Here is a 56,770-nt window from a genome sequence, read left to right as displayed (position 1 = left end):
TTTCAAATCTAAAAGGCAAGACTAAGCGCACGGTTCGTGGTCTAGGTAAGCGTAAAGATACCAAAAAAGCTTATGTTAGATTAGCGGAAGGTCAGGATATCGACTTTATGGATGTCGAGTAAGTAGGGGTCGTACTATGCCAGTCGTAAAAACTAAACCAACGTCTCCCGGTCGTCGTCATGTAGTTAAGGTATATCATCCTGACCTACATAAGGGTCGTCCTTATGCGCCGTTGGTAGAAAAGAAAAGTAAGTCTGGTGGTCGTAACAATAACGGCCGCATCACTACTCGTCATATCGGTGGTGGTCATAAGCAGCAATATAGAATTGTAGACTTTAAGCGGAATAAAGATGGGATTCCATCTGTGGTTGAGCGTATTGAATACGATCCAAACCGTTCCGCGCATATTGCTCTGCTTAAATATCTTGATGGTGAGAGACGTTATGTTATCGCACCTAAAGGTGTTAAGGCAGGGGATGAAGTTCGCTCAGGAGAAGATGCCCCTATTAAAGTAGGTAGTACTTTACCAATGCGAAATATCCCTGTGGGTAGTGTTATTCACTGTGTAGAACTTAAGCCAGGAAAAGGCGCGCAGATTGCTCGTAGTGCTGGTACTTATGCTCAGTTGGTCGCTCGTGAGGGTGCTTATGTCACTTTACGCTTGCGTTCAGGTGAAATGCGTAAAGTATTATCTGAGTGTCGTGCAACCTTGGGTGAAGTTTCTAATGGTGAGCATAGCTTGCGGAGATTAGGTAAAGCGGGTGCATCACGTTGGCGCGGTGTAAGGCCAACAGTGCGTGGTGTTGTTATGAACCCAGTTGACCATCCGCATGGTGGTGGTGAAGGGAGAACCTCTGGTGGGCGTCATCCGGTAACACCTTGGGGTGTTCCAACCAAAGGTCATAAAACTCGCAAAAACAAACGTACTGATAAGATGATAGTGCGTCGTCGATCGGCCAAGTAATTAATAGTATGAGGATTACGCTGTGTCACGTTCTTTGAAGAAGGGTCCATTCATAGACCTGCATTTGTTAAAGAAGGTAGAAACAGCTCTGGAGAAAAAGGACAAGAAGCCAATTAAGACCTGGTCTCGTCGTTCAACAATTTTTCCAGAGATGATTGGCTTGACCATCGCTGTGCATAACGGGCGTCAACACGTTCCGGTTTTTGTAACAGAAGATATGGTTGGCCATAAATTGGGCGAATTTGCCGCAACGCGCACGTATCGTGGGCATGCAGCAGATAAGAAAGCCAAAAAACGGTAGAGCATAGAGGTAATTAAGATGGAAGTAGCCGCTAAATTAAAGGGTGCTAACCTATCTGCTCAGAAAGCGCGCTTGGTTGCAGATCAAGTTCGCGGAAAAGCCGTTGAGGACGCCCTAAATATCTTAACGTTCAGCCCTAAAAAAGCTGCGCATTTAATTAAAAAAGTGCTTGAGTCCGCAATAGCGAACGCAGAGCACAATGACGGTCTAGACGTCGACGATTTGAAAGTCTCCACCATCTTTGTTGATGAGGCGACTACAATGAAGCGTATTAGACCACGTGCCAAGGGTCGAGCTGACCGTATATTGAAACGTACATGCCATATTACGGTTATGGTCGCTGATAACTAGGAGATACTAAGATGGGTCAAAAGGTACATCCTACTGGTATCAGACTGGGTATTGTGAAAGACCACAACTCGATCTGGTACGCAGAAAAAGCAGATTATGCTAATAACTTATTGAATGATATCGAAGTGCGTGAGTTTTTGCTCGAGCGCTTAGTTAAAGCATCAGTAAGTAAAATAGTAATCGAGCGTCCTGCGCAAAATGCACGTATTACCATTCATACCGCCCGTCCAGGGATTGTTATCGGTAAGAAAGGTGAAGACGTTGATAAATTGCGTAAGAAGATTAGTGAGATGATGGGTGTGCCTGTGCACATCAACATCGAAGAGATCAGAAAGCCTGATCTTGATGCAAAATTGGTAGCAGCAAGTGTTGCAAACCAGTTAGAGCGTCGAGTGATGTTCCGTCGTGCAATGAAGCGTGCAGTTCAAAATGCAATGCGTCAGGGCGCTAAAGGGATTAAGATTCAGGTTGGAGGCCGTTTAGGTGGTGCTGAGATTGCACGTTCTGAATGGTACCGTGAAGGTAGAGTTCCTCTACATACTTTACGTGCTGATATCGATTACGCAACACATGAAGCATCAACTACCTATGGTATTATTGGTGTCAAAGTTTGGATCTTCAAGGGCGAAATTTTAGGCGGTATTGAACAAGTACGCGCTCAAAAAGAAGCACCTAAGAAGAAAGCTTCTAAAGCTTCTAGGTAAGGGGCCATATTATGTTGCAACCGAAACGTACCAAATTTCGTAAAATGCAAAAAGGCCGTAACCGCGGCCTGGCCCAGCGCGGAAGCAAAGTTAGCTTTGGTGAGTTTGGCCTAAAGGCGACTGGTAGAGGTCGAATTACTGCGCGTCAGATTGAATCTGCTCGTAGAACGATTTCTCGTCAAGTGAAGCGTACTGGTAAAATCTGGATCCGTGTATTTCCAGACAAGCCGATTACACAAAAACCGCTTGAAGTTCGTCAAGGTAAAGGTAAAGGTAATGTTGAATACTGGATTTGCCAGATTCAACCAGGCCGTATGTTGTTTGAGATAGAAGGTGTTTCTGAAGAGCTTGCTCGTGAAGCATTTACATTGGCAACAGCCAAATTACCTGTTCCTACAACATTTGTTTCGAGGACGGTGATGTAATGAAAGCGAATGAATTGCGTGAAAAATCAGTTGAAGAACTGAACACTGAGTTGATGAGCTTGTTGAAAGAGCAGTTTAACTTGCGCATGCGTAAGTCAACTGGTCAGCTCAACCAAGGTCACCTACTTCGCAACGTTAGACGCGACATCGCTCGTGTAAAAACAGTGTTGAATCAAAAGGCAGGTAACTAAAATGACTGAAGCTGCATCTAATGCTCGCATGCTTAGCGGTAAGGTCGTGAGTGATAAGATGGACAAGTCCATCACTGTCTTGATTGAGCGACGCGTAAAACATCCGATTTACGGTAAGTACGTGAAGCGTTCAACCAAGGTTCATGCTCATGACGAAAATAATGAGTGTAATATCGGCGATACAGTAACAATCCAGGAAGGTCGTCCTATTTCTAAGACGAAGTGCTGGAAGCTGGTCGAGATTGTCGAGAGTGCTTCTAAAGTGTAATTCGCCCTCTTGGGGAGTCTTGTCTAAAAGGCACATTGGTTAGTTTTGGAGAAAAGTGATGATTCAAACTGAATCGATGCTAGACGTCGCAGATAACAGTGGCGCTCGTCGCGTTATGTGTATCAAGGTATTGGGTGGTTCACATAGACGCTACGCTCGTATTGGCGACGTAATAAAAGTTACCGTGAAGGAAGCAATTCCTCGCGGTAAAGTAAAAAAAGGTCAGGTTCTTAATGCAGTGGTTGTGCGTACTCGTAAAGGTGTTCGTCGTCCGGATGGGTCTTTGATCCGTTTTGATGGCAATGCTGCAGTATTGCTAAACCAGCAGAATGCGCCTATTGGTACTCGTATTTTTGGCCCTGTAACTCGTGAGTTGCGTGGTGATAAATACATGAAGATTGTTTCTTTAGCACCTGAAGTGCTTTAAGAATGAGAGGCCGGTTATGAAAAAGATCAAATGTGACGATGAAGTGATCGTCATAGCGGGCAAGGACAAAGGCAAGCGCGGGAAAATCGTCCGCGTTCTGCAAGATGGTCGTGTCGTTGTATCAGGTATTAACATGATAAAGCGAAGCACCAAGCCAAACCCAATGTTAGGCGCTCCAGGCGGTATCGTCGAAAAGGAAGCGCCAATACAAGCTTCAAATGTAGCTATTTTTAATTCAGCTACAAATAAGGCGGACAGGGTAGGCTTTAAAGTCTTGGAAGATGGCGTTAAAGTCCGTGTCTATAAGTCGAATAACGAGGTTATCGGCAGCTAACGCTTGCAGGTGGTTATTATGCCTAGAATGAAAGATGTGTATCAAAAGTCGGTAATGCCTGCGCTTCAAAGTGAGTTCGCTTACAAGAGCGTTATGCAGGTACCGAAGATAGAAAAAATCACACTCAATATGGGTGTTGGTGAAGCTTTGGGTGATAAAAAGCAGATCGATAACGCTGTTGCGGATATGGAAAAGCTTGCAGGTCAAAAGCCTGTAATCACAAAGGCAAAGAAGTCTGTTGCAGGCTTCAAAATTCGTGAAGGCTACCCTATTGGTTGTAAGGTAACTCTTCGTGGCGATCGTATGTGGGAATTCTTCGAGAGATTGGTAGATATAGCAATCCCTCGTGTACGAGATTTCCGTGGCTTAAATCCTAAGTCATTCGATGGTCGCGGTAACTACAGCATGGGTGTTAGAGAGCAAATTATATTCCCTGAAATCGATTATGATAAGGTGGATAAAATTCGCGGACTTGACATCACGATTACTACTTCAGCGAAAACTGATGAAGAAGGTCGTTCGTTGCTGAAAGCCTTTAATTTCCCCTTTAAGAAATAAGGTAAGGAATCATGGCAAAAATCTCGATGAAAATGCGTGAGTTAAAGCGCGAGAAAACTGTAGCAAAGTTTGCTGAAAAGCGTGCTGAGCTTAAGGCAATTATTGCAAATCAAAACACATCTGATGATGATCGTTGGGATGCGCAGGTTAAATTGCAGAAACTTCCACGTAATGCTAGCCCTTGTAGACTCCGTAATCGTTGTCAGATTACCGGTCGTCCACACGGCGTATATCGTAAGTTTAAGTTGTCTCGTATTAAGTTACGTGAGCACGGTATGAGCGGTGATGTTCCTGGCTTGAAGAAAGCAAGCTGGTAATCACTGTTGGTAAGCGGTTTTAAGAGAGCGGCAGCTAGTGTATAGTGTCGCTCTCTTTCCGCTGCACAACTAAAAAGAGCAGGAGTCTCATTTATATGAGTATGCAAGATACACTTGCGGATATGTTTACACGTATTCGTAATGGACAGATGGCTGAAAAAGTCTCTGTCACTATGCCTTCATCAAAGATGAAGGTGTCTTTAGCGGAAGTGCTAAAGCAAGAAGGTTTTATAACTGATTTTAATGTTGAAGAAGGCACTAAGCCTACTTTAACAGTAGAACTTAAGTACTTCGAAGGAAAGCCGGTTATTGAGACGATTAAACGTGTCAGCCGTCCGAGTTTGCGTCAGTACAAAGGTGCAAACGAATTGCCGAAGGTGTCTAGTGGTTTAGGTGTTGCTATTATTTCAACATCAAAAGGCGTTATGACTGATCGCGCTGCTCGTGAAGCAGGTATCGGTGGTGAAGTCATCTGCACCGTATTCTAGGAGGTAGTCATGTCAAGAGTTGCTAATTCTCCTGTCGAGCTGCCATCTGGAATTCAGGTGAAGTTGGACGGGCAAGAAATCGAAGTTAAAGGTAGTAAAGGTGCGCTTTCATTAAGCGTTCATTCTGCGGTTGAAGTGAAGCAAGAAGATAACGTTATTACTTTTGCTGCGCGTGATGGAGCTAAAGCTTCTCGCGCACAGGCAGGTACTGCGCGCGCTCTAGTCAACAACATGGTTGTTGGTGTTAACCAAGGATTTGAGAGAAAGCTGCAACTAGTAGGTGTTGGTTACAGGGCTCAGGTTCAAGGTAAAAAGATCAATCTTACATTGGGTTTTTCTCACCCTGTTGAGTATGAGCTTCCTGAAGGTATTTCTGCTGAGATGCCATCACAAACTGAAATTTTGCTCAAAGGTATTGATAAGCAAAAAATTGGTCAGGTAGCTGCAGAAATTCGAGCCTTCCGTCCGCCAGAGCCATACAAAGGTAAAGGTGTTCGTTATTCAGACGAGAATGTAAGGCGTAAAGAGGCTAAGAAGAAGTAGGTAACACTATGAGCGCAAAAACAGAATCAAGAGAACGTAGAGCGCGCAGTACGCGTTTTAAAATTAGAGAGTTAGGTGCAACACGCTTGTCAGTTCACCGTACTCCACAGCATATGTATGCTCAAGTATTTTCTGCCGACGGTAGTCAGGTACTTGCTTCAGCTTCTACAGTTGAAAAAGAGCTTAAAGGTGCATCAACAGGTAATGTTGAAGCCGCAGGAAAAATCGGTAAGCTCATTGCTGAACGTGCTAAGGCAGCAGGTGTTACACAAGTAGCATTTGATCGTTCGGGTTATAAATATCACGGTCGTGTTAAGGCTTTAGCTGAAGCGGCACGTGAAAGCGGACTGGAATTCTAAGGGGTGTCAGCATGAGTGTTAATGAGCAAAAGGCCCCTGAACTTCAGGAGAGGCTAGTACAAGTAAACCGCGTAGCGAAAGTTGTTAAAGGTGGTCGTATTTTCGGCTTCACTGCTTTGACGGTCGTTGGTGACGGAAATGGTCGCGTAGGTTTTGGTCGTGGTAAGGCACGTGAAGTACCCGTTGCAATTCAAAAAGCAATGGATGCAGCACGTAAAAACATGATCGATGTAGCATTGAATGGTACAACGCTTCAATACCCTATCAAAGCTCGCCATGGTGCCTCTAAGGTATACATGCAGCCTGCTTCTGAGGGTACTGGTGTTATTGCCGGTGGTGCGATGCGTGCGGTATTAGAAGTTGCTGGTGTACAGAACGTATTGTCTAAGTGCTACGGTTCTACAAACCCAGTTAACGTTGTTCGTGCTACTGTAAATGGTCTGAAGGCAATGCAGTCTCCAGAATCTATTGCTGCCAAGCGCGGGAAATCAGTAGAAGATATTGTAGGATAAGACGATGGCTAAGGCTAAGACAATCCAGGTTACATTAACTCGTAGCACGATTGGCCGACTACCAAAGCATCAGGCATGTGTAGCAGGTCTTGGACTACGTCGTATTGGTCACACTGTAGAAGTTGAAGATACACCTTCAGTTCGCGGCATGATCAATAAAGTACATTATATGGTTAGGGTCGAGGGAGAATAAGATGCGTCTTAATTCACTAAGTTCTGCTCCCGGTACCAAGAAAGCAGCCAAGCGTGTTGGTCGTGGTATTGGTAGTGGTTTAGGAAAGACTTGTGGTCGTGGCCATAAAGGTCTTAAGTCTCGTTCTGGTGGTACTGTACCCGCTGGTTTCGAGGGTGGTCAGCAGCCGCTACAGAGACGTTTGCCAAAATTTGGTTTCACGTCAAGAAAGTCAGCATTTGCTGCCGAAATTCGTTTAAGTGAGCTAGCAACTTTAGATGTTGAAGTGATCGATTTGGCTGCATTGAAAAATGCTAACCTTGTTCGCAGAGACACTAAGACGGCAAAAGTATTTTTGTCAGGCGAGCTTAACAAAGCGGTTACTATTCAGGGCTTAGGTGTCACCAAAGGTGCACGTGAAGCGATTACTGCAGCAGGCGGTAAAGTCGAGGACTAAATGGCTAAGACAGGGACACTACCGGCTGGAGCGGCTAGCGGCTTCGCAGAATTGAAGTCTAGGTTATGGTTTGTATTCATCGCGATAGTAATCTATCGCGTTGGTGCTCATATACCTGTGCCGGGCATTAATCCAGATAGATTGGCAGCGCTGTTTGAGCAAAATCAGGGGACTATCCTCAGTTTGTTCAATATGTTTTCGGGTGGCGCGCTCGAGAGAATGAGTATTTTCGCTCTGGGGATAATGCCATACATTTCTGCATCGATTATCATGCAGCTAATGACGGTAGTGAGCCCTCAGCTCGAACAGCTTAAAAAAGAAGGTGAATCTGGTCGTCGTAAGATAAGTCAGTACACTCGCTATGCAACTGTTGTTCTTGCAACGGTACAGGCTATGGGTATGTCTGTAGGCCTGGCTTCTCAGGGAGTTACGTTTACAGATACATTTAGTTTTTACTTTGTTGCAGTTGCTACATTTGTAAGTGGAGCGATCTTCTTGATGTGGCTTGGTGAGCAAATCACTGAAAGAGGTATCGGTAACGGTATATCTTTATTGATTTTTGCAGGCATCGTTGCTGGTTTACCAGGCGCTTTTGGACAGTCTTTTGAGCAAGCTAGACAGGGCGAAATTAATATACTTGCTCTGTTATTAATCGGTTTTTTTGCTATCGCAATTGTTGCTTTTGTAGTGTTTATGGAGCGTGGCCAGCGCCGCATTACCGTAAATTACGCTAAAAGACAGCAGGGTCGTAAAGTATATGCGCAGCAATCCAGTCATCTTCCGCTTAAAGTTAATATGGCAGGTGTAATTCCTCCAATATTTGCTTCAAGTATATTATTGTTCCCTGCATCACTGGGGCAATGGTTTGGTAAAGGTGAAGGGATGGAGTGGTTGTCTGATTTTTCTCAGGCATTGGCTCCAAGTCAGCCACTTTATATTTTACTGTTCGCGATAGCTGTGGTATTTTTCTGTTTCTTTTATACGGCGTTGATGTACAACCCGAAAGAAGTAGCCGAAAATCTTAAGAAATCAGGAGCATTTGTTCCTGGTATCCGCCCAGGTGAGCAAACGGCTCGTTACATTGATAGTGTTCTTACGCGTCTAACGCTGTTCGGTGCTCTTTATATAACGTCAGTAGCTCTCCTCCCACAATTTCTAGTTGTGGCTTGGAACGTACCGTTTTATTTCGGTGGAACCTCGTTATTAATTGTTGTTGTGGTCGTGATGGACTTTATGGCTCAAGTTCAGTCGCATCTGATGTCTCATCAGTATGAGTCCCTCATGAAAAAATCTAACCTTAAAAAGGTGTAATTGAGGTAGAGAACCTCAATAGTGCAGCTCAACTTGGAGTCGTATCATGAAAGTGCGCGCATCGGTAAAGAAAATTTGCCGTAACTGTAAAATAATCCGTCGCAATGGCGCAGTAAGAGTCATTTGCACAGAACCACGTCATAAGCAGCGTCAAGGTTAATCCTTGTCACTAAGAAGTGTAATTAAATAACGCTTGATTTATTTTTGATCAAGCGTTACTATTTTGCGCCTTTTTTATGATGTTCCCTTAATAGCAATGCGTTAAACGCGGAGTAAGATAGATGGCTCGTATAGCCGGTGTCAATATACCCGACAATAAACACGCTGTTATCTCCCTAACCTATATATATGGTGTTGGAAGAACTACAGCAAACAAGCTTTGCGACGCCACTGGCGTTAAAACGACTGCAAAAGTTAAAGATTTAACTGAAGAGCAGTTGGATGCGATACGTAATGAACTCACCAGTATGACTGTTGAGGGTGATTTGCGTCGTGAAGTACAAATGAACATTAAGCGTTTGAAGGATCTTGGTTGCTACCGTGGTCTACGTCACCGTCACAGCTTGCCTGTGCGTGGTCAGCGTAGTAAGACCAATGCTAGAACCCGTAAAGGCCCTCGCAAACCGATTCGTAAATAATAGGATACAGGAATGGCTAAGCCAGGTACACGTACCCGTAAGAAGGTGAAAAAGACTGTTGTTGATGGAATGGCGCACATACACGCGTCTTTCAATAACACGATCGTGACCATTACAGACCGTCAAGGCAATGCATTGTCTTGGGCCACCGCAGGTGGTTCTGGTTTCCGTGGTTCACGAAAGAGTACACCTTTTGCTGCGCAGGTAGCAGCTGAAAGAGCCGGTAAAGCGGCTGCTGAATACGGCCTAAAAAACCTAGATGTTATGGTTAAAGGTCCTGGGCCAGGACGCGAGTCCGCTGTTCGGGCACTAAATTCTTGTGGATATAAGATCACTAGTATTATTGATGTGACTCCTATTCCTCATAATGGGTGCCGCCCGCCTAAAAAGCGTCGCGTATAATTAAGGAGACAGTAAATGGCACGTTATATTGGTCCAAAATGTAAACTGTCTCGTCGTGAAGGGACAGATTTATTTTTGAAAAGTGGCGCTCGCGCGTTAGATTCAAAATGTAATATCGAAACCCCTCCAGGGCAACACGGCGCACGTAGAACACGTTTGTCGGAATACGGTTTACAGTTAAGAGAGAAGCAAAAAGTACGTCGTACTTATGGTGTTCTTGAAAAACAGTTTCGTGGTTACTATAAAGAAGCAGCTCGTCGTAAAGGTGTTGCAGGTGAAAACCTTCTTCAGATCCTTGAGCAGCGTCTTGATAACGTAGTTTACCGTATGGGGTTTGGTGCAACGCGTGCTGAATCTCGTCAGTTAGTATCTCACAAGAGTATTCTTGTAAACGATAAGGTTGTGAACATTGCGTCTTATCAGATAGCTGCAGGTGACGTTGTTAGTGTGCGTGAGAAAGCTAAAAATCAGTTGCGTATTAAAAACGCGATTGAATTAGCAGCAAATCGCGCACCGGTTGAGTGGGTAGAAGTTGATTCGAGCAAATTGGTAGGCACATTTAAAGCCGCACCAGAACGTTCGGAACTTTCCGCTGAAATCAACGAAAACTTGATCGTGGAACTTTACTCCAAGTAAGGTTTAAGCAGAACAATAGAGCGAATAGGGCCGTTTATGCAGCGTTCAGTAAATGAATTCTTGAATCCTCGTAACATTGAAGTACAGGAAATTAACCCAACTCATGCAAAGGTGATTTTAGAGCCTTTAGAGCGCGGGTTTGGACATACACTAGGTAGTGCTCTGCGTCGGATTTTATTGTCTTCAATGCCAGGAAGTGCGGTAGTTGAGGCAGAAATTGATGGCGTACTTCATGAATACAGTGCTATTGAAGGTGTTCAGGAAGACGTTATTGAAATCCTTCTAAACCTCAAGGGGTTGGCTATCACTATGCATAGCCGTGAAGAAGCAACATTGACGTTGACCAAAAAGGGCGAAGGCCCAGTGTTGGCAAGTGATATTCAGTTAGATCATGATGTTGAAATTGCAAACCCTGACCATGTGATTTGTCACTTGGGCGCGGCGGGTGAAATCAATATGAAACTGAAGGTTATGTTAGGTCGAGGCTATGAGCCTGCGGATCAACGCATGACTGGTGAAGATGAAACAAGAGCAATAGGTAAATTGCAATTGGATTCTTCTTTTAGTCCTGTTTTACGAGTTGCATACTCTGTCGAGAGTGCTCGTGTTGAACAGCGTACTGATTTGGATAAATTAGTTATCGATTTGGAAACAAACGGTACTATTGATCCTGAAGAGTCAATTCGTCGTGCAGCAACCATATTGCAACAGCAATTGTCGGTGTTCGTTAATTTTGATAACGAGAAGGAGCCTGAGCAAGTTGAGGAAGAGGAAGAGGTTGATCCTATACTTCTTCGTCCAGTTGACGATCTTGAGCTAACTGTTCGTTCTGCTAACTGCTTGAAGGCCGAGAATATATACTACATTGGTGACCTGATTCAGCGTACTGAGGTAGAACTTCTTAAAACACCTAATTTGGGTAAGAAGTCGCTTACAGAGATTAAAGATGTTTTGGCATCTCGTGGTCTCTCTCTGGGTATGCGTCTAGAGAACTGGCCTCCGGCTAGTTTGAAGGGTGATGACAGGGTACTGGGTGGCTAACCTCAGGGTAATCAGGTAAGGAATTAGAGAAATGCGTCATCGTAAAAGTGGTCGTAAGTTTAATCGCAATAGTTCACACCGTAAGGCCATGTTCCGTAACATGACCTCATCGCTTGTTGAGCATGAGCTGATCAAAACAACTTTGCCAAAGGCAAAAGAGTTGCGAACAGTAGCAGAGCCTTTAATAACATTAGCTAAGAAAGATACAGTAGCTAATCGTCGTTTGGCTTTCGCAAGATTGCGTTGCAACGAAGCTGTAGCTAAGTTGTTTAATGAGTTAGGTCCTCGCTATGAGAGCCGTCCTGGTGGATACATACGTATTCTAAAGTGTGGTTTACGTGCTGGTGATAGCGCTCCTATGGCTTATGTTGAGCTTGTGGATCGTCCAGTAGAAGTAGAGAGCGACGACGAAGAGTAATTACTTTTCTAGACTCGTAAAAAAGCCGACTTAATTGTCGGCTTTTTGCTTTTTTGTGATCAGATATATGTTTGACCCCGATTGTAAGGCCTACACAAACAGTTAGTGTAGGCCTTATATGGGTTATTTCACTTTCTTGCGGTCCAGAAGCTCTCCAAGAAACTTCCCGGTGTGAGACCCTTCAACTGCAGCGACATCTTCTGGCGTGCCTTCGGCAACAATATTGCCACCTCCTGTGCCGCCTTCCGGCCCCAAATCGATTATCCAGTCCGCAGTCTTCACAACGTCTAGGTTGTGCTCTATAACTACAATCGTGTTTCCATGCTCCCTTAACTTATGTAAAACATTTAGAAGCTGCTGAATGTCGTAAAAATGTAGCCCTGTGGTGGGTTCATCCAGTATGTAAAGTGTCTTGCCTGTGTCACGTTTGGAAAGTTCTTTGGCTAGCTTAACGCGTTGTGCTTCACCGCCTGAAAGCGTGACGGCACTTTGGCCTAACCGAATATATGAAAGACCAACATCGATTAATGTCTGAAGCTTTTTAGCCAAAAATGGAACAGAGTCAAAAAACTCTCGTGCATCTTCAACTGTTAGGTCTAGCACCTCATGAATGCTTTTGCCCTTGTACTTGATATCAAGCGTTTCACGGTTATAGCGTTTACCTTTACAGCTATCACAGGGTACATATACGTCGGGTAAGAAATGCATCTCTACCTTTATGACACCATCACCTTGGCAGGCTTCACAGCGACCGCCTTTTACATTGAAGCTAAATCGGCCTGGTTTGTAACCTCTAGACCGAGCCTCGTGGGTACCTGAATAAAGTTCTCGTATAGGAGTGAAAATACCCGTATAGGTTGCTGGGTTTGATCTAGGTGTTCTCCCAATTGGGCTTTGATCAATATCTATTACTTTATCGAGTTGATCTAAGCCTTCTATTTTGTCATGAGGCTGAATGGTGAGTGTTGTTGCGTTATTCAGTGCCGTCGCGGCAATGGGATAAAGAGTACCGTTTATGAGTGTTGATTTTCCTGACCCAGAGACACCCGTAATACAGGTTAATAACCCAAGTGGAATGGTTAAGCTTACATTATTGAGGTTATTACCCGATGCGCCCGTTAAGCGCATAGTCTTGGTTTTATCATAAGGGAGTCGTTTCGAAGGGACTTCAATACACTTTTTGCCTGATAAATATTGACCTGTAATTGAATTTTCATTTGCCATAACTTCAGCAGGTGTACCTGCAGCAATGACTTGGCCGCCGTGTACACCTGCGCCTGGGCCGATATCGACAACATAATCAGCCAAACGTATGGCGTCTTCATCATGCTCAACAACGATAACTGTATTGCCTAAGTCACGAAGGTGAGTCAGGGTGTTAAGTAATCTGTCATTATCTCGTTGATGAAGACCAATCGAAGGTTCATCTAAGATATACATGACGCCGACGAGTCCCGCGCCTATCTGGCTGGCGAGTCTGATTCGTTGTGCTTCTCCGCCTGACAACGTATCTGCACTACGGTCAAGCGTTAAATAGTCTAGTCCTACATTGACTAAGAACTGAAGCCTTTGTTGTATTTCTGTAAGGATTTTCTCAGCAATTTCACCACGTCGACCTTCAAGTTTTAATGTAGAAAAATACTCGAAGGCTCGTCCGACGGGCATTGCCGTAATATCGGGTAGCTTTTTATCATTTATGAAAACGTGTCTGGCGGCTTCTTTTAAGCGAGAGCCGTGACAGTCTGGGCATGATTTATGTGTCAGTAGTTTAGAAAGATCATCCCGAACCATTTGGGATTCAGTCTCACGATAGCGCCGCTCCATGTTAGGCATTACACCCTCAAACGGATGTTCACGCTGTACTATATCGCCGCGAGTATTGACGTAATTGAATGAAATCTTTTCAGTGCCACTGCCATGAAGTATGGTTTTTCTAAATGCTTCAGGCAGTTGTTCAAATGGTTGCTCCAACTCCACATCAAAATGATCAGCAAGGCTTGTAAGCATTTGATAGTAATAAACCGTTCGTCTATCCCAGCCCTTTATCGCACCTTCTGCTAGCGTTAGTTCAGGGTGTTTGATGAGCTTATTCGCATCAAAGAATTGCTTAACGCCAAGTCCGTCACAAGTGGGGCATGCCCCAGCGGGGTTGTTAAACGAGAAAATTCTAGGTTCGAGTTCACTGATTGCGTAGCCGCAATGTGGGCAAGCAAAGCGAGCCGAAAATATCAGTTCTTCTCCGTTACCTTCCATAGGTGCAACTAAAGCAATGCCGTCAGTGAGACCAATGCAGGTCTCAAATGACTCTGCTAGCCGTTGCTGTATCCCTTCACGCACTTTAAATCGGTCAATAACGACCTCAATAGTGTGTTTTTTGTTTTTTTCTAAATCGGGCGTATCGTCAAGGTCGGTAACAATGCCGTCAATTCGAGCACGAATAAACCCTTGGCTGCGCAACTCTTGAAACACGTGCAGATGTTCGCCTTTTCGGTTTTTGATGACCGGTGCCAGCATCATCAGCTTGGAATCTTCTGGCTGCGCCATAACCAAGTCAACCATTTGGCTTATGGTTTGGGCTTCAAGTGGCTCGTTGTGCTCCGGACATTTGGGTTCACCCGCGCGAGCAAAAAGAAGTCTTAGATAATCATATATCTCAGTGATGGTACCCACAGTGGAGCGTGGATTGTGCGACGTTGATTTCTGTTCAATAGAAATAGCGGGAGAAAGCCCCTCTATATGATCAACATCGGGTTTTTCCATCATTGATAAAAATTGTCTCGCGTACGTCGATAGAGACTCAACGTAACGTCTTTGGCCTTCGGCATATAGCGTATCAAACGCAAGTGATGACTTACCCGAGCCGGAAAGACCTGTTATGACAATCAATTTATCTCTTGGGATTTCGATATCAATGTTCTTGAGATTATGGGTGCGAGCCCCGCGAACTAGAATTTTATCCATAACAGCCAATTAGTTTGAAAATAGTATTTCATTATACTGTTTTATAGCATGAGGTCTCAAAGTTAAGTTGTATAATATTTTGTCTGCACGACGTAGATCATTTTGTTAAAATGCCTGCCCTTGTAGAATCTATCTCTCATTTCTTTGCTCGGAGTAGCGATCTTAATGAACGTCAGTGAAAAGCGTTCCGTATATTCTCTCGCGCTTTTATATGCGATGCGTATGTTGGGCCTATTTATGGTTCTGCCTGTGTTTGTATTGCTAGGTGATGAACTTAATGGTGCAAATGGTTTTTTGATAGGTCTTGCCATTGGCGCATATGGACTTACGCAGGCGTTATTACAGGTACCGTTTGGTATGCTGTCTGATCGATTCGGACGGAAGAAAATGATTATCATCGGTCTTATTATCTTTTGCCTAGGCAGTGTGGTGGCCGCAACCTCAGAGAGTATATATGGCGTAATTGCTGGACGCTTATTGCAAGGTGCTGGTGCTATCGCGAGTGTACTAATGGCACTGCTAAGTGATCTCACTACCGAAGAAAGTCGTACTAAGGCGATGGCTATTGTCGGGATGTCTATCGGGCTTTCATTTTCTGTTGCGTTAGTTGCTGGGCCTGTGGTTTCTGGTTTTTTTGGTTTAAGCGGAATCTTCTGGCTTACGGCTGCGTTCGCCATTGCTGGCATTCTCATTATACTGTTTGTGGTACCTACGCCAGTCGCAACGCATGCGCATCGAGATACCCGAGCGGTTAGAGGACAATTTTTTGAATTATTAAAAAATCCAGATTTGCTGCGGTTAGATATTGGCATTTTTGTGTTGCACCTTATATTAACAGCGCTATTTATAGCGGTACCCCTTTCATTAGTTAACGATATTCAGCTCGACCGTCAGGCGCATTGGTGGGTCTATTTATCGGTTATGGTGACGGCATTCTTTGCGATGGTGCCTTTTATTATCATTGGCGAGAAGAAGCGAAAGATAAAAAGCGTTTTTGTGGGGGCGGTATTACAACTCTCCGTAGGGTCTATTTTATTGGTTTTTGTGAATGATTCACTTGCCGCTATGTGGGGCGCGTTATTTGTATTCTTTATGGCGTTTAACCTCCTAGAGGCAAGTTTACCGTCACTCGTAAGTAAACAAGCGCCTGCAGGTGCACGTGGGACCGCAATGGGAATCTACTCCACCAGTCAATTTTTTGGTGCCTTTTTAGGTGGAGCTGTTGGTGGCTGGGTACTTTCTAATTGGGGGGGGGAGGTTATTTACTACACCTCTGCTGTTCTAGGTGGAGTGTGGTTTTTGATTGCGCTCACGATGCGAACACCGAGTTACTCAACGAGTCGAACGCTTAAACTAAATGTTGTGCTAACTGAGGCGGAAGCAGCAGTGGTTTCTGATGAGTTGTTTGATATTCAGGGTGTTGAGGACGTTGTTGTCGTAATAGAGGAACGAGCGGCTTATCTAAAAATAGATAAAGCTCATGTAGATGAACAGGCTTTGAACTCATTTCGCTACGCATTGAAAGCGTAACCTATTGTTTATATTGGACGTACTGTGTTCCGGAAAAGTTCCCCAAAATTAGTGTTTAAATAGTCCCTGATTGAGCTCTTATTAACTGGCGCGAGATCATAATTAAACCTCGCTTCTTTAATGCCTAACGAAGACTTTTCTGTTAGCATTTGTTTCACTGATCAGGGCTTTCCTCTGTGATAAAAAATTGAAGGCTGAGCCATCGCGTTCTGGTATTTAGGAGATATAAATGGTTAATAAGGTAATTTTGGTTGGTAATCTGGGCAAAGATCCTGAGGTGCGCTATACACCTGACGGTAAAGCTATTGCCAATATCACGTTAGCAACTTCTGAGTCATGGAAAGATAAAAATACCGGACAGCGTCAAGAAAAAACAGAGTGGCACCGTGTTGTGTTTTTTGGCGGCGTTGCATCAGTTGTGGGTGAATACCTGCGTAAAGGCTCTAAAATTTACGTTGAAGGTAAGTTGCAGACTAGAAAGTGGCAAGACCAAAGTGGGCAAGAAAAATACACCACCGAGGTGGTCGTTGATGCCTTTAGCGGTACGATGCAGATGCTAGATTCACGAAGCGGCGGTGCTGACTCATCTCAGGGTGGCTATTCAGCACCTATGCAGCAACCACAGCAGCAAGGCGGTTACGCACAGCAACCTCAAGGCCAACAGTCTCAAGCGCCACAACAACGCGCACCGCAGCGTCAGCCTGCACCTCAACAGGCAGCACCTCAACAGGCTGCTCCTCAGCAGCAAGCTTACCAATCACAGCAAGGTGGATATGCACCACAACAGCCAGCCCAGAGTGCGCCACCAGCCCCAGCGCCAATGGACGACTTTGATGATGATATTCCGTTCTAAATGACACGTTTTTAAAAAGTGTTGATTTAAGTTTGATAAAGCCCCGTTTTGCGGGGCTTTTGTTTGCGCAGGTAGAGCAATGTATCTGATCAGAAGTGGGGCCATCGAAGGTTATGAAAAGCGGGTGTATCAGCTTGGCTACAACCCTCACAAAATATTGCAAGAGCTAGGCATGAGCAGCGCTCAGTTGCGCGAACCCGAAGCGCTTATCTCTTACGTTAAAGTCGCTGAGTTACTCGATTTAACAGCTCAAGTTTGTGATGACCCTATATTCTCTCTAAAACTAGCAGAAAAACAGACTGCCATGGCAATCGGCGAGTTGGTGCTTTCTACCAGTCAGCAACCCACGTTAAGGGAGTCGATACAGTTTTCTAATCAACACATGCGATTACATGCAAGAGGTGTACATCTTGCCCTTGAGGTTAAAGGCGACATCGCAGAAATTCATCTAAACTTCGATTTTACTAACGCCAGTGGTTTACAGCAGTTAATTCTCTTAAGCGTGGCGCAAATTTACAACGCGCTCAGTGCGCTTTTGGGTGAGGTCAATCCGCTGTTGAAGATGGATATGCAAACTCATCTTCAAGAGAAAGATATAGCTACGTTGAAGGGCTATAGCGCGCATTTGAATGTAGGCAGTACATTTAACGGAATTCATTATCCAAGTGTGTGGCTTGATCGAGAGAACAAACATAACGATCAGATGCTGCAAGAACATTTCAATAAAAGAATACAGCTATTAGAAAGTATTTATCCAGAAGATCTACAAGCACAGGTGCGCTATATCTGTAGTAATTTGTTATCGAGTGGTGAGTGTACGATTGATAGAGTCAGTGCCGCGCTTAACTTGCATCCGAGGGTGTTACAAAAAAGGCTGCATAGTGAAAATACAAGCTTCAGTCAGTTGCTTCAGGTCACACGCACAATGACAGCGCAACAACAGTTACTTTATGGCAGTTTAAGCATACTGGATATCGCATTAAATCTTGGTTATTCAGAGGCTTCTGTATTTTGTAGAAACTTTAAAAAATGGACCGGACTCTCACCTCGCCAATGGCGGCTTAAAAATAAAAAAGCAGAATAAATTACTTTTGCCTTTCTGGGTTAGCCTTGCACTCTTTTTAGCTCGCGGCTTCTCCTTGTCTTTTTTCGAATCTTGATAAAATAAGCGTATTTTAGGTTAAAAATTAGTCTTTCTTGCTCATATTGTTCGTAATACATCAATTTTAAGTCATAAAAAGTCAATTAACTTTATGCTAGTTTAACTAAAGTGAAACCCTAAATCTAAAAATAAGGGGTCTGGGTTATGCTTGCAAGAACAGGTCAACTCAAAACTGCTGCTGACGCTATTAGCCTAAAAATAAATGACGGCTTAAAAGTAAATGGCACGAATGCATTAGTAAAAACATTATTGTTTCTGATGGCCAAAAACTTTAATTGGCGGCCAGGCATGAATGGTTACCTTAAAAGTGATCAAGGTTGGATTAACTTTACAGCGGGCATCTGCACAGAAAATAAAAGTGTGGATACAGCGATTCAATTTAAAGATGGCAAAGCCACTGTTTTAAATAAAATGCCTGCTGATTGCGATACCGCCTTAATGTTTAAATCAGATAAAGCGGTTACAAAGCTACTCGGCGCGACCCCCACTGAACAAATTTTCATGATTATGAAAAGCGAGTTAAAAACGCAGGGGAATATAAACTACTTACACCTCTTTTTCTTTTTTATGTCGCTGCTGCTGATTAACAAGCAAAAGAAAATGATGGCGAAAGAAAAGCTAGATGCAAAAGGTGTTGCAGAAAAAATAGCTGAAGGAGGCAAGGGAAAAGTTAGTGATGAAGTCGTTGCTAAAATGGCCGAGCGGTTAAAAGGGGAGCAGATTGACCTGGGTGTAAAGCATCTGACAGACCCGTACTTATCTGATTATAGTTTGAATGACTTCCCCAGAGTTCAAGCATTTCTGGATATCCATTTTGAAGTTAAACCCGAAATCTGCCCGGAGCGCCCTAAATTAGTCACAGACTGGTGCAAGAAGAACGGCTTTGAAACTGATACAGAAGGGCATAAGTGGATTCCTGAGCTTCGACAGGGCCATATTTTTAAATACTTATTACAAAACAAAAAGCCCATCATTCGAAAAAACGACCTGATTGCGGGTACGACTACGACCAAATAAATTGGCGTAGTGGTATACCCCGATAGCCACGGCATGATGATCTGGAGCGAGTTGCTTACCGTCCCTCATCGTCCGCTTAACTCATACGATGTATCAGAAGAAACCGTCCATATATTGCATCATGAAGTGTTTCCTTATTGGTCAAAACGTACGTTCAGAGAGTGGGTGAGGGATTATTATAATGCGCCCATGAGCCAGTTGATTGACGAGCGCTTTGCGGTCTACTTCTTGTGGAAGACCGTTGCCATTTCTCACACCATCCCCGACTTCCCCAAAATACTTAAACAGGGAACAAGCGGAATTATTTCAGAAGTTAAACAGCAACTTGAGCAGTCAGATCTAGACCAAAACCAGCGAGCAACGCTTGCGGGAATGGTGTTGTGTTTGGAAGGCTTAAGCGCCTATTCAAAGAACTTGTCTCAGCAAGCCGCATTAGATGCACAGGCTGAAGCTAACCCCAAACGCCGCTCTGAATTAGAGCGATTAGCCCAAATTTGCGACCACATTGCAGATCAACCTGCCCGCACATTAGATGAAGCCGTCAATGCGATATGGATATCTTGGGTTGGGCTGCATATGGAAAACACCAATGCAGGCCTTTCACTGGGCAGGCTAGACCAGTGGTTACAGCCCTACTTTGACGCGGATATGTCAAAACTCAAAACGGAAGAAGAGCGTAAAGCCTATATAGAGTATGCCATTGAATTGATCAGCTGCCTCTATATGCGAGCAACAGACCATTTACCTCTTACGCCCGACCTTGCTAACTGGTATTTTGGCGGAAGCTCGTCTGATCAGGCGATTACCCTTGGTGGTATAACGCCTGAAGGTGAAGATGCCGTTAATGATATGACCTATATCTTCCTTAAGGTAACGGAAATACTCACCATTCGGGACCCTAACGTTAACGCGCGATTCAAAGAAGGTGTGAATACAGATACTTATCTAAAACGGTTATGTGAAGTTAACTTGATTACTGCTGGCACCCCATCGATACACAGCGATGATGCGGTGATGCGGTGATGGCATCGCTCGAACAATACGATTATGAGCTGAGTGATATCAGAGACTGGGCTGCCACAGGCTGCGTTGAGCCGACACTCTGCGGCAAGCATATGGGCCACACCAATTTTCAAATGATGAATATGGTCGGCGCGCTGGAAATGACGTTGAATAATGGCTATCACCCGACGATGCAATGGCACCTTGGCCCCAAGACGGGGCAGGTGGGCGTTGATGATTTTCCATCTTTTGATTCATTCTTTGATGCATTTACCCAGCAATTTGGTTTTCTTATTAGCCAGTCGATCGAATACAACGATATGTTAGGTAAAGCCCATCAGGCGATTCGTCCGACGCCTTTATTATCTAGCCTTATTGACGGCACGATTCAGTCAGCGAAAGACGTCACTCATGGTGGGGCAAAATATAATAGTTCGGGCGCGGCCTGCATTGGGTTGGCAGATGTCACTGACTCTATGATGGCTATTAAAACCCTCGTCTATGATAAGAAATTGGCCACTCTGAAACGTTTTAAAGCCGCCATCGATACTGATTTTAACGATGACCTCGAACTATTATCAATGATTCATAATAAGGTGCCCTTGTTTGGTTCGGGTAACGAAGACTCGGTGGCCATGGCTAATCGGATTACTCAATTTACGCATGACCATTATGGTAAGCACACTAATTATCGAGGTGGAAAGTACACTGCAGGTTTTTGGTCTATGTCGAATCATGTCATTTTTGGCACACTGAGTGGCGCATTACCTTCGGGTAAGCGTGCCGGTAAGTCGTTGACGCCGGGGCTAACACCCAAAGCGGAGGCGTCCGATAACATGTTGGATAACCTTCGCGATGTTGCGCGGCTAGACCCAAAGAATATGAGTAACAATATTGCCTTCAACGTCAAGGTGGTCCCCAGTGCTGAAGATAGCCGAGATCGAACCGTTGATATTATGAAGTCTTACACCCGTAGTTATTTCAAACTCGGGGGGATGCAAATGCAGCTCAATGTGGTGAGTGCAGACACGCTTAAAGACGCCATGATTCACCCAGAAAACTATCGCAACCTGCTGGTGCGTATTTCGGGGTATAACGCTTACTTCGTTACGCTTAATCGGGATATGCAGATGGAGCTTATTGAGCGTTCATCGTTTGGCCTTTAGCTGGCGCCATCCTGAAACATCATAATTTTATTGTCATCCTCGTGAAGGCGTAAATGACAAACACTGGCTGGAGTCTATAAATGGAAGAGGCAGTACTCTGTGAAATAAAAGGCAATTCTCTGGATGATGGCCCGGGAATAAGAACCGTGGTGTTCTTCAAGGGTTGCCCTTTGGCTTGTGTGTGGTGTCACAACCCGGAATCCCAAAGCCGGCGCGCTCAACTCTCATTTGATAAAACTAAATGTGTCGATATCGGTGAGTGTGTTAAAGCATGTCCTGAAGATGCCTTAGATAAACATAATCCCTTATTCGTTGATTATGATAAATGCACCTCATGCTTCAAATGCACCGAGGTTTGCGCTTCAGAGGCTTTATCGATAATCGGGGATAACTATACGGTTGATCAGGTGCTTGCTACGGTAGATCGGTATCAAGTGTTTTACGAAACATCGGGTGGAGGGGTGACGCTTTCTGGTGGCGAATTTACGCTGTATCCGACGTTTTGTGAGCAGTTGTTGAGGAAACTAAAGGAAAGAAAAATTCATTGCTTGGTAGAAACATCGGGTTATTTTTCGATGGCGCACTTTGAACAGAAAATTTTACCCTATATTGACCAAATTTATATGGATATAAAGCTGTTTGATGAGCAAGCGCATATCAAGCACTGTGGTAAATCAAATAAGCAAATACTCGAGAATTTTGGTCAGTTGCATCAGCGCTACCTTGAGGGAGGGGGGCCTATTTTGCCTCGAATTCCACTCATCCCGGGTATTACCGCGACAGATAAAAACTTAGCAGCGATCGCTACGTTTCTAAAGCAGCAGAACGTTACCGAGTTGACTGTTCTCCCTTACAATCCGATGTGGAGTAGCAAGGCGAATAAAATCGGTAGCGAGATTATTTATAGCAACGAGAAGTGGATGACGGCAGCAGAAGTAGAGCACTGCCGTTCTTTCTTTAAAGATTTTAGATTGGTTTAAACTCAGGCGTTTGTAACTAAACCTAAGTCATTAGCGATTGAAATGACTCGAGTTCTTGAAGAGGGATGAGTGCATTATCATTCTGAATCTCTTCACGGTAACTATCTTTACGCTTCAGCGCTTCGGATAAATACTTTATAGCCTCATCAAACTGTTTCATGGCGGTATAAGCGCACCCTAGCTGATAAAATGCATGGCAGTTCTCAGGGTCTATTTTTAATGCTTGATGGCATAAGTTTGCAGCCCACTGAGGTTCGTTTAGCTCAAGCACGGTATCCGCTTTGTAGGTGAGTGCTTCGCAATCATCTTGCCTTAGCTTGAGAATTTCATCATAGGTTTCAATTTTACTAGAGAGGTTAAGGTCTTGTCCTGCTCTAAGCCAGAGTGACTGTAGGTCTTGAGTGAGTTCGATCTCTTCTCTATTTTCTTCAATATGTCTGGTTTTTTGATTCAGTTGTAGTTCGATGGCGCGTAGTCTGCTCTCATACTCTGATACTAGTTTTGAGATCTCTTCATCTGCCAAAGAGTGTACGCGCTCTTTGACTTCTCTTAATGAGTTCCAACCTACAAGTACCATAATTGAACTGGCGCCGGCGATGAGATAGAAAAAATAGGTCACCGTATCGGTGGCATAAGACACAGCACGATCGACAGAGCTGTGTTCTCTGTCGACAATCTGCTGGATCATTTCGTGTTTTTGATCAGCAAGGTCGACGCGAAGGCGTTTAAGCTCTTCGAGTACATAGAGCTCAACAAAGGGGGTATACATAGGCTTTTCTAGCTTATCTATATCCTCTGCTGTGGGTGGCTCTGCGGCGTTGACGATGCTAACCCAAAGCAACAATATGGCCGCTATGATGCGAGGCATATTGCTCGTCCGTGGTCATGAACTTCAACCAAACAACGGTGTAGGCTTTTTACAGCCATTTCATAATCATCTTCGTCAATTATAAACTGCATATCTACCTGCCGCATTGATTGGTGGATAGCCAAAATACTAATATTTTGCTCAGCCAATGCGTTTACCGTTTTGGAGAGTATGCCTGGAACCTGCATATCACTCCCGATGGCTGACACAATCGCAACGATGCGTTTGCTTATCTCAGCATCTGGGTAGCGTTTTTTGAGTTGCGCGGTAATGCGCTTAAGTGTGCCGATGTCAGCATCCACGTAATGCGTGATTGTGTTTGCATTAATATCCTTTGCAACCGTCATGACATCGAATTGTTTAAATATTTCGATGATTGCATGGTCGTACTCAGTAATGTTGCCAGTCATATCTTGGTCAAAGAGTTCAACTGCGCAAATGTCCTTTTGGCCAGCAATGATTTCTACACAAGGGGAGTCGCTGACATAGTCTTGTGTGATCAATGTTCCGTAGTGTTCTGGCTCAAAGGTGTTTCTGACGCGTAGCGGAATATTATTTTGGCGCAAGCCTTTCGCTGCCTTAGGGTGAATGGCTTCCATACCTAAGTTAGCGAGTTGATCTGCAACATCGTAATTGGTTCTACCAATGGGCACCGCATTATCTTCACCCACCAAGCGTGGGTCGGCACTGCTCAGGTGGAACTCTTTGTGAATGATGGCTTCATTCGCTTCAGTGAGTACCGCAATACGGCTGAAGGTCATCTCGCTATAGCCGCGGTCAAAATGCGTCATTAATCCTACTTCGCTGTGAGCGTAGCCGGTTACGATAGGCATAGTAGATTGCAGGTCTATATTAGAAAACGCCTGTTTAATACGCTCATCTAAAGAAATTTGTTCAGGGCTGCGCCAGCCGGTAAGGTCGACAAAGCAAGCATTAATACCGTCTTGGCTTAATAGGTGTGCAGTGTTTCTGGCGCTATGCGCTTCACCTATACAGGCTAGCATTTCTCTAACAGAATCTAGGTGAGATTCAAGTGAGAAGTGGCCGTGATTACACAGTCTTTGTAAGTCGCTCAAGCAAGATTCTGCGTCGCTGATACGCTCCGCAATAAACTGGTTGGCCGCGTCTATCTGGTCTTCGGTTTTAAACAGGGACGCGTTGATATCAAACATCTGTTGTCTGACCTTATCAAGCATGGTGCGCCAGTCTTTGCCGTTGGTGCTGTTCGAAAACAATGAGAACACGCCAGGGTGTCCTGTTTTCTTATGTTCCAGTAGTAAGTCTGTAATACCGCTGTACGCTGAAACAACCAATATTCGGTTGTGGATATTGTTTTTTAAGGCGGGGTTGCGGACAATATTGTCTCGTACAGCCTCGTAATTGTTCATCGACGTGCCGCCAATCTTTTCCACAGTATGTAAGTGCATTTTTTCCTCTTTTAAGATGGTTGGTTGCTCCATAAAATATACCTATGGAGAGTCTCTTTCGGCCGCGTAGTGTATTTACACTAGTTCGTAGGCGCCTTCTTTGTTATGCACTTCTTTACCGGTTAATGGCGGGTTAAAGACGCAGGCCATTTTCATTTCAGTATGAGCGCGGAGGATGTGTTGATCATGCTTGTCGAGAATATAGAGTGTACCTTCTTTAATTGGGTGAACTTTGTTGTCTTCTAGGTTTACTATTTCACCCGTTCCTGACATGCAATAGACTGACTCAAGGTGATTCTGATAATGCATTCTAAAATCAGCACCCTTGTATATTGTGGTGATATGAAATGAAAAGCCCATCTTGTCTTCTTTTAATAGAAGGCGTGTGCTTTCCCAGTTGCCATCAGGTGATACGACGCGTCTATCTGAATTGTTTGCTTCGTTTAGTTCTCTAACGATCATGTTGCTCGGATCTCCAAGTTGTTAAGTTGGTATAGCGATGCGTCTATACTTTACTTTTAATTGAGGTTAGCTGCTCTTTTAGCACTTCTTCGTCTTGCATAGAATCAAACTCATTTTGTTCATTCGTATGGTTTGTATGAAGTGCGTCATCAAGTGTGGAGCGAAAAAGGCGCAGGCTATCTTCTATCTGATTGTGCAGAGAGCTATCCAGGGTGTCCAAAAGGCGTACAGCATCGGTTGCCTCTTGTAATAAACCCGGTAAAGCCTCTAAAACAGTTATACCTAGAGGCTTGTCTTTCAGTTCATGCTGCAGGCGCGCTCGCTCTTCTAGCCATGCGCCCAGCTGATTAACTTCCTCTGTTGACAGCAAGGCTGAGACATGGGGCGCGATAGTGTTAAGTTGCTCATCGAAACTGACAACAACTTCAGACACTTCGCGGCCATCTACTTGACGAGTTCTGACACATTGAACAGCGTGATTTGTTCGTATGAAATTCATAAACGTTCCTTAATCAACACATTATCAATGTACGCTAAATGCGTTTTAGCCTGTCATTTTTGCATCATCAAAGTAGTCACTCTCTTCAGGAATTGAGTGCTCTTTTGCACACACTTCGCGAATAGCCTGCTCGATAATATCGATACCCTTGGTTAGGTTTTCTTGGGTAATAACCAGTGGGCACAGTAGCTTAACGATTTGATCGTCAGCACCACTTGTCTCGATAATGAGGTTATTCTTAAATGCCGCTTTCGTTATTTTTGATGCAATATCACCGTTGATGCAGTTGATACCTTGGAACATTCCGCGACCACGGGTGGTAAAGTTGCCTTCACCGTATTTTTGAACAATGTTATTGAGTCGCTGAGTGATGTACTCGCCTTTCTGCTTAATCTCGTTAGAGAACTTGTCATCAGACCAGTAGTGGTCAATCGCAGCTTTAGCGGTTACAAATGCAAAGTTGTTACCCCTAAAGGTACCGTTGTGCTCACCAGGTTTCCACTGATCGAGCTCTGGGCGGAATAAAACAACAGCAAAGGGAAGGCCGTAGCCGCCAAGTGACTTAGATAGTGTCACCATGTCAGGCTTAATACCGGCTTCTTCAAAGCTGAAGAACGTACCTGTACGACCGCAACCGGCTTGAATGTCATCAATAATGAACAGTATATCGTGCTCACGACAGATTTTTTCTAAATTGCGTAACCATTCGAAGCTCGCTGCATTGATACCGCCTTCGCCTTGCACGGTTTCAACAATAATCGCTGCAGGAAGGTCAATACCGCTACTCGAGTCAGATAATACTTTTTCTAGGTAAGCCGTCGTATCAATTTCATCACCCATATAGCCGTCAAATGGCATTCTACTAACGCCGTTCAAGCTCACGCCTGCTGCGCCGCGGTGATGCGAGTTACCGGTTGCTGCAAGAGCGCCAAGGCTTACGCCGTGGAAACCGTTAGTGAAGGCGATGACGTTTTCACGTCCGGTAATGTTACGTGCAAGTTTTAGTGCTGCTTCTACTGCGTTGGTTCCAGTAGGGCCGGTGAACTGCATGACATAATCAAGTCCTCTCGGCTTTAATATTTTCTCGTTGAATGACTCGAGAAAAGCACCTTTAGCTTTTGTATGAAGGTCAAGACCGTGTGTGATTCCGTCCTCTTCGATGTATTCCAATAGTAACGGCTTAAAAAGAGGGTTGTTGTGGCCGTAGTTGAGTGTTCCCGCTCCGGCTAAAAAATCAAGATATTCAGTACCGTCTTCGCCGTAGAGGTGTTCCATTTTTGCTCTGTTGAAAACAACAGGGAATGAACGAGCGTAACTCTGTACTTCAGATTCGATTTCTTTAAAAATTTGCATTTTTTCTCCTTAGAGTGATTTGATCGGGGTGGATAGGCAAGGGTTAAACATCGGCCTTTTTAAGAGGACCTATCCTGGCCAGCATTTCGGTGTCATGAGCACCCGCAAAATGATCGGTACGATCGAACATGACTGAGCGAATAAGTGGCGCGTTGTAGTGCTTTGCAATGCGTTCGAATAATGCCCAAGAGGCGTTATTGTCATTGGTGATGGTTGTTTCAATGTGAGAAACATTAGCGCAAACATCGCGTTCAACGATGTTGCGTATCATCTTTTGAGCAAGTCCAGTGCCTCGTGCAGCGCTATCGACAGCAACTTGCCAAATGAATAGTGTGTTATTTGCTTGAGGCAATATGTAGCCTGAAACAAATCCGACTGTTTTACCGTCAGCTTTCGCGATCACAGATGTATTGCCAAAGTGGCTACACTGTAAAAGGTTGCAGTATCGCGAATTGGTATCTAAAGGAGGGCACCTTTCTATAAGTGCTGAAACAGCACTGCCATCAGTGTCTTCTGGTGGGTGCAGTATAATATTTTGCATTAATATAAAACCTTTCGTTTATAACGAAATATAAATTAGTAGTCTAAGTAATGTGTGTACGTTAATCGTAATTAAATAGCCGTAAAAGAAAAAATATCAGGCTTTTTGTTGATTAAAATGCTTAGATGTCTAAACATAGTACACTAAACAAAAAAATATTTCTATTAATGGGGCTGAATTGGAAGGACTTCTATTGACAGGGTCGCTATACTTTAGCTATTTAGCACTTTAAAAAGGGGGTGGTTTTGGATCATGTAGATCAGGTTCTAGTGGCCTTACGGCGAGTAATTAGGGCGACCGACCTACACTCGAAGCATTTGGCAAAAACAACAGGGTTAACGGCGCCGCAAATTTTGTTACTTTTGGCAATTAGAGATAAGGGTGAGGTGACGATCGGAGAGCTTGCGAATGATATCAGTCTTAGTCAGGCGACCGTCACCACTATTCTTGACAGGCTTGAGAAACGCAAGTTGGTTTATAGAGAACGGTCAAAGACCGATAAGCGAAAGGTGCACGCTTACCTGACTGAAGCGGCTTATGAAACGTTAAAGACAGCGCCTGCGCCTTTGCAAGATCAATTTGCGCGGCAGTTTAATGATCTTCAAGACTGGGAAAAAACAATGATTATCTCAAGCTTGCAGCGAGTCGCTCAAATGATGGATGCACAGCATATTGATGCTTCCCCTGTGTTAGATGTTGGCTTGTTAGATCGCTCTGCAGCAACGCCAGATTCACGCGGAGTGTATACCGATAAGGCATAACCGTTGTGAGTGTGTTTTTATCGACATTATTTTACAATTGCTCATTGATAATGAATTGGCAAACAGGCAGTTACTGGACTATTCTAATTGTAATTATAAAGAGTAGGTCCTATTTGGGGAGATTTCGTTCTGATTTCGCTGTTTAAGAGAAAGGCTAAGCTAGGGTTGGTGGGCGTAGAAGTGCGCTCTGACGGGATATCCATCGCAAAATCTATAAAAGGTGATGGAAATGCCCCTCTACAAATAGTGTTTCAGGATTTTATTTCTTGTAAAGCTGCACAGCGTAAAGATGCGCTCTCAGGGTTAATTGATGAGCATGCGCTTAAAGGGCTTCCTTGTAACCTCGTGCTGTCTTCCGACCAATACCAAATATTCCAGACCGATAAGCCGCCCGTAGCGGACAACGAGCTTACTGAGGCTATTCGCTGGAAAGTAAAAGATCTTATAGATTACCCTCTCGCAGATGCAATAACGGATGTATTTGATTTTCCTGAAGATGCAACGCGGGGACGAGGTAGTTTGGTAAATGTAGTCAGTGCTCGAAAGGTATTACTACACGAAAACATCAGGCTCATTAATGATGTGGGGCTAGATCTTCAAAGTATTGACATTACTGAATTATCACTTCGAAATGTATCGATGCGCTATGATTCGACAGGTAATGGGTTGGCCTTACTCTTTATGCGACCAGGGTTTGGAATGATACTCGTTACGAAAGGGGATACAGTTTACTTTTCACGACGCTTTGACTTCTCACTGGATGCGCTTAAAAACTCGGAGACTCAGGAGTCTACTATTCAGCACCTAGCCTTAGAGGTTCAGCGCTCATTAGATTACTATGAAAGCCAAATGGGTCAGGTTCCTCCTAAAGAATTGCTCCTTGTCGGCCCTGATGCTTCATTCCCGTTAGCGAACATGCTGAGTCAAAACGTGTCTATTCGGGTTGGTAACTTAGATGTGGCGCCTATTTTTGTAGACGAAAACGGGGCTAGCGATACAGTCATTGATAGCTTTGCTGCTATAGGTGCTGCGCTGAGGGAGAGTGAGTCCTGATGCAGCAAATAAATTTATATACTCAAGAGCTAAAGCCGAAACAGGTTGTTTTACCCTTATCTCAAATGGTTGCAGGGCTTTCGGTTCTGCTCGCTATCCTAATTATTATATTTTTCTTTTATCGTGCCGAATTGTCTGAACTTGAGGCTCAAGTGCCTGCTAAAAAAAGTAGCTTTGAACAGCTTCAACGGCAGGTGTTGACGAAAGAAGAAACGTTAAAGGGGATGCAGAAAGATGAGTCGTTAATTACCCTTAACCATAAACTTAACCAACAAGTGATGGCTAGAAAGGAACTTTTGTCAAAACTAGGTTCAGTGGTAACTGCTAACCCATATCCATTTTCTGATTTGCTAACAGGGCTTGCTCGACAGCGTGTTGATCAGCTATGGCTGACGCGAATCCGCTTCGATAATGGCGGTAGGACGGTCGGCTTGCAAGGTAAAACGCTACAGGCTGATGCGGTTCCTCATTATATTCAGATGTTGAGAGGAGAGCCTTTATTATTAGGCCGATCTTTCGACTTGTTTCAGCTAATGACCGACGATGATCAAACTAAAATGTTGCACTTCACTCTCTCATCCTCATTTTTTAGTGAAGGAGAGGCGCCATGAAAGAACAATGGAAAATGCTATCTTCTAAAGCTGAAGCGTTAACGGTTCGTGAGCGAGTGATTCTGTTGGCGACCCTTGCTGTCGGGATTTTATTCTTATGGGGGCAGTTCTTCTTTTTCCCGTTACAAGAGCGGTATAAAAATGCCTCAAATGCGATGCGATCAATGGATCAACAACAAACTGAACTATCGCATCAGGTTACACTTCTCGACTTGCAGTTAGCTGAAGACCCTAACAGAGAGTTGCTAGCTCAGCGCAAAGGTCTAGAGCAACAATTAGAAAAAACTAAAATCGAAATTGAAGAGCAATTGAGCGGCTTAGTGGCACCCGAAAAGATGGCCGATTTACTAAGGTCGTTATTAATTGATGAAAAAGATTTAAAACTTATTAGTCTTAGAAACTTACCGGTAAAGCCTTTTAATTTAGTGGATGAGTCAGAAGAGAAAGAAGGCACTGCACTGTTTTCTCATAGCATGGAATTAGTGGTTGATGGGCGATACTTTGATGTACTTGAATACATTAAACGTCTTGAACAGTTAAAAGGGTTTAATTGGCAAATGATGAATTATGAAGTGGTAAATTACCCTAAAGCCAAAGTGACTGTCAGAATTAGAACGCTTAGCCTTGAAGAGGACTGGATTGGTGTTTAAACGAATAGGTCGACGTTTGCAGGTGGTCTTGTATGTTGCTGTTTTTGCAAGCCCCGCGGGCGTTGCGAGCACCATGACGCTGTCAAACGGTGATGTGTTAAAAGACCCAACGCAGCCGGCTAAATGGGCTACACCCAAAAGAGAAAATAAAGTTGAGAAAGCCTATAAGCTAAATTATCTGCTCTTTGCGAATGATAGAAAGCAGGCAATTATTAACGGCGTGTCAGTGGTTGAAGGTGACCGTGTAAACGGTGCTAAGGTCATTAAAATATCAGAGGATTCTGTTCTTTTGTCAACAGAATACGGATCAAAAGTGTTGCGCTGGAAACAGCCTGCGTCTATTAAGCGCACACGGTAAGGTGGAGTAGTTATGTCTTTTAAGGTTATAACAGTTGGCCCTATTGCCAAGACAGATTTAACCAAGCGTTCGGTGAGCTTGGGATTGATTGTGTTGTTCGGGCTACTAACGGGTTGCTCCAGTAATGGATTGTTGCAATCAAATCGTAGTGTGTCGACAGATAGTGTTGATGAGCTAACTCAGGGTCTTGATGAGGATATCGCTCAATATGACAAAAAAATTCCGGCACAGCTACCCAGTAATGTGGCAAACGCATTACTTCCATCAATGGCGGCCTCGGCTATCAAAACTCAGCAAGATAAGCGGTTTGATATAGCCGTAAAGGGTGTCGATGCAAAAGAGTTTTTTAGAAGTTTGGTAAAGGGAACTAAGTATAATGTAATGGTTCACCCAGACGTTGAGGGTAAAATTAGTCTGGAGTTAAGTAATGTCACCGTCCCGCAGGTGATGACTTTCACAAAAGAATTGTACGGCTTCGACTTTCAAGAGAGCGGAGACTTTTATCGCATCATGCCAGGCGGCTTAAAGACGCAAGTATTTCAGATTAACTATCTTAATGTAAAGCGCATGGGGGGGTCAGAAACTCGGGTCAGCTCAGGTAGTATTTCAGAAGGCAGTAATAATGGTGACAGCAGTAACGGTAATAGCTCAGCGAGTGCTAGTACATCGTCAGATAAAGTTATTGGTACCCGTATTAGTACGACTACTGAAAGTGACTTTTGGGCGCAGCTTAGCGATACACTGTTATTAATTACCGGCGACGGCCAAGGTCAACGGGTTGTAGCGACCCCTAATGCGGGTGTCATTGTCGTCAGGGCTATGCCTGAAGAGCTAAAATCAGTAGAAAACTATTTGCGCCAAACTGAACTTATCATGCAAAGGCAGGTGGTGCTAGAAGCAAAAATTCTTGAGGTTGAGCTAAACGAAGGTTATCAGCAAGGCATTGACTGGACGGCAGTTGAAACCAGTGGTTCGGTAGGTGCAGATGGACTACCAAAGAAGCTAGTGGGCGGAAACATGATATCTGAATTGATTTCTAGTGAAGAGCTCGGTGGTGTTTTTACCGCAACCCTTAAGGTGGGTGATTTTAGTGGGTTTATGCAGCTATTAGGCACGCAAGGCAGTGTTCAGGTCCTTTCTAGTCCAAGAATCTCGACGGTTAATAACCAGAAAGCGGTGATAAAGGTTGGTACCGATGAGTTTTTCGTGACGGATATCGATATAGATGAAGATAACGGTAACAGTGGTAGTAGCAGTGATAGCACGTCCACAGATGTGACATTAACCCCTTTCTTTTCAGGTATTGCATTAGATGTAACACCTCAAATAAGTGAAGAGGGAAGTATTATTCTTCATGTGCACCCAACCATCAGCGAAGTAAAAGATCAACAGAAGGTTGTTTCTTTAGGTGATAGAGATGTAGTGCTGCCATTGGCTCTAAGTACCATCCGTGAAACTGATAGTGTTATTAAAGCGAGAAATGGTCAGATTGTGGTTATTGGTGGGCTGATTCAAAATATCAGTCGAGAAACGAATTCATCTGTCCCTATATTGGGCGATATTCCATTACTCGGTGAGCTGTTTAAACAAAAGCGTTATCAACAGAAAAAAAGCGAATTAGTGATTCTTCTAAGGCCAATTATTTCAAGTGACCGTGTTTATGAAGAGCAAATTCGTGATAGTCGAAAACGTTTTGGCGAGTTTAGAGATATTCTTGCATCCCCTATACCTCCCTCTTTTTAAGTGACTGTAGGGAAAGAGATATTCTATTATGTATGAGTGCTATTTCGGGCTGCGGGAGTTGCCATTTTCACTGACTCCCAATACTCATTTCTATCTTAATTCAGAAACACACCAGCAAGCATTAGAGTTATTACTGGTCGCACTCAAAAACCGAGAAGGGTTCATTAAAATATCGGGCGAAGTAGGTACAGGTAAAACATTAATTTGTAGAAAGCTTTTGAATGCGTTAGGTGATGAGTATGTAACCGCTTACATACCTAATCCAGGCTTATCTCCAGAAGGCCTTTATCTTGCCGTTGCTGAAGAGTTGGACGTGGCTGTCGACCTGGCCTTAGGCGGCCATCATGTGCTGAAGCAGATCAATATAAAATTGATTGAGTTAGCCACTGAGCAAAAGCGTGTGGTGTTAGTGATTGATGAAGCACAGGTCATGCCCGAAGATACGATTGAGGCATTACGATTGTTAAGCAATCTTGAGACGGAGTCTGCCAAACTTTTACAAGTCGTTTTGTTTGGTCAGCCTGAATTGAATGAGCTTCTTGCACGCCCAAGTTTAAGGCAACTACAGCAGAGAATTACCTTTCAACACAATATTACTGCATTGAATAAACAGGCGTTGCAACAATATGTTGGGCACCGTATGTCGCTAGCAGGTTATAACGGCCCTGCACTGTTTGACCGTAAAGCAGTGACGTTGTTGTACCGGTCGAGTAAAGGTATTCCTAGGTTAATTAACATCTTGTGTCATAAAGCATTAATGTCTGCATTTGGTCAGGGGGACCGAGTGGTGACGCGTCGGCATATCAAAAAAGCAATTCAAGATACTGAGAGTGTGTCTATGCCTCGGTTTTCTTGGTTGCCGTTAGGAGGCTCGTAATGAGTTTGATGAACGATATGCTTCGGGATCTTGAAAAACGCCAAGCACCCGATCGAACGCAGCAGGTGGAAGCGCAAGGGTATGGCGCGTTAACATATAAAACCGAGCAACACGCGAGTCGTACAATTATTTTGTTGCTAGGCATCATTATTACCCTATTGCTAGCCCTAGCAATAGGGTGGTGGTATCTAGAAACCAGTCCCCAGAAAGGTCATGAGGCACAACCTAGCAATCAGGTTGAGTTTGTCAGTGATAAAGTGGGGGCAGTGCAGAATAGTGATGCCTTGTTAGGTAAGCGTGAAACGTTGACGAAGAATATTGTGCGGTCCCAAGAACACTCAGTGCTAAAGCAAGAACCCGTGAGTGAGCCTGGTTCATTGGCGATGAATGCGGCAGAGCCTATTTCCGATACAGCCATTGCTCTCGCAGCCCTACCGATATCGGAAAAAACTCAGCCAGTTGAGGTTCAACCGGCTAAGACTCAACGTAATAAAGTTCAAGTGCTTGCTACTAAGGTGGATGCCGCTCCTGTAGATATTGTGGAAAAAAAACAGGCTAAGGCGTTGGCCAATAAAGTACTGCCCAAAAAGCCTGCCAACGAGAATGTAGGGACCTCGGCGCTGAGTAAAGTATTGGTGGTGAGCGCTGAGCAGCGGGATGAAAATGCAACAAAGGCAGCAGAGGAACTGATAAATGCAGGTAGCACTCAGGCCGCTAAAGCCCAACTAAATACATTTATCGATGCTAATGATGTTGATACAAAGAGTCGCGCCCTGCTTGCAACATTATTAATGCAAGATGGCGACATGGCCGGTGCTAACGCATTATTAACCGAAAGAAAGCTCGTTCTTAGCAGTCACTTAAGGCGATTAAAGGCGCATTGGTTGGCGCAAAGTGGGCAACCTGACGAAGCTATCGCATTGTTAAATTCTGCCCGGCCCAGTATTTCAGCGGATCCAGAGTATCAGGTGCTCCTTGCAGCGCTTTATCAACAGCAAGGTTTTAGTTCAGACGCTGTCGCTGTTTATGCTGAATTGCTTAGTTATGACCCTAAAGTTGCTGATTGGTGGGCAGGTATGGCAATCGCGCTAGATAGCAGCCAGCAATATCCATCCGCGAAAAAAGCGTATCAAAAAGCGTTGCAGATGGAAGGATTAAGATTTGAGTTAGCTGACTTCGCTAAGCAGAGACTTGCAACAATTGGTGGGTGATAACCGTTTATTGTTGAATGATTAGATTTTATTTATGGTGCTGACAAGCAGGCTCCATTATTAATACTGAGGCAAATTGGACATGGCTGAGCCCAAGAAAAAAATAAGAATTGGTGATCTGTTGGTGCAGAATGAGGTGATATCAGAAGATCAACTTATGACAGCACTTAAAGAGCAGAAAACCAGCGGCCGAAAGCTCGGTAATACATTGATCGATTTAGGTTATGTTGATGAAGATAACCTGCTTAATTTTTTGTCTCAGCAATTAGGTATTCCTTTTGTACAGCTTCGTCACTATCAGTTTGATGATGAACTTATCAAGAGACTGCCTGAAAATCACGCTCGTCGATTCAGGGCTTTAGTTCTAGGTGAGCAGCAGGGTGAGCTACTGGTGGGGATGACAGACCCCATGGATATCTTTGCTTATGATGAATTGGTCCGTATTCTAAAGCAGCCTATTCGTCAGGCCGTAGTAAGAGAGAGTGAGTTACTGAATACGCTTGATCTTGTATATCGTCGTACCGAAGAAATCTCTCACCTAGCAGAAGAACTTGATGATGAACTAGGTGATGACGCATTTGATTTAGCCGCGTTAACCGCAACCGGTGACGACAACGAAGCGCCCGTTGTAAAACTACTGCAATCTATTTTTGAAGATGCCGTGCAATCTCGCGCATCGGATATACATATCGAGCCTGATGAAAGCGTAATGCGAATTCGTCAGCGTATTGATGGTGTGTTGCAAGAGCACGTCATGAAAGAAAAGCGCATTAATGCTGCGTTAGTGCTTCGTTTAAAACTGATGTCAGGGCTTAATATTTCTGAGAAAAGAATCCCTCAAGATGGCCGATTCAACATTAAGGTAAAGGGGCGTAGTGTTGATGTTCGTTTATCGACGATGCCGGTGCAATATGGTGAGTCAGTCGTTATGCGACTGCTTGATCAGACTGACGGTATGCTTTCTTTAGAATCTCTCGGAATGCCAAAAACAGTACTTGAGCGTTTTAGAATAGCCGTAAGCAGGCCTCATGGGATGGTATTAGTTACGGGGCCGACAGGTAGTGGTAAAACCACAACACTCTATGGTGCGTTGAGTGAGCTCAATAAGCCAGAAGTCAAAATTATTACAGCAGAAGACCCTGTTGAATACCGTTTACCAAGAATCACTCAGGTGCAAGTGAACTCAAAGGTTGGACTCAACTTTTCAACTGTTTTGAGAGCGTGCTTAAGACAGGATCCCGATGTAATCCTAGTCGGTGAAATGCGAGATCAAGAGACCGCAGAGATTGGCCTTCGAGCTGCGATGACTGGCCACTTGGTGCTATCTACATTACACACTAATGACTCTGTGAGCAGTGCGATGCGCTTAACTGATATGGGGGCAGAACCTTATTTGGTTGCTAGTTCATTGTTAGGCGTGTTGGCGCAACGATTGATCCGCAAACTATGTGATAACTGTAAGCAGCCTTATACCCCTACAGATCAAGAAAAAGTTTGGCTACAGGCGATGGATCATACTCATACACATTCTTCCAGTGACTATACTAAAGGAAGCGGTTGCTATCAGTGCAGTAACACGGGTTACAAGGGGAGGATGGGGGGTTATGAATGGCTCGAAATGGATGAGGATATGCTAGATGCACTTCGAAGAAGCTCACCATCAGAGTTTACGTCTGCGGCTAAAAGGAGTCGTTACTATCAGCCATTAGAGCAGTGTGCACTTGAATATGCTAAACAAGGGCTAACCTCTCTAGACGAAGTATTCCGTATTTCTGCAACGCTTGAAGATACTAGCCATCGCAAAGACTCAGGCGATCTTAGTCTGTCATGATTAGTCGATAAAGGGTTGAATAGATGCTTTTTCTCAAACATGTAAACAGGTCAAGTTGTTACGATGCCGCTATTTAATTATAAAGGCCGAGATGCAAAAGGGGCTGCAATCAGTGGCCAACTTGAAGCCGTCAACGGTGACTCTGCTGCGGCTGAAATTCAGCGAAGAGGGCTTATTCCTGTATCGATTTCAGAGCATGTTGAGAAGAAAGATATATTTGAAGGCCTTAAAAAAATACAACTATTTAAGCGCAAAGTATCGCTCGAAGAGCTGATTATATACTGTCGGCAAATGAATGCGTTGACTCGAGCGGGCATCCCCATCATACGCGCTATGAGGGGGTTGGCAGACTCGACCACTTCTGATTTGTTACACGATACTTTGCATGACGTAACAGACCGTCTTGAGTCCGGTGTAAACCTCGCAACCTCAATGCAGGCGCATCCAGATGTGTTTAATGACATGTTTATTAGCATGGTTCACGTAGGCGAAAATACAGGTCAGCTTGAAGACGCATTTAAGCAATTAAGTGCAAGCTTGGAGCTGGAGCGAGACACTCGACGACGTATAAAGCAGGCAACGCGTTACCCAACGTTTGTCATCATTGCATTGCTTTCTGCATTGATGATTATTAACCTGTTTGTCATCCCTAAGTTTGCATCTGTGTTTGCCAAGCTAGGTGCAGATCTGCCGATTTTTACTAAAATTTTAGTCGCCACCTCGAATTTTTTTCTAGACTACTGGTGGGTGGTGCTCGGTGTTTCCGTTATTGGCGTTGTATTATTTAAGCGCTGGTCGAAAACAGAGTCAGGCCACTATAAATGGGATCGTACCAAGCTTCGCTTCCCACTAGTCGGTAATCTGTTCGAATTGATTACGCTATCAAGGTTTTCTCGAAATTTTTCAATGATGCTCGCAGCCGGTATGCCGATTACTCATGCCTTGGCGGTAGCGGCGGAGTCTGCTAATAATAAATATATCGGTTACCATATAATGGCGATGAAGTCAGGTATAGAGCGTGGCGATAGCTTATTAAGAACCGCCAGCGCATCAGGTATGTTTACGCCGCTTGTTATTCAGATGATGGCTGTTGGAGAAGAAACCGGACAGATAGACAAACTATTGATTGATGTGGCGGACTTTTATGATGAAGAAGTCGACTACGGTTTGTCTAAGCTAGCAGAGTCTATTGAACCAATATTGATTCTCGCGATGGGTGTGTTGGTCTTGATATTGGCCCTGGGTGTATTTTTGCCTATATGGGATCTAGGCAAAGCCGCGCTAGGGAATTAATAAAATTCATGAAAAACAGCCCGTTGTTACACTGGTATAAACGCAGAAAAGGGCTACTCTTTGGAATATCAGCCTGTATTATCGCAACATTGTTGGTGGTGTTGGGGCAAGCACTTGAGCGTGAAATGGCAAGAGCAGAAGAAGCCATGTTTAGAACCGTGGTAGCAGAATTAAATGCAATGTTGGTTTATAAGACCGCTGAAAAGGTCGCTCAAAATAAAAAACAAGAAATCAAAAACTTTGTAAATCATAACCCTATGGAGTGGATGGAAACGACTCCCGTGAACTATAGTGGTATAGAAGACGATTATGCTCAGGTGAATGCTGGTCGATGGTTTTTCGCACAAACAGAGCAGGCAATTGTATACAAGGTGATCAACACCGACATGGTTGAGATAGACGGCACCGATAAGCCTGAGTACCTACGGTTTCGTGTTGTTCTTGATTACCTAGATAACAATAAGAACCAACAATTTGATGAACTAGAAGAGCGTTTAATAGGTCTAAGGTTACAGCCACTGCAACATTTTAAGTGGTTTGCGATAAGCGGTAATGGGCGGCATTACGATACAAAATGAATACAGACACAAATTAAGATTAAGGCTATAAAAGGATAAATTGATGAAGCAAATGTTACTGAGTGAAAAACATAAAGGTTTTACGTTGATCGAGTTAGTGGTTGTAATTGCGATTCTGGCTATATTATCAGCGTTCGCAATACCACGCTTTGCAGATATGGCAGATGAAGCCCATCGCAGCAGTGTAGAAGCTAGTGGGGGTGCATTGGTATCCGCAGTTGTGTTAGTGAGATCTCAGTGGCTAGCTAAAGGAAACTCCGTAGCAGTAGACGATTTGGAAGGTTACGGTGATGAAACTATCGATACGAGTGTTGACGGGTGGCCCACTGGAGTGGGTGGCAACAATAACCCAGGGGCGATGAGCGCCGCTGAATGCCAAAATTTGTGGATTAAACTACTACAAAGCAGCGCTCCGAGCGTAAGCACTGCCGTAGGAAGCGATTACCTAGCCTCAACATTTGGCGGAGACTGCCGATATACTTATCAAAGAGACACGTCAGGTAACTATGTGCAGTATGATCCTGACACTGGAGAGGTTATTACCGTTATCAATTAAAGAACGAGTGTCATTCCTGCGAGGGCGGGAATCCATCTTTCAAGGTGTTAAGCATTTGTAGCCGTGATGAAAGGAGGCACGGCTGTAATCAAGGGCGGTGGTATAAGCTACCGATAAACCCTGATTCCGCTGCGCTGCATCAAGGCTACGTATGGGGAATAATTCTGGGTTAGGTGGCAGACAAAAACCACCTAACCACTGGAAACCCCTTATCGACAGCGTTCGATATACAATTTATACAATAAGTAACTATATTTATTTAGCAGGAGTACTACATGATTAATATGAAAAAAATGAACAACAAGCAGGCTGGTTTTACTTTAATCGAATTGGTCATGGTTATTGTTATTTTGGGTATTTTGTCAGCCTTTGCATTGCCTCGGTTTGCGGATTTGGGTGGGGATGCAAGAGAGGCTGTTTTTGGTGGGGCAAACGGTGCAGCTCGGTCAGCTGTTGCGATTGTACATGCTCAAGCTCTCGCAGAAGGTAAGACTGCGGCAACGGGCGAGTCAGTAGTGCTTGAGGGTCAAACAATTAACCTTGCATATGGTTATCCTACGGCGGCGAATCTTGATGAAGCTGCAGGTTTTGATGGAATTACTTATGCTGTAACCACGGGGCCTGATGTAGGCACTATAACGGTTGGCACTTGTGTTTCAACATACACTCAGGCAACATCATCGACAACTGGTGCTCCTGTAGTAGTGACTACTTTGCCAACAGCTGATGGTTGTTAATGTCTAACCGAATACCGCTCATTCGTAACCAAAATGATTGGTATAGAAAAAAGGTGGGCTCCGCCCACCTTTCAAAATCCCAAGGCTTTACCGTAGTAGAGCTAGTCATGACGCTAGTCATAATTGGCATTTTAAGCGCTAGCGCCATGTCCCTTTTCTCATCAAGAAGTAGCTACTCAGCCTTTCTCGCCAAAGACCAATTTATCGCCAGTGCAATAACAGCACAGCAAACAGCCCTAGCCCTAGAAAGCAGCAATTCCCCCTCAGCGCTTACCGTTTCAACATCAGGCGGCAATTGGGTTTTCACTGTAACAAAAGAGGGCGTTGTAGACCCGCTAACTCAAATTACCGCAGATGCTTCGGGTGGAACTCTTACAATCGATGGCAGCACACTCACTGGGTCGCGGACATTTAGCTATAACCGATCAGGCAGTTTAACCACTAATACCAGTCATGTTTTAACCTTTACTTCCGATAACAGCCACACCGTTTGTCTTGCCGCATCCGGTTATGCCTATAGCCCCGCATCAGGCACGTGTCCATGAATAGCTTTAGAGTACAAAGCGGCATGACTTTGGTAGAAATGGTCATTTCCATTGTCCTTATATCCATTGCTGTAACGGCCGTATTGAGCGCATTTAGCACCACAATGGGCAGAAGCTCAGATTCATTATGGAAAAACAAATCGTTAAAGTTAGCTCAGCTTTATCTGGATGAAATTCTCAGCAAAAAATATGATTCGAGCACACCTTTAGGGGGTGTTCCAGCATCGACAACCATCACTTGCCCTATTCCAGCCGGTGGGGGAGGCAATAGAGCGCTATACGACAATGTGGATGACTATAACGGTATTAATGATAGCCCGCCAAAATTAGTCAGTGGTGCTTTAGCTAATTACACGGGTTATAGTGTTCAGGTATCGGTTGCTTGTGCGGGTAACGAAGTGGGTATTGCCGACAATAGTAAAGCAAAACGAATAACGGTCAGCATTACCCCCCCCAATCAGTCCCCAATGCCATTTAGTGTTTATCGTGGTAATTATTGATGAAAACACACAAAAGTCATAAAGGTTTTACCTTGGTCGAGCTGGTGATTGTTATCGTCATCTCAGGTATTTTGGCGGTAGGGTCCGTTCAATTTGTGGGTCAGGCCACACAAGGTTATTCAGATGCAGCAGACAGACAACAGTTAGCCACAATAGGCTGGATAGCATCAGAAAAAATTAGTCGAGAATTGCGCAATGCGCTACCCAATAGCATCAGGGTGAATGCGTCGAATACCTGTATAGAGTTTATTCCCGTGACGGGGGGCTCTCATTACAAAACGCTTCCTAATGGAACAACGCCAAGAACCATAACCGCTATCGAGTCTGGGTTTAGCGCAGTACCTGAAAATACGCGTATTGCCGTCTACCCAACAAGTGTAAATGCCGTCTATGGCCAAGCTAACCCAGGGCCAATAAGCACCAGTAAAGTATCAGCCTTAACCAATTCAGGAGGTATCGACACAATAACGCTAGCCGGTGATTTTGAGTTTCTTGCCGCGTCCCCCGAGCGGCGTTTTTACTTTACAGAAAGCCCCATCACCTATTGCATAGAGAGCACGCGTTTAAATCGATATAGCGACTATGGATTTAGTGCAGCGAAGGGTACCGCTCAAATTATTGTCGATAAACTCCAGCGCGGCACATTTAGCATCGCCCCTGCATCCCTGACCAGAAATGCTGTTGTTGCAATGCATTTTGAATTTGACGGAGGCGCTATACATATCGTTGACCAAGAGGTGCAGGTTAGAAATGTACCCTAAAACAAGCTATCAAAACCATAAAAAACAGAGCGGTATCGGCCTTCCTGTAGCGCTCTTTGTCATTACAGTGTTAGCGTTGATTGTGGTAGCTATCACAGACCTTGAAGAAAGCTCAGGCGTCAGTTTTAGCCTTGATGTTAACTCAATGCGTGCGTTTTATGCGGCAGAGAGTGGGGCGCAAATAGATATGGCGAAGATATTTCCTTCATCGGGGGCGGTGGCTAGTTGTAGCTCGCAAACGACCGCATTAGGCTTTAGCGCTGATGGATTAAATGGGTGTAGAGCAACGGTGGCGCGTAGTTGTGTTGCAGTTGATGGTGTTAGTTACTTTTCACTGAAAAGCACAGGAGCTTGCGGCAGCGGAGTGGATACTGCCGAGCGGGTGATTGTTGTAAGGGCGAGGCAGTAGTGGATATGTTTAGTCGTGTTGTTGCATTTATTTGCGTTCTTGTTTTTAGTGCTAATGTTAGCGCGGCTATTTCTTTTATTAGTTCGGTTAGCGACAAGGGAAATGATGAAAAGGCTGCCTTGGTCGTACCTGCAGTAACAGTAGGCGATGTGCTTTTGGTTCAAGTTGCTATAAGAGATCGAAGCGGTAGCGATGGTGTTACCGCGCCTGCGGGTTGGACTCAGATAGGAAGCCAGATTGCCGATGGCAGTGTTTTACAGTCCCTATACTATCGTGTAGCAACAGCAGGTGATGTGGGTGTCAGTTATGAATGGGATTTCGACCAGAGTGGTAATCGTCGTTATATATTAGGTATGTCTGTATTTCGTGGTGTTGATACTGCTAACCCCATTGGTAGTGAAAGCTCACAAATAGGAATGTCTGGCACAGCTGTCACAGCTCCATCGGTAGTAACAGCTGGGGCTAATTCAATGTTAGTGGGGCTTTATACGTTAGAGGCGGGCAACCAGTCCTTCACTCCAGCATCAGGAATGCTCGAAGCCTATGATGTTGAAGAGCATAATAACAATGGTATTACAGCGATGGCTGCTTATGCAGTGCAAGCTTCAGCAGGAGCAACCGGTGATAAAGTTGCTATCGCTTCCAAGAGTAATGATGATGCTATTGGACATTTAGTCGCGCTGAATGAAGGCGCTACACTTCCTTCAGTTAGCACTGTAGGAGGCAGTTGCGGTACCGATAATCTAATTGTCGTTCAATATGCCTCCACCGTTAGTGATGATGCATTAAATGTAAGTAATTACACGCTAACCAGTGGCAATATTACCGGCATCACACGGCAGGATGGAAGTACAGTTGTTTTGGCGACTGATGGACTGATGGGGGGGCAAGCCTATACGCTATCAGTGCAGGGTATCGCTAATACGGTTAGTTTTGATGGCTTGATGGGGCATTATTATGATCAGCGTAACTCAAGTGGTAGTAAGGTTGGATATCCAGGCGGGGAATTTACAGGTCAACAGTTCTTAAGGTTAGATAGTCAAGTTAACTTCTCATGGAATACTGCTACACCGACCGTATTCCCAAATGTTTCGGGAAATGATGAGCGATTTAGTATCCGCTGGACAGGTTATATTTCACCAACAACCGCGGGTAATTACGAGTTTCGATTGTACTCTGACGATGGCGCCAGACTCAGTCTCGACGGTACACAAATTGTTAATGATTGGAGCCTTCACTCGCCCAGATACTCATCGGTATCCGCTTCCCAAGCATTGAGCGTAGGTCAAACCTATGAAGTACAAATGGAGCATTTCGAACAAACCGGTCAAGCTTTTGCTCAGTTGGAATGGCGGAGAGACGGTGGGTCTTGGGAAAACATACCCACTGCAAACCTTACGACTTGTGCTATACCCGCCACCCCACCGCTACCACCATCAGTTCTTGAGTTTAGAATGGATGAAACTAGCTGGAATGGCACTACAGGCGAAGTAATCGATAGTTCAGGAAACAACAATAATGCCACCGCGATCAATAGTTTAACCACGACTAACGCGGGGCATTTATGCCGAGCGGGAGATTTTGATGGTGTGAATGACTATATTGAGACAAATGACATCTACACCTCATTGAGCGGCACGTCCTCCATGAGTTTCTGGATCAAAACAACTCAGACAGGGGATGATATAGGTTGGAGAGCTCCAGGTGTTACCGGTATTGAGCAGGCAGGTGGATCTGATGATATATTCTGGGGCTGGTTAGACGCTTCAGGCCGTATAGGGCTTTCAGTCGCAAACGACTTCACTACTAAATCTACACAAAGGGTTAATGATAATGCCTACCATCATGTTGTGCTCACCAGAGATGCTGCAACAGGGGCTTATAAAATATATATCGATGGTGTTCTTGATAAAAGTGGCACATTGGCCACCGGTATTATAGGCAACTCTTTCTCCAGTATAGGACGAATAGAGGATACAGGAGGTACGCCTGAATATTTTGAAGGAAGTCTTGATGAGTTAAAAATCTTTGATAGCGTGCTATCAGATACCGATGTCACAACGTTATTCAATGAGACACGAGTATGTCCACCTACAAGCTGTACGCTAGGTAGCTTCGCCATCACCCAGCCGGCTTACGGCCTAGCCTGCCCCAACGCCCGAGCTCCCATCAATATAAAAGCCATGTGTGACGATGGTGTTACCGTGAAAGACGATTATGCCGGCACGATTGATTTATTAAGCAATCAGAACAGTCAAAGTGAATTTTATTTAGCGAGCTCAGGTGGTTCCAGTATTACCGATATTGCGCTCACGGGGTCAGAAAATGGTGAGGTCGATGTTTATTTGTTTCATAAAAACGAATATCCCTCGCTTAAAGTGACTGCTGAAGACACCTCTCTTAGCGTATCAACAGAGGCGACTAACGGCACAGACTTTAGAACGTTTGGCTTCAGAGTAGATCGGCCTGTGAATTTTGACTTTGTTTGTGGAAACTCTAAAGCGTTTACGATTACAGCGATAGGGCAGGATACGAGCTTGGGGGGCGCATGCAACACGTTGACAGGGTTTGACGGCACAAAGTCACTAAAGGCATGGGCAGATGTAAATATCGACCCATTAACGTTGGGTGTAAAAAATACGGGCTTGCCAAAACGCATACTGTTGAATGGCTCTGCTGTTGCCGTCACGAAACCTTCTAGTAGTAATATGACTGTAGATTTCAGTGCAGGTATTGCCACTATATCTGTTGAGTATGAGGATGTAGGCGAAGTAATAGATGTTAACGTTGAGCATGATGATTTTCCATATGACGGTACAGTATCTGAAATCACAAGCACACTGACAGGGGCGTTAGGCTCGTTTATTGTGAGTCCTGAGAAAGTTATCATTGAAGTGGACTCTGCTGACGCAGCATGCGCTTCTAATCTAGCCACGTGTAGTAAATTTGTTAGGGCGAATGAGCCTTTTGCGATGACCTCCAAAGCGCTTTGTATTGGTACGCCTGAGTTGGTCGCAAAAAGCTACCGAGGTACGGTTGCCCTGACGTCTGACCTTAAAGCGCCCTCAGGGGGAACACCTGCCGCACCTGCAGTAAACGAAATTATTTTTGATGGGGCTCCATCCGGGGGGGAAGAGAAAATAAGCGACCAACAAATAGGTGAGGTCGGTGTATTTACCATAACCGCAACGCCACCTGCTTATTTTGGTGTACCGGTTGCCGTTGCCTCTGTCGAGTCAGCTAATATAGGTCGATTTTATCCCGCTAGCTTTGATGTAAGCATGACTTCGGCTGACTTTAATTTGTCATGTAATTCATCGTTTACCTATATGGGGCAGCCCTTTGGTTATTTAACTCCACCAGAAGTGACTATCAAAGCGCTAAGCTATACTGGCGACCTGACGCAGAATTATGAAGGGGACTTCTGGAAACTAGGCACTAGCCTTAATCAAGGCAGTAGCTGTACCGGTGCCGATTCTGGTTTTTGTTATACCGATAATGTAGCCGGCGCAGCGCTTTTCTCGGCCCCCACAGCCAGTCAGAGCTATGGCTCTATATTGAATGCAAATGGCTTGATTACACTGACGATGCATCCGCTACTCTCCGATGAGTTTAACTATCAAAGACCTATATCGGGTGCGCTTGTCTCGCCTTTTGATGCAGATGTGAGACTAAATATAAAGCTAATAGATAGTGATGATGTTGAAGGAGGTGCTGAGTTAGCGAATATAGGTTTCTCGGGGGATCCTGATGCGGCAACAGCTGGCGCGCCAATGAATACGACGGTTAACGAATATCTTAAATACGGACGTTGGGTGTTAGAGAACGCATTTGGCCCTGAAACGAATCCACTTAAAATACCGATGTCAGCAGAGTTTTATGATGGCACTCGCTTTGTCGTTAATACGGCAGATAACTGTACAACCTTTAATGCGCCAGATATGCGAGTTACACCTAGCTTAAATAATAGTGGCACGACGTCGGCTTCAGGAAGTGGCGTGGCTGTATCAGGTCTTGCAGCATTGTCAGATCAAATCTCACTATCAGCCCCAGGAGACGGCAAAGACGGTTTTGCAGAACTGTGCATAGATGTTCAGAACTGGTTAAAATTTGATTGGAATGGTGATGGGTTAGATGAAAGCCAGGTGTGTGATACCTCAGCTTCACCCACGATGGGCGATAATGACAACCCAATGTCGACCGCCACTTTCGGACGCTACCGCGGACACGATCGGATTATTTATTGGCGAGAACTAAGCAACTAACCTGTAGCCGTGATGCAGCGAAGCGGAATCAAGGAAGGGCTTAGACTCTCGTTAAGACCGAGGTTACACCGTACCATTCCGTGATTCCAGTCGTACCTCCTTGCATCAAGGCTACAGCTTGCCTAGTTACTAATCCTCATCTCCTTCAGAATCCATTCCTAACTCTTTAATTTTACGAGTCAATGTATTCCGCCCCCATCCCAACAAAATGGACGCATCTCTTCTACGCCCTGCAGTATGTTTGAGAGCTGACTCAATCATTATTTTTTCAAATTCAGGCAGTGCCGTATCTAAAATACCCTGCTTACCGCGCTTTAATTCCTGTTCTGCCCAGTTATGTAGTCCTTCTTGCCAAGTAGCCCCAATAGGGGAGGCTTCATCTTGGTCGAGTAACTCTGGTGGTAGGTCGGTAATATGAATCTCACGCCCACTCGCCATAACGGTAAGCCATCGACAGGTGTTTTCGAGCTGCCTTACATTTCCTGGCCATGGGAGGCAGCTGAGGTACTCTGCGGTCTCTTCACGTAATATTTTAGGAGATACCGCCAATTCTTTTGCGGCCTTGTTCAAAAAGTGACTCGTCAATCGAGGTATGTCTTCTCGCCGTTCAGAGAGTTTAGGAAGGTGGATCCGAATAACATTGAGACGGTGAAATAAATCTTCTCGAAACGACCCTTCTTGTACTAATTTTTCAAGGTTCTGGTGGGTCGCTGCAATGATTCGCACGTCCACTTTAACTGCATTTGCGCCACCGATACGATAAAACTCACCATCAGCTAACACTCTTAATAAGCGGGTTTGAGTATCTGCAGGCATATCGCCTATCTCATCGAGAAAGAGCGTGCCGCCATTGGCTTGTTCGAACCGCCCTTGCCGCATACCGCCTGCACCGGTAAATGACCCTTTTTCATGACCAAAAAGCTCTGACTCAATCAGGTCTTTTGGAATCGCGGCCATATTGAGTGCGATAAATTCTTTACCTGAGCGAGGGCTATGCTGATGCAGTGCCTTGGCAACCAACTCTTTACCTGAACCTGATTCACCGTTAATGAGAACCGTGATATTAGATTGTGACAAGCGCCCAATGGCTCTAAAAACTTCCTGCATGGCGGGTGCTTCACCAATAATCTCGGTTGCCTGAAGAAGCGATTCTGTAGATTTTTCAAGTTTTTGGGCTTGTTGCTCTTGGGAGTGAATTACAGCGCGTTTAACTAATGCAACGGCTTCATCTACGTCAAAGGGCTTTGGTAAGTATTCAAATGCGCCACTTTGATAAGACGAAACGGCACTATCAAGGTCTGAGTGAGCGGTCATAATGATGACCGGAATCTCAGGGTGTAGTGTGTTGATTTCGCCTAGTAACTCAAGACCGTCGATTCCGGGCATGCGTATGTCGCTAATAATGGCATCTGGTATTTCTTTTTCTAGTCTATTAAGAATGCCGTCACCGCTTTCAAAAGACTTAATATCGAGTGTCTCCTGCCCTAAAGCCTTTTCTAGCACCCAGCGAATTGATCGATCATCATCAATAATCCATACATTTGGTGTACCGCTCATCGCTTAAGCTCCAACTTGTTTTCTAAAGGGATAAAAATGATAAAATTTGTTTTTCCAGGTTCACTTTCGCATTCAACCAAACCGTGATGTTGGCCGATAATACCTTGGGTAATCGAAAGCCCTAATCCGGTGCCTTCTGCACGCCCGCTCACCATGGGGTAGAATATGTTCTGAACTAAGCTTTCGGGGACTCCAGGACCATCATCAATAATGTCGACACGCAGCACTAACCTATGTCGCGTATGACCAATGGTGAACTGTCGTAATGGGCGTGTTTTAAAAACAATGTTCCCTAGGCTCTGTCTACCTGTTTGCTGTGTTAACGCTTGCATAGCGTTTCGAGCAATGTTCAAAAATGCCTGAATGAGCTGTTCTTTATCCCCTTGAAACTCTGGGATGCTAGGGTCGTAGTCGCGAATAAGTCGCACCTGACCTTTCGCTTCGACATTAATCAGGTTATAAACTCGCTCCAATACTTCATGAATATTAGTGGGTTCAAGCTTAGATACTTTATTGGGGCCGAGCATGCGGTCAACTAGGTTTCTGAGACGGTCAGACTCTTCGATAATGATTTGAGTGTATTCATGAAGGGATGGATCTTTCAATTCCCGCTCTAATAGCTGGGCCGACCCTCTAATGCCCCCTAGAGGGTTTTTAATCTCGTGAGCCATACCTCTTATAAGAATTCGTGTCGCTTCTTGATTAGAAAGCAATTCTTCTTCGCGACTAATTCGAATAAGGCGGTCTCTGGGTTGAATCTCAATTAACACAACGGGCGGAAATACACCGTTTACAGGCGAGGCTGAGTAATCAACGGTTATTTTATTGCCGTTATGTAGTAAAAACTCAGTTTCACGCTTTGTGTAAGAGTGCCCTGCGGCTAACGAATGCTTTAGTGTTTCACTGCTGTCTGGGGTTTCAGTGAATAAATCTCGAACATAAGAACCGCTGGTTCGTTTGCCACTGACTTCTAGTAGCACTTCTGCAGACGGGTTGATATAAACCGCTTTCAGTTGCTGGTCTAAAAGAATGACTGCTGTTGAAAGGTTTTCAAGCAGGCTTTTGTGAAAATTGCTCGTTAGCATCGTATAGAATCCTGTATTTACATTGCTAAAGCAAAAACCAAACCATCTCTACAGTGAAATAGAGAAACCTTCGATGAGATAAGGTTTTCATGCTAAAAATACCATGTATAAGCTCCAAAAAGGAGCTGGATAGATGAATAGGCACGATAAACAGGGCGTTATTGATGGAAGATGCGGTATTTGAACGGTTATTTGGAGTGCGGAGTAGTATTGGAAAATAAACTACGCACCAATAAGGTGCGCAGTTTGTTGGGGGTTAGTTAGACTTAGGTGCTTTTCTTGGTACCTGTGGGCGGTGAAGCGTGAACGAGGTAATATCGCTGCTGATAATTGTCTCGCCGGTACTGTCAATGATGTTCACTTGTAGCTGGTGGGTTCCCCGGTCGACATTCGATAAACTAAAACTGCCACTTTGGTTGCTGTTGTAGGGCGTACCATCCATGACTAGTTGAATCGAGTGATTGGCTTGAAGTGCCGGCATTGTTTCTGATGAAATGGAAACTTGACCGTTGCCAGAGTTAAAGGCGCTATCATTAGCAGGTTGCGTGATCGTAATGCTTTGGTAAGCCGTACTGCTGCTAGTGCGTGTATCTATTGCAGAATTTTGTGTTGAAAATACATCGGCCCCTTTAGGTAAGGTAATACTTTGCGGGTTTTTAACTTTAATTTTCTCAGCACCCTCACGCGGTTGGTCGCTATATTCAATAACGCCCGCTTCATTAACTGACTTATACACTTCAGCGTGCAGGGTTGGATGAGCAGCAACCAAGGCAGTGATAAATATACTCGTTTTAATAAAATTCATTATTATTCAGCCGATAATGTTGGAATGGGTAATGTCTTATTTATCTTGGGATGCTAATTATCTTAGCAGTAGACCGTTTAAAAGGCGAAAAAAAGCCCCAACAAGGCGGGGCTTTTTTGAGTCGGTTACTTCTGGGTAACCGACTGATTTACGTCTTCAAAGCACGTAAATCATTCTCTTTTGATCGAGCAGTTCAGGCTTTATAACGCATGATTCATAAAGCCTATCGCGCTATAAGGCAACGGTCATCGTTCTTACAAAGAGTAGTACATGTCAAACTCAATAGGGTGAGTTGTCATGTTTAGGCGCTCAACTTCTTCACGCTTCAGGTCAAGGTAACCCTGGATCATGTCTTCAGAGAATACGCCACCTTTGGTTAAGAACTCATGATCTGCTTCTAAGCAATCGAGTGCTTCTTCAAGTGTCGCAGCAACGGTAGGAATCTCTGCGGCTTCTTCTGCAGGAAGATCATATAAATCTTTATCCATTGCATCGCCGGGGTGGATCTTGTTCTGGATGCCGTCAAGGCCAGCCATTAGCATGGCTGCGAATGCCAAGTACGGGTTACCTGTTGGATCAGGGAAACGAACTTCGATACGACGTGCTTTTGCACTATTAACAAAAGGAATGCGGATAGAGGCAGAACGGTTGCGCGCAGAGTAAGCCAGCATAACGGGTGCTTCGTATCCAGGTACTAAACGCTTATAAGAGTTGGTAGACGCGTTGGTGAATGCGTTGATTGTCTTGGCGTGCTTGATAATACCGCCAATGTAGAACAATGCTAAGTCAGATAGACCTGCATAGCTGTCGCCAGCCATTAAGTTAACGCCATCTTTAGAGATAGACTGGTGGACGTGCATGCCAGAACCATTATCGCCAACAACAGGCTTAGGCATAAATGTCGCGGTTTTACCGTATGCGTGTGCAACGTTGTGTACACAGTATTTAAGAATCTGAACTTCATCAGCTTTCTTAACCAATGTGTTAGGTCCAACACCGATTTCACATTGTCCAGCAGTACCTACTTCGTGGTGGTGTACTTCAATCACTAAGCCCATTGCGTCCATCGCAGAACACATAGCCGCACGAAGGTCGTGCAATGAATCTACTGGAGGAACAGGGAAGTAACCGCCTTTAACACCGGGACGGTGACCTGTGTTGCCACCTTCGATATCTTCATGAGAAACCCATGCGGCTTCTTCAGAGTTAATGGAGTACATCGCTCCATTCATGTCTGTTTTCCATTTAACATCGTCAAATACGAAAAACTCTGGCTCAGGGCCGAATAGTGCTGAATCGCCGATGCCAGTAGATTTTAAATATTCTTCTGCGCGACGACCAACAGAGCGAGGATCACGCTCGTAGCCTTGCATAGTGGTAGGCTCAACAATGTCGCAACGCAAGTTAAGCGTAGTATCTTCGGTAAACGGATCGATAACGGCTGTTTCGTCGTCTGGCATCAAAATCATGTCTGACTCGTTAATGCCTTTCCAGCCAGCAATAGATGAACCGTCAAACATTTTTCCGTCTTCAAAGAATTCTTCGCTAATTTCGCGAATAGGAAGCGATAAATGCTGTTCTTTTCCTCGAGTATCAGTGAAACGAAGGTCGACCCATTTTACGTCGTGTTCTTTAATGAGGTTCAGAGTGTTCTCTGACATTCTATGTACTCCATCTGATTGATGATTGTTTGCCGTCGCCCCATAAGATGCAGGCAGTGTCACTTACGACTACAAGTTTGAAGAAAGTATCGAGAGAATAGCACGACTATTCTCAAGTTTCCCCCAAAATTCTGTTGCTTAATTATAAGCAACTTACTTGCCAATGCGTTGTAGATGTAATTGTGCGCCTTACAGAGGATTAATCTGTATTTTGGCAGGAAGGGTAAATGATGGCTGCACTGAATTTGTGCTTTTCTGGTTGTTGGTGCACCGAAATGGTGCTAAATGCGGTTTATTGATAGTGTTTCTATGTTGACAGGAATATTATCCACTCTCTTATTGGAGCATCGACAGCTTTTTCTTTATCCTTTTTCTTCAATGCTGTATGATTTGCGTCCATTTTTTTATTGTCAGATTGGTAAAGCCTGTGATTCAGAACCTACGTAACATCGCAATCATCGCTCACGTTGACCATGGTAAAACAACGTTAGTTGATAAACTTTTGAGCCAGTCCGGCACCCTTGAGCGCAAAGACGAAGGTTCAGAGCGCATCATGGACTCTAATGATCAGGAAAGAGAACGCGGAATTACCATCCTGGCAAAAAACACAGCAATCAGCTGGAATGATTACCGTATAAACATTGTTGATACCCCTGGACACGCCGATTTTGGTGGTGAAGTAGAGCGTGTATTGTCGATGGTTGACTCTGTACTACTATTGGTTGACGCGGTTGATGGTCCAATGCCTCAAACACGCTTTGTTACAGCAAAAGCGTTTGAGAAAGGTTTACGCCCAATTGTTGTTATTAACAAAATAGATCGCCCAGGTGCACGTCCTGATTGGGTTATGGATCAAGTTTTTGAATTGTTTGATAATCTCGGCGCAACTGACGAGCAGTTAGATTTCCCAATTATTTATGCGTCTGCTTTAAACGGTATTGCGGGTCTTGACCCTGAAGAGATGGCTGAAGATATGACGCCTCTTTACCAAATGATCACCGAGCAAGTGCCGGCCCCTGATGTTGATCCTGAGGGGACCTTTCAGATGCAGGTTTCTGCTTTGGCGTATGATAGCTATGTGGGTGTTATCGGAGTTGGCCGTATCACTAGGGGTACGCTTGCGCCAAACCAGCAGGTAATTGTTAAAAGTGCAAATGGTGACGAGCGTAAAGGTAAGGTTCTTAACGTTAAAGGTTACTTGGGTCTTGAGCAGGTGGAGACTCAGTTAGCGGGTGCAGGCGATATCGTTTGTATCAACGGTATTGATGGCCTAAGTATTTCAGACACGCTTTGTGATCCTGAGTGCGTTGAAGCATTGCCAGCCCTAAGTGTTGATGAGCCTACAGTAAGCATGACGTTTATTGTTAACGATTCACCGTTTGCGGGTAAAGAAGGTAAGTTTGTTACGACTCGTAATATTAAAGACCGTCTAGACCAAGAGCTTATTCATAACGTTGCATTGCGTGTGGCGCAGGGTGACACGCCTGATAAGTTTATCGTATCAGGTCGTGGCGAATTACACCTTTCTGTATTGATCGAAACCATGCGTCGTGAAGGCTTTGAGATGGGTGTTTCACGTCCAGAGGTTGTGCAAAAGCAGGTGGGCGATGAGATTCATGAGCCGTTTGAGCAGGTTGTAATTGATGTAGAAGAAGAGCATCAAGGCTCAATCATGGAAGAGTTAGGTTTGCGTAAAGGCGAGCTAACCAATATGGAACCGGATGGTAAAGGTCGTGTTCGCTTGGAGTTTATTATTCCTTCAAGAGGTTTAATTGGCTTCCGTGGTACATTCTTGACCCTTACTTCGGGCTCAGGGATTATGACCAGTATTTTTGATCACTACGGTCCTGTTAAGCAGGGTGAGTCGTTTAGTCGCCAGAACGGTGTTCTAATCAGCATGGTTAAAGGTAAAACAGCCGCTTACGCATTGTTCAATATTCAGGCGCGAGGACGTTTGTTCCTGGGTCATGCGATTGATGTGTACGAAGGTCAAATTATCGGTATTCATTCACGATCTAACGACCTTGTGGTTAACCCGATCAAAGGTAAGCAGTTAACAAACGTAAGAGCTTCAGGTACCGATGAGGCACTAACACTAGTACCACCTATCAAGCACACGCTTGAGCAGGCGCTAGAATTTATCGAAGATGATGAATTGGTAGAAGTAACACCGCTTAGTATTCGTCTACGTAAGAAATTGCTGACAGAGAACGAGCGAAAGCGCGCAAAGTAATCTATTTTGACTGCACTTAGAGTAGGGTTGTTTAGCCTGCTCTTAGGGTTACTCAAATAGAAAGCACCAAAGGCGACCCCTAATCAGGGTCGCCTTTTTTGTTTTTGAGATCTTAAACGGCTTACTTAAAAGAGGTACTGCTTGGAAGTGTGGCGTTGGAAGAACGTTAATCTCTGAATTACACTTGATTTACGTCGGTATAGGGTTATGTTTGTACATGCGTGTTTAAAAAAGTGCTTGGCAATAATTAACTTAATAAAAGTGGCCGTACTCTTATGTTGACGTTATTTCCTGATCTAACCCCTAATGAAACCTACCGTTTTTTAGTTTCAGATGTGCATGATATCTATGTTGAAGAGGCTGGAAACCGGCAAGGTATTCCTATCGTCATCATGCATGGTGGTCCGGGCTTGGGTTGCGGGCGTTACTTAAGGCGTTTTTTTGACTCTGAGCGCTTCAGAATTATTATGATTGATCAGCGCGGCGCAGGTCGTTCTCGCCCTCTTGGGGAGGTATCAGAGAACAATACTGATTTGCTTGTTTCTGATGTAGAGCTGGTGCGTCAGAAGCTAGGTGTGGATAAGTGGCTAGTATTTGGCTACGGTTGGGGGGCGACCCTCGCGTTGCTGTATGCAATTCGTCACCCTAAGGTAGTTGTAGGGATGCTACTGCAAGGTGTGATGCTAGGCGGTAAAAAAGACGTTGATTGGTTGTTTAAGGATGGTTGCAACCGGGTGTTTCCTGATGGGTGGGAGCAATTTACGACTCTACTCAACACCGAAGAATGCAAAGATGTGTTTGGCGCTTACTCAAAACGCTTAAATAACGATAACGAACTTATTCAGATGCAGGCAGCAAAGTCATGGGCTTATTGGATGGCGCGCTGCTCAACACTTCATCCAAATCAGTCAGTAGTTGATTACTATTTAAATCCTCATGTCGCAATCGCGCTTGCAAAACTTCAATGCCATTACCTATCAAACGAAGGCTTTCAGGCAGAAACTGAAATCTTAAATGGACTTAAGTCGTTGGCGGGTATTCCAGGGGTGCTTGTTCATGGCCGATACGATTTAATCTCGCCCTTAAGTAGTGCTCTAAACCTTCAAAGGCTCTGGAATGGTTCAGAAATCCATATTATTCGTGATGCGGGGCACTCAATAGTGGAGCCTGCCATAGTAGACGCTATACTAAATTCGATTAATCAATTAATTGATAAGCTTGGCCCTGACACCGCATAAATTGGCTCGTTGCAAAGCTTATTGGTAAGCATCATTCATTAATAAGTGGGTAGCGTACATTTTTTATGGTTGTTGTATTTTAGGGTTGATATTAAATGCACTTATAATCAAGTGCTTGTGTTGTAATATTACTTGCGAGAGTTGAGTTGAAAGGATTAATTCAAAGAGTGTCAGAGGCGTCTGTTAAGGTTGATGGGCGTGTGAAAGGTAAAATCGACAGAGGTATTCTTCTGTTGTTAGGGGTAGAAAAAGTTGACACACCGCAATCGGCAGATCGCCTACTCAAAAAAGTACTTGCCTATCGTATATTTGATGATGAATCAGGGAAGATGAATTTGAGCCTTAAGGACGTTGGAGGCGCACTTCTTATTGTTTCTCAATTTACACTTGTAGCGGACACCAAGAAAGGTCTGCGTCCAGGGTTTTCATTAGGGGCCTCGCCTGATGTTGGGTTGGCGTTATATGACTATTTTGTAAAGCAGGCACGCTTAATGCATTTAAATATCGAGACGGGATGCTACGGGGCTGATATGAAAGTCTCATTGGTTAATGATGGGCCTGTTACATTTATGCTAGAGAGTTAGTGCTAGAGAGTTAGTGCTGGAAGGTAGCGTTGTTGGTTAGACCAAAGTATGAAATATCTCAGGTAGCGTCTCTGATAAGGTGTAAGTAGTCATTTGAGGCTTTAAATTAAAATTAATTAAGTTGTTAATGTATAACGTATTGAAATGTAAGGTTGTGTTGAGTGTTGTTTGGTCATTTCGCTGAGCACGAGTTACAAAATGTTACAAAAAAGTAAGGTAAAAACATTTAATAAATTTGCTAAAAGCGGTTTCATATATTACATAATAAACATGATTAAAAACATTAAGAAAGAGATGTAAGGTGCTGTTTATTTGAAGTTTGTTAAGATTTATATAAGAATATGTAAACCGTGATCTTATATAAGTGTTAATTAAAATAGCTATTAAGACTCTTGTTGTTCACTGGACGAGTGTAGTGCAACGAAAAAATAGGAGGGCTAAGAAATAAAGGTCTATGATAAAGAGTGATAAGCAATAAAATTTGCACTTTGTCATGAAAGTGACATATCTTTTTATTACAAATGAGCACAGTTAAGTGCTCATTAAGAAAGTTTAAGAAAAATTAAAATGGGTTCAACCATTCAATCTTCAAATTTTCACTAAGAAAAATGAAGTTGAAATAATTAATAAACTAAAGGAAGACGAAATGAAAAAGACACTGATTGCTTCAGCGGTTGCGGCAGCAGCACTATCTACCTCGGCGTTTGCTGAGGAATATGCAGATAAACTGGATGCAAGGCTAGCTCTTATGCCTACCGTATACGGTAATATTCAGCTGGCTTGGGCGCATACTGATATGGATCCAGGTAATAGTGAGACTACTGGATTAGTAGATAACGGTTCTACTATTGGTTTTAAACACAGTCATGAGATTTCACCAGGACTTACAGGTTTCATTAAAGCTGAATTAGAGTTTGATGCGGATGATAAGGCTGGTAACGGCGGACTAAATGCTTTTGATGAAGCATATATTGGTGTGAAGGGCGACTTTGGTAAAGTGTGGGTTGGTTCTGATGATTCTGTGTATGAGCAGAATATTGACTACGTTGTAAACTTCTTTGAGTATGCGGAATATAATATTGGCGGTAGCTATAGCACTGGTGAAGGCGACTTGGTTCAGTATGTGTCTCCGTCGATGGGTGGTTTTAGTGCCTTTGGTGCTGTGCAGATTAACTCTAATGAGGTTCAGGGTTCTGCTTACCCATATCAGTTAGGTGTTTCATATGCAGT

The 56,770-nt window shown here is 44.2% G+C and carries 65 protein-coding genes (2 of these 65 running past the window's edge); 54 read left to right on the top strand and 11 right to left on the bottom strand.

Annotated elements, in window-relative coordinates; genetic code table 11:
* The 25 genes from rplW to rplQ form a co-directional block, all read left to right on the top strand.
* Positions 1–122, top strand: partial view of a 50S ribosomal protein L23 gene (gene rplW / locus NKI27_RS17530; RefSeq protein ID WP_265047313.1) — the end only. Its footprint begins 172 nt before the window's first position; the window shows 122 of its 294 coding nt (coding positions 173–294); its start codon lies beyond the left edge, outside the window; its stop codon occupies positions 120–122.
* 14 nt (positions 123–136) lie between these two features.
* Positions 137–964, top strand: a complete 828-nt coding sequence (rplB, locus tag NKI27_RS17525; RefSeq protein ID WP_265047312.1) for a 50S ribosomal protein L2 — start codon at positions 137–139, stop codon at positions 962–964.
* Positions 965–986: 22 nt separating this feature from the next.
* Positions 987–1,265 carry a 30S ribosomal protein S19 gene (gene rpsS / locus NKI27_RS17520; RefSeq protein WP_250656539.1) on the top strand — a complete coding sequence of 93 codons (279 nt, stop codon included), beginning with the start codon at positions 987–989 and terminating at the stop codon, positions 1,263–1,265.
* A gap of 18 nt (positions 1,266–1,283) precedes the next feature.
* Positions 1,284–1,616, top strand: coding sequence for a 50S ribosomal protein L22 (gene rplV / locus NKI27_RS17515; protein WP_250656540.1), 333 nt, complete (start codon positions 1,284–1,286; stop codon positions 1,614–1,616).
* Between the two features lie 11 nt (positions 1,617–1,627).
* A complete protein-coding gene (gene rpsC / locus NKI27_RS17510) occupies positions 1,628–2,320 on the top strand; it encodes a 30S ribosomal protein S3 (protein WP_265047311.1) in 693 nt (230 codons plus the stop codon).
* Positions 2,321–2,331: 11 nt separating this feature from the next.
* Positions 2,332–2,745 carry a 50S ribosomal protein L16 gene (gene rplP, locus NKI27_RS17505; protein WP_250656542.1) on the top strand — a complete coding sequence of 138 codons (414 nt, stop codon included), beginning with the start codon at positions 2,332–2,334 and terminating at the stop codon, positions 2,743–2,745.
* Positions 2,745–2,936: a 50S ribosomal protein L29 gene (rpmC, locus tag NKI27_RS17500; RefSeq protein WP_250656543.1), complete on the top strand. Its 192-nt coding sequence runs from the start codon at positions 2,745–2,747 to the stop codon at positions 2,934–2,936. Before rplP ends, rpmC begins: the two co-directional genes overlap by 1 nt.
* A 1-nt stretch (position 2,937) precedes the next feature.
* Positions 2,938–3,204 carry a 30S ribosomal protein S17 gene (gene rpsQ / locus NKI27_RS17495; RefSeq protein WP_265047310.1) on the top strand — a complete coding sequence of 89 codons (267 nt, stop codon included), beginning with the start codon at positions 2,938–2,940 and terminating at the stop codon, positions 3,202–3,204.
* A 58-nt stretch (positions 3,205–3,262) separates the two neighbouring features.
* Positions 3,263–3,631, top strand: coding sequence for a 50S ribosomal protein L14 (gene rplN, locus NKI27_RS17490; protein ID WP_265047309.1), 369 nt, complete (start codon positions 3,263–3,265; stop codon positions 3,629–3,631).
* A gap of 16 nt (positions 3,632–3,647) precedes the next feature.
* On the top strand, positions 3,648–3,965 hold the full coding sequence (gene rplX / locus NKI27_RS17485; protein WP_265047308.1) for a 50S ribosomal protein L24: 318 nt from the start codon (positions 3,648–3,650) through the stop codon (positions 3,963–3,965).
* 27 nt (positions 3,966–3,992) lie between these two features.
* Positions 3,993–4,523, top strand: a complete 531-nt coding sequence (gene rplE, locus NKI27_RS17480; protein WP_455168464.1) for a 50S ribosomal protein L5 — start codon at positions 3,993–3,995, stop codon at positions 4,521–4,523.
* 11 nt (positions 4,524–4,534) lie between these two features.
* On the top strand, positions 4,535–4,840 hold the full coding sequence (gene rpsN / locus NKI27_RS17475) for a 30S ribosomal protein S14 (RefSeq protein WP_265047306.1): 306 nt from the start codon (positions 4,535–4,537) through the stop codon (positions 4,838–4,840).
* A 95-nt stretch (positions 4,841–4,935) separates the two neighbouring features.
* Positions 4,936–5,328 carry a 30S ribosomal protein S8 gene (gene rpsH / locus NKI27_RS17470; protein ID WP_265047305.1) on the top strand — a complete coding sequence of 131 codons (393 nt, stop codon included), beginning with the start codon at positions 4,936–4,938 and terminating at the stop codon, positions 5,326–5,328.
* A gap of 9 nt (positions 5,329–5,337) precedes the next feature.
* Positions 5,338–5,871, top strand: coding sequence for a 50S ribosomal protein L6 (rplF, locus tag NKI27_RS17465; RefSeq protein ID WP_265047304.1), 534 nt, complete (start codon positions 5,338–5,340; stop codon positions 5,869–5,871).
* An 8-nt stretch (positions 5,872–5,879) separates the two neighbouring features.
* Positions 5,880–6,230: a 50S ribosomal protein L18 gene (gene rplR, locus NKI27_RS17460; protein ID WP_265047303.1), complete on the top strand. Its 351-nt coding sequence runs from the start codon at positions 5,880–5,882 to the stop codon at positions 6,228–6,230.
* A gap of 11 nt (positions 6,231–6,241) precedes the next feature.
* Positions 6,242–6,742: a 30S ribosomal protein S5 gene (gene rpsE / locus NKI27_RS17455; protein ID WP_265047302.1), complete on the top strand. Its 501-nt coding sequence runs from the start codon at positions 6,242–6,244 to the stop codon at positions 6,740–6,742.
* Positions 6,743–6,746: 4 nt separating this feature from the next.
* The gene (rpmD, locus tag NKI27_RS17450; RefSeq protein ID WP_265047301.1) at positions 6,747–6,935 is read left to right on the top strand and encodes a 50S ribosomal protein L30; all 189 of its coding nucleotides are present in this window, start codon (positions 6,747–6,749) and stop codon (positions 6,933–6,935) included.
* A 1-nt stretch (position 6,936) separates the two neighbouring features.
* Positions 6,937–7,371 carry a 50S ribosomal protein L15 gene (rplO, locus tag NKI27_RS17445; RefSeq protein WP_265047300.1) on the top strand — a complete coding sequence of 145 codons (435 nt, stop codon included), beginning with the start codon at positions 6,937–6,939 and terminating at the stop codon, positions 7,369–7,371.
* The gene (gene secY / locus NKI27_RS17440; RefSeq protein ID WP_265047299.1) at positions 7,372–8,682 is read left to right on the top strand and encodes a preprotein translocase subunit SecY; all 1,311 of its coding nucleotides are present in this window, start codon (positions 7,372–7,374) and stop codon (positions 8,680–8,682) included.
* A 46-nt stretch (positions 8,683–8,728) separates the two neighbouring features.
* Positions 8,729–8,842, top strand: coding sequence for a 50S ribosomal protein L36 (gene rpmJ, locus NKI27_RS17435; protein ID WP_250656556.1), 114 nt, complete (start codon positions 8,729–8,731; stop codon positions 8,840–8,842).
* Between the two features lie 121 nt (positions 8,843–8,963).
* Positions 8,964–9,320, top strand: a complete 357-nt coding sequence (rpsM, locus tag NKI27_RS17430) for a 30S ribosomal protein S13 (protein WP_250656557.1) — start codon at positions 8,964–8,966, stop codon at positions 9,318–9,320.
* 12 nt (positions 9,321–9,332) lie between these two features.
* Positions 9,333–9,722, top strand: a complete 390-nt coding sequence (gene rpsK / locus NKI27_RS17425) for a 30S ribosomal protein S11 (RefSeq protein WP_250656558.1) — start codon at positions 9,333–9,335, stop codon at positions 9,720–9,722.
* A 15-nt stretch (positions 9,723–9,737) separates the two neighbouring features.
* The gene (rpsD, locus tag NKI27_RS17420; RefSeq protein ID WP_265047298.1) at positions 9,738–10,358 is read left to right on the top strand and encodes a 30S ribosomal protein S4; all 621 of its coding nucleotides are present in this window, start codon (positions 9,738–9,740) and stop codon (positions 10,356–10,358) included.
* A gap of 36 nt (positions 10,359–10,394) precedes the next feature.
* Positions 10,395–11,399: a DNA-directed RNA polymerase subunit alpha gene (locus tag NKI27_RS17415; RefSeq protein WP_265047297.1), complete on the top strand. Its 1,005-nt coding sequence runs from the start codon at positions 10,395–10,397 to the stop codon at positions 11,397–11,399.
* A gap of 31 nt (positions 11,400–11,430) precedes the next feature.
* Positions 11,431–11,817: a 50S ribosomal protein L17 gene (gene rplQ, locus NKI27_RS17410; protein WP_265047296.1), complete on the top strand. Its 387-nt coding sequence runs from the start codon at positions 11,431–11,433 to the stop codon at positions 11,815–11,817.
* Positions 11,818–11,940: 123 nt separating this feature from the next.
* Here rplQ and uvrA read toward each other — a convergent pair whose 3' ends face one another.
* Positions 11,941–14,778: an excinuclease ABC subunit UvrA gene (uvrA, locus tag NKI27_RS17405; RefSeq protein ID WP_265047295.1), complete on the bottom strand. Its 2,838-nt coding sequence runs from the start codon at positions 14,776–14,778 to the stop codon at positions 11,941–11,943.
* A 165-nt stretch (positions 14,779–14,943) separates the two neighbouring features.
* Here uvrA and NKI27_RS17400 point away from each other — a divergent pair, with 165 nt between their 5' ends.
* The 7 genes from NKI27_RS17400 to NKI27_RS17370 all read left to right on the top strand — a co-directional run bounded on the left by NKI27_RS17400 (position 14,944) and on the right by NKI27_RS17370 (position 22,488).
* Positions 14,944–16,308, top strand: a complete 1,365-nt coding sequence (locus NKI27_RS17400) for an MFS transporter (RefSeq protein WP_265047294.1) — start codon at positions 14,944–14,946, stop codon at positions 16,306–16,308.
* Positions 16,309–16,537: 229 nt separating this feature from the next.
* A complete protein-coding gene (gene ssb / locus NKI27_RS17395) occupies positions 16,538–17,161 on the top strand; it encodes a single-stranded DNA-binding protein (protein WP_265047293.1) in 624 nt (207 codons plus the stop codon).
* Between the two features lie 79 nt (positions 17,162–17,240).
* On the top strand, positions 17,241–18,245 hold the full coding sequence (locus NKI27_RS17390; protein ID WP_265047292.1) for a helix-turn-helix transcriptional regulator: 1,005 nt from the start codon (positions 17,241–17,243) through the stop codon (positions 18,243–18,245).
* A gap of 222 nt (positions 18,246–18,467) precedes the next feature.
* Positions 18,468–19,340 carry a hypothetical protein gene (locus tag NKI27_RS17385; RefSeq protein WP_265047291.1) on the top strand — a complete coding sequence of 291 codons (873 nt, stop codon included), beginning with the start codon at positions 18,468–18,470 and terminating at the stop codon, positions 19,338–19,340.
* Between the two features lie 9 nt (positions 19,341–19,349).
* Entirely contained in the window at positions 19,350–20,363 is a 1,014-nt protein-coding gene (locus NKI27_RS17380; RefSeq protein WP_265047290.1) for a pyruvate formate lyase family protein, read from the top strand.
* Entirely contained in the window at positions 20,363–21,508 is a 1,146-nt protein-coding gene (locus tag NKI27_RS17375; RefSeq protein ID WP_265047289.1) for a pyruvate formate lyase family protein, read from the top strand. Before NKI27_RS17380 ends, NKI27_RS17375 begins: the two co-directional genes overlap by 1 nt.
* Before the next feature lie 80 nt (positions 21,509–21,588).
* Positions 21,589–22,488 carry a glycyl-radical enzyme activating protein gene (locus NKI27_RS17370; protein ID WP_265047288.1) on the top strand — a complete coding sequence of 300 codons (900 nt, stop codon included), beginning with the start codon at positions 21,589–21,591 and terminating at the stop codon, positions 22,486–22,488.
* A gap of 22 nt (positions 22,489–22,510) precedes the next feature.
* Here NKI27_RS17370 and NKI27_RS17365 read toward each other — a convergent pair whose 3' ends face one another.
* From NKI27_RS17365 to ectA, 6 genes are read right to left on the bottom strand one after another with little or no spacing between them, the layout of a single operon-like run.
* The gene (locus tag NKI27_RS17365; protein WP_265047287.1) at positions 22,511–23,356 is read right to left on the bottom strand and encodes a TPR end-of-group domain-containing protein; all 846 of its coding nucleotides are present in this window, start codon (positions 23,354–23,356) and stop codon (positions 22,511–22,513) included.
* Positions 23,341–24,816 (bottom strand): aspartate kinase, encoded by a 1,476-nt coding sequence (locus NKI27_RS17360; protein WP_265047286.1) that lies wholly within the window; start codon positions 24,814–24,816, stop codon positions 23,341–23,343. The genes NKI27_RS17365 and NKI27_RS17360 overlap by 16 nt, the downstream gene beginning before the upstream one ends.
* 42 nt (positions 24,817–24,858) lie before the next feature.
* Positions 24,859–25,245, bottom strand: a complete 387-nt coding sequence (locus tag NKI27_RS17355) for an ectoine synthase (RefSeq protein WP_265047285.1) — start codon at positions 25,243–25,245, stop codon at positions 24,859–24,861.
* A 43-nt stretch (positions 25,246–25,288) separates the two neighbouring features.
* A complete protein-coding gene (locus NKI27_RS17350; RefSeq protein WP_265047284.1) occupies positions 25,289–25,744 on the bottom strand; it encodes a hypothetical protein in 456 nt (151 codons plus the stop codon).
* Between the two features lie 45 nt (positions 25,745–25,789).
* Entirely contained in the window at positions 25,790–27,097 is a 1,308-nt protein-coding gene (gene ectB / locus NKI27_RS17345) for a diaminobutyrate--2-oxoglutarate transaminase (protein ID WP_265047283.1), read from the bottom strand.
* 43 nt (positions 27,098–27,140) lie between these two features.
* Positions 27,141–27,638: a diaminobutyrate acetyltransferase gene (gene ectA, locus NKI27_RS17340; protein WP_265047282.1), complete on the bottom strand. Its 498-nt coding sequence runs from the start codon at positions 27,636–27,638 to the stop codon at positions 27,141–27,143.
* 245 nt (positions 27,639–27,883) lie between these two features.
* On the opposite strand from ectA, the gene NKI27_RS17335 reads away from it, so the two are divergent.
* The 18 genes from NKI27_RS17335 to NKI27_RS17250 all read left to right on the top strand — a co-directional run bounded on the left by NKI27_RS17335 (position 27,884) and on the right by NKI27_RS17250 (position 46,377).
* The gene (locus NKI27_RS17335) at positions 27,884–28,399 is read left to right on the top strand and encodes a MarR family winged helix-turn-helix transcriptional regulator (protein ID WP_265047281.1); all 516 of its coding nucleotides are present in this window, start codon (positions 27,884–27,886) and stop codon (positions 28,397–28,399) included.
* A gap of 168 nt (positions 28,400–28,567) precedes the next feature.
* Positions 28,568–29,452 (top strand): type IV pilus biogenesis protein PilM, encoded by an 885-nt coding sequence (locus NKI27_RS17330; RefSeq protein ID WP_265047280.1) that lies wholly within the window; start codon positions 28,568–28,570, stop codon positions 29,450–29,452.
* Complete coding sequence (locus NKI27_RS17325; protein ID WP_265047279.1) at positions 29,452–30,063, top strand: PilN domain-containing protein; 612 nt, start codon at positions 29,452–29,454, stop codon at positions 30,061–30,063. The genes NKI27_RS17330 and NKI27_RS17325 overlap by 1 nt, the downstream gene beginning before the upstream one ends.
* On the top strand, positions 30,060–30,713 hold the full coding sequence (locus NKI27_RS17320) for a hypothetical protein (RefSeq protein ID WP_265047278.1): 654 nt from the start codon (positions 30,060–30,062) through the stop codon (positions 30,711–30,713). Before NKI27_RS17325 ends, NKI27_RS17320 begins: the two co-directional genes overlap by 4 nt.
* Complete coding sequence (locus tag NKI27_RS17315; RefSeq protein WP_265047277.1) at positions 30,706–31,071, top strand: hypothetical protein; 366 nt, start codon at positions 30,706–30,708, stop codon at positions 31,069–31,071. The genes NKI27_RS17320 and NKI27_RS17315 overlap by 8 nt, the downstream gene beginning before the upstream one ends.
* Positions 31,072–31,083: 12 nt before the next feature.
* Positions 31,084–32,814 (top strand): pilus (MSHA type) biogenesis protein MshL, encoded by a 1,731-nt coding sequence (gene mshL / locus NKI27_RS17310; RefSeq protein ID WP_265047276.1) that lies wholly within the window; start codon positions 31,084–31,086, stop codon positions 32,812–32,814.
* A gap of 58 nt (positions 32,815–32,872) precedes the next feature.
* Positions 32,873–33,691 carry an ExeA family protein gene (locus tag NKI27_RS17305; protein ID WP_265047275.1) on the top strand — a complete coding sequence of 273 codons (819 nt, stop codon included), beginning with the start codon at positions 32,873–32,875 and terminating at the stop codon, positions 33,689–33,691.
* Positions 33,691–34,902, top strand: a complete 1,212-nt coding sequence (locus NKI27_RS17300) for a hypothetical protein (protein WP_265047274.1) — start codon at positions 33,691–33,693, stop codon at positions 34,900–34,902. Before NKI27_RS17305 ends, NKI27_RS17300 begins: the two co-directional genes overlap by 1 nt.
* Positions 34,903–34,984: 82 nt before the next feature.
* On the top strand, positions 34,985–36,733 hold the full coding sequence (locus NKI27_RS17295; protein ID WP_265047273.1) for a GspE/PulE family protein: 1,749 nt from the start codon (positions 34,985–34,987) through the stop codon (positions 36,731–36,733).
* A 63-nt stretch (positions 36,734–36,796) separates the two neighbouring features.
* Positions 36,797–38,026, top strand: coding sequence for a type II secretion system F family protein (locus NKI27_RS17290; protein ID WP_265047272.1), 1,230 nt, complete (start codon positions 36,797–36,799; stop codon positions 38,024–38,026).
* Between the two features lie 8 nt (positions 38,027–38,034).
* Positions 38,035–38,604: a hypothetical protein gene (locus NKI27_RS17285; RefSeq protein WP_265047271.1), complete on the top strand. Its 570-nt coding sequence runs from the start codon at positions 38,035–38,037 to the stop codon at positions 38,602–38,604.
* Positions 38,605–38,647: 43 nt separating this feature from the next.
* The gene (locus NKI27_RS17280) at positions 38,648–39,160 is read left to right on the top strand and encodes a pilus assembly FimT family protein (RefSeq protein ID WP_265047270.1); all 513 of its coding nucleotides are present in this window, start codon (positions 38,648–38,650) and stop codon (positions 39,158–39,160) included.
* A gap of 275 nt (positions 39,161–39,435) precedes the next feature.
* Positions 39,436–39,897, top strand: coding sequence for a type II secretion system protein (locus NKI27_RS19365; RefSeq protein ID WP_320109435.1), 462 nt, complete (start codon positions 39,436–39,438; stop codon positions 39,895–39,897).
* The gene (locus NKI27_RS17270; RefSeq protein ID WP_265047269.1) at positions 39,897–40,442 is read left to right on the top strand and encodes a type II secretion system protein; all 546 of its coding nucleotides are present in this window, start codon (positions 39,897–39,899) and stop codon (positions 40,440–40,442) included. Before NKI27_RS19365 ends, NKI27_RS17270 begins: the two co-directional genes overlap by 1 nt.
* On the top strand, positions 40,439–40,942 hold the full coding sequence (locus NKI27_RS17265; protein ID WP_265047268.1) for a type IV pilus modification PilV family protein: 504 nt from the start codon (positions 40,439–40,441) through the stop codon (positions 40,940–40,942). Before NKI27_RS17270 ends, NKI27_RS17265 begins: the two co-directional genes overlap by 4 nt.
* On the top strand, positions 40,942–41,703 hold the full coding sequence (locus NKI27_RS17260; RefSeq protein WP_265047267.1) for a type II secretion system protein: 762 nt from the start codon (positions 40,942–40,944) through the stop codon (positions 41,701–41,703). Before NKI27_RS17265 ends, NKI27_RS17260 begins: the two co-directional genes overlap by 1 nt.
* Positions 41,693–42,112, top strand: a complete 420-nt coding sequence (locus NKI27_RS17255; protein WP_265047266.1) for a hypothetical protein — start codon at positions 41,693–41,695, stop codon at positions 42,110–42,112. Before NKI27_RS17260 ends, NKI27_RS17255 begins: the two co-directional genes overlap by 11 nt.
* A gap of 5 nt (positions 42,113–42,117) precedes the next feature.
* Positions 42,118–46,377: a DUF6701 domain-containing protein gene (locus NKI27_RS17250; RefSeq protein WP_265049550.1), complete on the top strand. Its 4,260-nt coding sequence runs from the start codon at positions 42,118–42,120 to the stop codon at positions 46,375–46,377.
* A 129-nt stretch (positions 46,378–46,506) separates the two neighbouring features.
* Here the strand turns inward: NKI27_RS17250 and glnG are convergent, their stop codons facing one another.
* From glnG to glnA, 4 genes are all read right to left on the bottom strand, one after another.
* Positions 46,507–47,934 carry a nitrogen regulation protein NR(I) gene (gene glnG, locus NKI27_RS17245; protein ID WP_265047265.1) on the bottom strand — a complete coding sequence of 476 codons (1,428 nt, stop codon included), beginning with the start codon at positions 47,932–47,934 and terminating at the stop codon, positions 46,507–46,509.
* Complete coding sequence (gene glnL, locus NKI27_RS17240) at positions 47,931–49,019, bottom strand: nitrogen regulation protein NR(II) (protein ID WP_265047264.1); 1,089 nt, start codon at positions 49,017–49,019, stop codon at positions 47,931–47,933. Before glnL ends, glnG begins: the two co-directional genes overlap by 4 nt.
* Before the next feature lie 256 nt (positions 49,020–49,275).
* Positions 49,276–49,824, bottom strand: coding sequence for a DUF4124 domain-containing protein (locus tag NKI27_RS17235; protein ID WP_265047263.1), 549 nt, complete (start codon positions 49,822–49,824; stop codon positions 49,276–49,278).
* Between the two features lie 254 nt (positions 49,825–50,078).
* Positions 50,079–51,485, bottom strand: a complete 1,407-nt coding sequence (gene glnA / locus NKI27_RS17230) for a glutamate--ammonia ligase (protein ID WP_265047262.1) — start codon at positions 51,483–51,485, stop codon at positions 50,079–50,081.
* A 427-nt stretch (positions 51,486–51,912) separates the two neighbouring features.
* On the opposite strand from glnA, the gene typA reads away from it, so the two are divergent.
* The 4 genes from typA to NKI27_RS17210 all read left to right on the top strand — a co-directional run.
* A complete protein-coding gene (gene typA / locus NKI27_RS17225; protein WP_265047261.1) occupies positions 51,913–53,718 on the top strand; it encodes a translational GTPase TypA in 1,806 nt (601 codons plus the stop codon).
* A 275-nt stretch (positions 53,719–53,993) separates the two neighbouring features.
* A complete protein-coding gene (pip, locus tag NKI27_RS17220; RefSeq protein ID WP_265047260.1) occupies positions 53,994–54,956 on the top strand; it encodes a prolyl aminopeptidase in 963 nt (320 codons plus the stop codon).
* Between the two features lie 146 nt (positions 54,957–55,102).
* On the top strand, positions 55,103–55,540 hold the full coding sequence (gene dtd, locus NKI27_RS17215) for a D-aminoacyl-tRNA deacylase (protein ID WP_265047259.1): 438 nt from the start codon (positions 55,103–55,105) through the stop codon (positions 55,538–55,540).
* Between the two features lie 646 nt (positions 55,541–56,186).
* Positions 56,187–56,770: the 5' portion of a porin gene (locus NKI27_RS17210; protein WP_265047258.1), read on the top strand. It continues 478 nt past the right edge of the window; only the first 584 of its 1,062 coding nucleotides appear in the window; the start codon lies at positions 56,187–56,189; its stop codon lies beyond the right edge, outside the window.

Origin of the sequence: Alkalimarinus alittae (genome assembly GCF_026016465.1) — a bacterium.
Classification (GTDB): Bacteria; Pseudomonadota; Gammaproteobacteria; order Pseudomonadales; family Oleiphilaceae; genus Alkalimarinus; species Alkalimarinus alittae.
This window is presented reverse-complemented; position numbering and strand designations above follow the sequence as displayed.

Coding starts and splice junctions, on each gene's coding strand:
- rplB (WP_265047312.1), top strand. CDS start 137: ATGCCAGTCGTAAAAACTAAACCAACGTCTCCCGGTCGTCGTCATGTA.
- rplV (WP_250656540.1), top strand. CDS start 1,284: ATGGAAGTAGCCGCTAAATTAAAGGGTGCTAACCTATCTGCTCAGAAA.
- rpsC (WP_265047311.1), top strand. CDS start 1,628: ATGGGTCAAAAGGTACATCCTACTGGTATCAGACTGGGTATTGTGAAA.
- rplP (WP_250656542.1), top strand. CDS start 2,332: ATGTTGCAACCGAAACGTACCAAATTTCGTAAAATGCAAAAAGGCCGT.
- rpmC (WP_250656543.1), top strand. CDS start 2,745: ATGAAAGCGAATGAATTGCGTGAAAAATCAGTTGAAGAACTGAACACT.
- rpsQ (WP_265047310.1), top strand. CDS start 2,938: ATGACTGAAGCTGCATCTAATGCTCGCATGCTTAGCGGTAAGGTCGTG.
- rplN (WP_265047309.1), top strand. CDS start 3,263: ATGATTCAAACTGAATCGATGCTAGACGTCGCAGATAACAGTGGCGCT.
- rplX (WP_265047308.1), top strand. CDS start 3,648: ATGAAAAAGATCAAATGTGACGATGAAGTGATCGTCATAGCGGGCAAG.
- rplE (WP_455168464.1), top strand. CDS start 3,993: ATGAAAGATGTGTATCAAAAGTCGGTAATGCCTGCGCTTCAAAGTGAG.
- rpsN (WP_265047306.1), top strand. CDS start 4,535: ATGGCAAAAATCTCGATGAAAATGCGTGAGTTAAAGCGCGAGAAAACT.
- rpsH (WP_265047305.1), top strand. CDS start 4,936: ATGAGTATGCAAGATACACTTGCGGATATGTTTACACGTATTCGTAAT.
- rplF (WP_265047304.1), top strand. CDS start 5,338: ATGTCAAGAGTTGCTAATTCTCCTGTCGAGCTGCCATCTGGAATTCAG.
- rplR (WP_265047303.1), top strand. CDS start 5,880: ATGAGCGCAAAAACAGAATCAAGAGAACGTAGAGCGCGCAGTACGCGT.
- rpsE (WP_265047302.1), top strand. CDS start 6,242: ATGAGTGTTAATGAGCAAAAGGCCCCTGAACTTCAGGAGAGGCTAGTA.
- rpmD (WP_265047301.1), top strand. CDS start 6,747: ATGGCTAAGGCTAAGACAATCCAGGTTACATTAACTCGTAGCACGATT.
- rplO (WP_265047300.1), top strand. CDS start 6,937: ATGCGTCTTAATTCACTAAGTTCTGCTCCCGGTACCAAGAAAGCAGCC.
- secY (WP_265047299.1), top strand. CDS start 7,372: ATGGCTAAGACAGGGACACTACCGGCTGGAGCGGCTAGCGGCTTCGCA.
- rpmJ (WP_250656556.1), top strand. CDS start 8,729: ATGAAAGTGCGCGCATCGGTAAAGAAAATTTGCCGTAACTGTAAAATA.
- rpsM (WP_250656557.1), top strand. CDS start 8,964: ATGGCTCGTATAGCCGGTGTCAATATACCCGACAATAAACACGCTGTT.
- rpsK (WP_250656558.1), top strand. CDS start 9,333: ATGGCTAAGCCAGGTACACGTACCCGTAAGAAGGTGAAAAAGACTGTT.
- rpsD (WP_265047298.1), top strand. CDS start 9,738: ATGGCACGTTATATTGGTCCAAAATGTAAACTGTCTCGTCGTGAAGGG.
- NKI27_RS17415 (WP_265047297.1), top strand. CDS start 10,395: ATGCAGCGTTCAGTAAATGAATTCTTGAATCCTCGTAACATTGAAGTA.
- rplQ (WP_265047296.1), top strand. CDS start 11,431: ATGCGTCATCGTAAAAGTGGTCGTAAGTTTAATCGCAATAGTTCACAC.
- uvrA (WP_265047295.1), bottom strand. CDS start 14,778: ATGGATAAAATTCTAGTTCGCGGGGCTCGCACCCATAATCTCAAGAAC.
- NKI27_RS17400 (WP_265047294.1), top strand. CDS start 14,944: ATGAACGTCAGTGAAAAGCGTTCCGTATATTCTCTCGCGCTTTTATAT.
- ssb (WP_265047293.1), top strand. CDS start 16,538: ATGGTTAATAAGGTAATTTTGGTTGGTAATCTGGGCAAAGATCCTGAG.
- NKI27_RS17390 (WP_265047292.1), top strand. CDS start 17,241: ATGTATCTGATCAGAAGTGGGGCCATCGAAGGTTATGAAAAGCGGGTG.
- NKI27_RS17385 (WP_265047291.1), top strand. CDS start 18,468: ATGCTTGCAAGAACAGGTCAACTCAAAACTGCTGCTGACGCTATTAGC.
- NKI27_RS17375 (WP_265047289.1), top strand. CDS start 20,363: ATGGCATCGCTCGAACAATACGATTATGAGCTGAGTGATATCAGAGAC.
- NKI27_RS17370 (WP_265047288.1), top strand. CDS start 21,589: ATGGAAGAGGCAGTACTCTGTGAAATAAAAGGCAATTCTCTGGATGAT.
- NKI27_RS17365 (WP_265047287.1), bottom strand. CDS start 23,356: ATGCCTCGCATCATAGCGGCCATATTGTTGCTTTGGGTTAGCATCGTC.
- NKI27_RS17360 (WP_265047286.1), bottom strand. CDS start 24,816: ATGGAGCAACCAACCATCTTAAAAGAGGAAAAAATGCACTTACATACT.
- NKI27_RS17355 (WP_265047285.1), bottom strand. CDS start 25,245: ATGATCGTTAGAGAACTAAACGAAGCAAACAATTCAGATAGACGCGTC.
- NKI27_RS17350 (WP_265047284.1), bottom strand. CDS start 25,744: ATGAATTTCATACGAACAAATCACGCTGTTCAATGTGTCAGAACTCGT.
- ectB (WP_265047283.1), bottom strand. CDS start 27,097: ATGCAAATTTTTAAAGAAATCGAATCTGAAGTACAGAGTTACGCTCGT.
- ectA (WP_265047282.1), bottom strand. CDS start 27,638: ATGCAAAATATTATACTGCACCCACCAGAAGACACTGATGGCAGTGCT.
- NKI27_RS17325 (WP_265047279.1), top strand. CDS start 29,452: ATGCAGCAAATAAATTTATATACTCAAGAGCTAAAGCCGAAACAGGTT.
- NKI27_RS17320 (WP_265047278.1), top strand. CDS start 30,060: ATGAAAGAACAATGGAAAATGCTATCTTCTAAAGCTGAAGCGTTAACG.
- mshL (WP_265047276.1), top strand. CDS start 31,084: ATGTCTTTTAAGGTTATAACAGTTGGCCCTATTGCCAAGACAGATTTA.
- NKI27_RS17300 (WP_265047274.1), top strand. CDS start 33,691: ATGAGTTTGATGAACGATATGCTTCGGGATCTTGAAAAACGCCAAGCA.
- NKI27_RS17295 (WP_265047273.1), top strand. CDS start 34,985: ATGGCTGAGCCCAAGAAAAAAATAAGAATTGGTGATCTGTTGGTGCAG.
- NKI27_RS17290 (WP_265047272.1), top strand. CDS start 36,797: ATGCCGCTATTTAATTATAAAGGCCGAGATGCAAAAGGGGCTGCAATC.
- NKI27_RS17285 (WP_265047271.1), top strand. CDS start 38,035: ATGAAAAACAGCCCGTTGTTACACTGGTATAAACGCAGAAAAGGGCTA.
- NKI27_RS17280 (WP_265047270.1), top strand. CDS start 38,648: ATGAAGCAAATGTTACTGAGTGAAAAACATAAAGGTTTTACGTTGATC.
- NKI27_RS19365 (WP_320109435.1), top strand. CDS start 39,436: ATGATTAATATGAAAAAAATGAACAACAAGCAGGCTGGTTTTACTTTA.
- NKI27_RS17270 (WP_265047269.1), top strand. CDS start 39,897: ATGTCTAACCGAATACCGCTCATTCGTAACCAAAATGATTGGTATAGA.
- NKI27_RS17265 (WP_265047268.1), top strand. CDS start 40,439: ATGAATAGCTTTAGAGTACAAAGCGGCATGACTTTGGTAGAAATGGTC.
- NKI27_RS17260 (WP_265047267.1), top strand. CDS start 40,942: ATGAAAACACACAAAAGTCATAAAGGTTTTACCTTGGTCGAGCTGGTG.
- NKI27_RS17255 (WP_265047266.1), top strand. CDS start 41,693: ATGTACCCTAAAACAAGCTATCAAAACCATAAAAAACAGAGCGGTATC.
- NKI27_RS17250 (WP_265049550.1), top strand. CDS start 42,118: ATGTTTAGTCGTGTTGTTGCATTTATTTGCGTTCTTGTTTTTAGTGCT.
- glnG (WP_265047265.1), bottom strand. CDS start 47,934: ATGAGCGGTACACCAAATGTATGGATTATTGATGATGATCGATCAATT.
- glnL (WP_265047264.1), bottom strand. CDS start 49,019: ATGCTAACGAGCAATTTTCACAAAAGCCTGCTTGAAAACCTTTCAACA.
- NKI27_RS17235 (WP_265047263.1), bottom strand. CDS start 49,824: ATGAATTTTATTAAAACGAGTATATTTATCACTGCCTTGGTTGCTGCT.
- glnA (WP_265047262.1), bottom strand. CDS start 51,485: ATGTCAGAGAACACTCTGAACCTCATTAAAGAACACGACGTAAAATGG.
- pip (WP_265047260.1), top strand. CDS start 53,994: ATGTTGACGTTATTTCCTGATCTAACCCCTAATGAAACCTACCGTTTT.